Source organism: Corynebacterium sp. HMSC11E11 (genome assembly GCF_001807025.1).
Taxonomy (GTDB): Bacteria; Actinomycetota; Actinomycetes; order Mycobacteriales; family Mycobacteriaceae; genus Corynebacterium; species Corynebacterium freneyi.
Genome location: NZ_KV787165.1, coordinates 16,029 through 73,699, shown reverse-complemented (window position 1 = coordinate 73,699; position 57,671 = coordinate 16,029). Strand labels below are relative to the sequence as shown.

48 protein-coding genes and 1 riboswitch (1 of these 49 only partly in view) are annotated in these 57,671 nt (G+C 68.3%); of the genes, 41 read left to right on the top strand and 7 right to left on the bottom strand.

Translation table 11 applies throughout. The features are described from left to right. The 3 genes from HMPREF3121_RS10680 to HMPREF3121_RS10670 all read left to right on the top strand — a co-directional run. Window positions 1-1,022, top strand: partial view of a cell envelope lipid trafficking protein PgfA gene (locus HMPREF3121_RS10680; RefSeq protein ID WP_083291652.1) — the 3' portion only. The gene continues 31 nt to the left of window position 1, outside the view; only the last 1,022 of its 1,053 coding nucleotides appear in the window; its start codon lies beyond the left edge, outside the window; its stop codon occupies window positions 1,020-1,022. A 377-nt stretch (window positions 1,023-1,399) separates the two neighbouring features. Then, on the top strand, window positions 1,400-4,888 hold the full coding sequence (locus HMPREF3121_RS10675; RefSeq protein ID WP_070523301.1) for a DNA-directed RNA polymerase subunit beta: 3,489 nt from the start codon (window positions 1,400-1,402) through the stop codon (window positions 4,886-4,888). 114 nt (window positions 4,889-5,002) lie between these two features. Then, a complete protein-coding gene (locus HMPREF3121_RS10670) occupies window positions 5,003-8,968 on the top strand; it encodes a DNA-directed RNA polymerase subunit beta' (RefSeq protein WP_070523268.1) in 3,966 nt (1,321 codons plus the stop codon). A 115-nt stretch (window positions 8,969-9,083) separates the two neighbouring features. Here the strand turns inward: HMPREF3121_RS10670 and HMPREF3121_RS10665 are convergent, their stop codons facing one another. The 5 genes from HMPREF3121_RS10665 to thiC all read right to left on the bottom strand — a co-directional run bounded on the left by HMPREF3121_RS10665 (window position 9,084) and on the right by thiC (window position 14,069). Next, the gene (locus tag HMPREF3121_RS10665; protein ID WP_246816135.1) at window positions 9,084-9,911 is read right to left on the bottom strand and encodes a DUF1707 SHOCT-like domain-containing protein; all 828 of its coding nucleotides are present in this window, start codon (window positions 9,909-9,911) and stop codon (window positions 9,084-9,086) included. Between the two features lie 170 nt (window positions 9,912-10,081). Continuing rightward, the gene (locus HMPREF3121_RS10660; protein ID WP_141743080.1) at window positions 10,082-10,282 is read right to left on the bottom strand and encodes a hypothetical protein; all 201 of its coding nucleotides are present in this window, start codon (window positions 10,280-10,282) and stop codon (window positions 10,082-10,084) included. A gap of 234 nt (window positions 10,283-10,516) precedes the next feature. Then, on the bottom strand, window positions 10,517-10,792 hold the full coding sequence (locus HMPREF3121_RS10655; RefSeq protein WP_070523263.1) for a hypothetical protein: 276 nt from the start codon (window positions 10,790-10,792) through the stop codon (window positions 10,517-10,519). Between the two features lie 29 nt (window positions 10,793-10,821). Next, window positions 10,822-12,090: a Na/Pi symporter gene (locus tag HMPREF3121_RS10650; protein ID WP_209654249.1), complete on the bottom strand. Its 1,269-nt coding sequence runs from the start codon at window positions 12,088-12,090 to the stop codon at window positions 10,822-10,824. Window positions 12,091-12,356: 266 nt separating this feature from the next. Then, the gene (thiC, locus tag HMPREF3121_RS10645; protein ID WP_083291643.1) at window positions 12,357-14,069 is read right to left on the bottom strand and encodes a phosphomethylpyrimidine synthase ThiC; all 1,713 of its coding nucleotides are present in this window, start codon (window positions 14,067-14,069) and stop codon (window positions 12,357-12,359) included. Next, window positions 14,062-14,178: riboswitch (TPP riboswitch) on the bottom strand. (Overlaps the previous gene by 8 nt.) A 236-nt stretch (window positions 14,179-14,414) precedes the next feature. Between thiC and HMPREF3121_RS12925 the strand changes: the two genes are divergently transcribed. The 9 genes from HMPREF3121_RS12925 (at window position 14,415) to HMPREF3121_RS10600 (ending at window position 32,993) form a co-directional block, all read left to right on the top strand. After that, entirely contained in the window at window positions 14,415-15,125 is a 711-nt protein-coding gene (locus HMPREF3121_RS12925; protein ID WP_070523261.1) for a hypothetical protein, read from the top strand. After that, on the top strand, window positions 15,125-18,220 hold the full coding sequence (locus tag HMPREF3121_RS10635) for a vWA domain-containing protein (RefSeq protein ID WP_070523258.1): 3,096 nt from the start codon (window positions 15,125-15,127) through the stop codon (window positions 18,218-18,220). The genes HMPREF3121_RS12925 and HMPREF3121_RS10635 overlap by 1 nt, the downstream gene beginning before the upstream one ends. A gap of 49 nt (window positions 18,221-18,269) precedes the next feature. Next, complete coding sequence (locus tag HMPREF3121_RS10630; RefSeq protein ID WP_070523256.1) at window positions 18,270-21,917, top strand: tubulin-like doman-containing protein; 3,648 nt, start codon at window positions 18,270-18,272, stop codon at window positions 21,915-21,917. Further along, on the top strand, window positions 21,917-24,658 hold the full coding sequence (locus HMPREF3121_RS10625; RefSeq protein ID WP_070523254.1) for a hypothetical protein: 2,742 nt from the start codon (window positions 21,917-21,919) through the stop codon (window positions 24,656-24,658). The genes HMPREF3121_RS10630 and HMPREF3121_RS10625 overlap by 1 nt, the downstream gene beginning before the upstream one ends. 64 nt (window positions 24,659-24,722) lie before the next feature. Next, a complete protein-coding gene (locus tag HMPREF3121_RS13010; RefSeq protein WP_070523251.1) occupies window positions 24,723-27,104 on the top strand; it encodes a SaeA-related protein in 2,382 nt (793 codons plus the stop codon). Further along, window positions 27,101-29,653 (top strand): GAP1-N2 domain-containing protein, encoded by a 2,553-nt coding sequence (locus tag HMPREF3121_RS10615; protein WP_070523249.1) that lies wholly within the window; start codon window positions 27,101-27,103, stop codon window positions 29,651-29,653. The genes HMPREF3121_RS13010 and HMPREF3121_RS10615 overlap by 4 nt, the downstream gene beginning before the upstream one ends. 9 nt (window positions 29,654-29,662) lie before the next feature. Further along, window positions 29,663-31,234: a hypothetical protein gene (locus tag HMPREF3121_RS10610; protein WP_141743079.1), complete on the top strand. Its 1,572-nt coding sequence runs from the start codon at window positions 29,663-29,665 to the stop codon at window positions 31,232-31,234. After that, window positions 31,231-32,247, top strand: a complete 1,017-nt coding sequence (locus HMPREF3121_RS10605; protein WP_070523243.1) for a TRAFAC clade GTPase domain-containing protein — start codon at window positions 31,231-31,233, stop codon at window positions 32,245-32,247. The genes HMPREF3121_RS10610 and HMPREF3121_RS10605 overlap by 4 nt, the downstream gene beginning before the upstream one ends. Further along, window positions 32,244-32,993: a hypothetical protein gene (locus HMPREF3121_RS10600; protein ID WP_070523241.1), complete on the top strand. Its 750-nt coding sequence runs from the start codon at window positions 32,244-32,246 to the stop codon at window positions 32,991-32,993. The genes HMPREF3121_RS10605 and HMPREF3121_RS10600 overlap by 4 nt, the downstream gene beginning before the upstream one ends. An 87-nt stretch (window positions 32,994-33,080) precedes the next feature. On the opposite strand, the gene HMPREF3121_RS10595 is transcribed toward HMPREF3121_RS10600, so the two are convergent. Then, window positions 33,081-34,922: a hypothetical protein gene (locus HMPREF3121_RS10595; RefSeq protein WP_070523238.1), complete on the bottom strand. Its 1,842-nt coding sequence runs from the start codon at window positions 34,920-34,922 to the stop codon at window positions 33,081-33,083. A 162-nt stretch (window positions 34,923-35,084) separates the two neighbouring features. On the opposite strand from HMPREF3121_RS10595, the gene HMPREF3121_RS10590 reads away from it, so the two are divergent. The 29 genes from HMPREF3121_RS10590 (at window position 35,085) to HMPREF3121_RS10450 (ending at window position 56,993) form a co-directional block, all read left to right on the top strand. After that, window positions 35,085-36,011: a LuxR C-terminal-related transcriptional regulator gene (locus HMPREF3121_RS10590; protein ID WP_070523236.1), complete on the top strand. Its 927-nt coding sequence runs from the start codon at window positions 35,085-35,087 to the stop codon at window positions 36,009-36,011. Window positions 36,012-36,306: 295 nt separating this feature from the next. Next, on the top strand, window positions 36,307-37,752 hold the full coding sequence (locus tag HMPREF3121_RS10585) for an MFS transporter (protein WP_083291637.1): 1,446 nt from the start codon (window positions 36,307-36,309) through the stop codon (window positions 37,750-37,752). A 320-nt stretch (window positions 37,753-38,072) separates the two neighbouring features. After that, entirely contained in the window at window positions 38,073-38,444 is a 372-nt protein-coding gene (rpsL, locus tag HMPREF3121_RS10580; RefSeq protein ID WP_035121347.1) for a 30S ribosomal protein S12, read from the top strand. Window positions 38,445-38,447: 3 nt separating this feature from the next. Further along, the gene (gene rpsG / locus HMPREF3121_RS10575; protein WP_035121345.1) at window positions 38,448-38,918 is read left to right on the top strand and encodes a 30S ribosomal protein S7; all 471 of its coding nucleotides are present in this window, start codon (window positions 38,448-38,450) and stop codon (window positions 38,916-38,918) included. Window positions 38,919-39,126: 208 nt separating this feature from the next. After that, a complete protein-coding gene (gene fusA / locus HMPREF3121_RS10570) occupies window positions 39,127-41,259 on the top strand; it encodes an elongation factor G (protein WP_083291635.1) in 2,133 nt (710 codons plus the stop codon). 421 nt (window positions 41,260-41,680) lie between these two features. After that, window positions 41,681-42,871 (top strand): elongation factor Tu, encoded by a 1,191-nt coding sequence (gene tuf / locus HMPREF3121_RS10565; RefSeq protein ID WP_070523233.1) that lies wholly within the window; start codon window positions 41,681-41,683, stop codon window positions 42,869-42,871. A gap of 805 nt (window positions 42,872-43,676) precedes the next feature. Continuing rightward, complete coding sequence (gene rpsJ / locus HMPREF3121_RS10560) at window positions 43,677-43,982, top strand: 30S ribosomal protein S10 (RefSeq protein ID WP_035121337.1); 306 nt, start codon at window positions 43,677-43,679, stop codon at window positions 43,980-43,982. 29 nt (window positions 43,983-44,011) lie between these two features. Further along, on the top strand, window positions 44,012-44,668 hold the full coding sequence (rplC, locus tag HMPREF3121_RS10555) for a 50S ribosomal protein L3 (protein ID WP_070523231.1): 657 nt from the start codon (window positions 44,012-44,014) through the stop codon (window positions 44,666-44,668). Next, complete coding sequence (gene rplD, locus HMPREF3121_RS10550; protein WP_070523228.1) at window positions 44,665-45,315, top strand: 50S ribosomal protein L4; 651 nt, start codon at window positions 44,665-44,667, stop codon at window positions 45,313-45,315. Before rplC ends, rplD begins: the two co-directional genes overlap by 4 nt. After that, a complete protein-coding gene (gene rplW / locus HMPREF3121_RS10545) occupies window positions 45,315-45,620 on the top strand; it encodes a 50S ribosomal protein L23 (RefSeq protein ID WP_035121329.1) in 306 nt (101 codons plus the stop codon). The genes rplD and rplW overlap by 1 nt, the downstream gene beginning before the upstream one ends. Window positions 45,621-45,656: 36 nt before the next feature. Next, on the top strand, window positions 45,657-46,499 hold the full coding sequence (rplB, locus tag HMPREF3121_RS10540) for a 50S ribosomal protein L2 (protein ID WP_070523226.1): 843 nt from the start codon (window positions 45,657-45,659) through the stop codon (window positions 46,497-46,499). 14 nt (window positions 46,500-46,513) lie between these two features. After that, window positions 46,514-46,792 carry a 30S ribosomal protein S19 gene (gene rpsS / locus HMPREF3121_RS10535; protein WP_005509882.1) on the top strand — a complete coding sequence of 93 codons (279 nt, stop codon included), beginning with the start codon at window positions 46,514-46,516 and terminating at the stop codon, window positions 46,790-46,792. 3 nt (window positions 46,793-46,795) lie between these two features. Further along, entirely contained in the window at window positions 46,796-47,158 is a 363-nt protein-coding gene (gene rplV / locus HMPREF3121_RS10530; RefSeq protein WP_035121321.1) for a 50S ribosomal protein L22, read from the top strand. After that, window positions 47,158-47,901: a 30S ribosomal protein S3 gene (rpsC, locus tag HMPREF3121_RS10525; protein ID WP_035121318.1), complete on the top strand. Its 744-nt coding sequence runs from the start codon at window positions 47,158-47,160 to the stop codon at window positions 47,899-47,901. The genes rplV and rpsC overlap by 1 nt, the downstream gene beginning before the upstream one ends. Continuing rightward, the gene (gene rplP / locus HMPREF3121_RS10520) at window positions 47,902-48,318 is read left to right on the top strand and encodes a 50S ribosomal protein L16 (protein ID WP_035121316.1); all 417 of its coding nucleotides are present in this window, start codon (window positions 47,902-47,904) and stop codon (window positions 48,316-48,318) included. It begins immediately after the preceding gene. Then, window positions 48,318-48,554, top strand: a complete 237-nt coding sequence (gene rpmC / locus HMPREF3121_RS10515; protein WP_035121313.1) for a 50S ribosomal protein L29 — start codon at window positions 48,318-48,320, stop codon at window positions 48,552-48,554. The genes rplP and rpmC overlap by 1 nt, the downstream gene beginning before the upstream one ends. Further along, window positions 48,551-48,829 (top strand): 30S ribosomal protein S17, encoded by a 279-nt coding sequence (gene rpsQ, locus HMPREF3121_RS10510; protein WP_035121311.1) that lies wholly within the window; start codon window positions 48,551-48,553, stop codon window positions 48,827-48,829. Before rpmC ends, rpsQ begins: the two co-directional genes overlap by 4 nt. A gap of 155 nt (window positions 48,830-48,984) precedes the next feature. After that, window positions 48,985-49,629 (top strand): class I SAM-dependent DNA methyltransferase, encoded by a 645-nt coding sequence (locus HMPREF3121_RS10505; protein WP_317986456.1) that lies wholly within the window; start codon window positions 48,985-48,987, stop codon window positions 49,627-49,629. Between the two features lie 285 nt (window positions 49,630-49,914). Next, window positions 49,915-50,283 (top strand): 50S ribosomal protein L14, encoded by a 369-nt coding sequence (gene rplN / locus HMPREF3121_RS10500; protein ID WP_035121309.1) that lies wholly within the window; start codon window positions 49,915-49,917, stop codon window positions 50,281-50,283. Beyond that, complete coding sequence (gene rplX, locus HMPREF3121_RS10495) at window positions 50,284-50,598, top strand: 50S ribosomal protein L24 (protein ID WP_035121307.1); 315 nt, start codon at window positions 50,284-50,286, stop codon at window positions 50,596-50,598. 2 nt (window positions 50,599-50,600) lie between these two features. Then, window positions 50,601-51,170 (top strand): 50S ribosomal protein L5, encoded by a 570-nt coding sequence (gene rplE, locus HMPREF3121_RS10490; protein WP_035121305.1) that lies wholly within the window; start codon window positions 50,601-50,603, stop codon window positions 51,168-51,170. Window positions 51,171-51,500: 330 nt separating this feature from the next. After that, the gene (locus HMPREF3121_RS10485) at window positions 51,501-52,412 is read left to right on the top strand and encodes a GDSL-type esterase/lipase family protein (protein WP_070523223.1); all 912 of its coding nucleotides are present in this window, start codon (window positions 51,501-51,503) and stop codon (window positions 52,410-52,412) included. A 358-nt stretch (window positions 52,413-52,770) separates the two neighbouring features. Beyond that, the gene (gene rpsH, locus HMPREF3121_RS10480) at window positions 52,771-53,169 is read left to right on the top strand and encodes a 30S ribosomal protein S8 (protein WP_035121300.1); all 399 of its coding nucleotides are present in this window, start codon (window positions 52,771-52,773) and stop codon (window positions 53,167-53,169) included. Window positions 53,170-53,184: 15 nt separating this feature from the next. Next, complete coding sequence (gene rplF, locus HMPREF3121_RS10475; RefSeq protein ID WP_070523220.1) at window positions 53,185-53,721, top strand: 50S ribosomal protein L6; 537 nt, start codon at window positions 53,185-53,187, stop codon at window positions 53,719-53,721. After that, window positions 53,721-54,119 (top strand): 50S ribosomal protein L18, encoded by a 399-nt coding sequence (gene rplR / locus HMPREF3121_RS10470; RefSeq protein WP_035121295.1) that lies wholly within the window; start codon window positions 53,721-53,723, stop codon window positions 54,117-54,119. The genes rplF and rplR overlap by 1 nt, the downstream gene beginning before the upstream one ends. A gap of 37 nt (window positions 54,120-54,156) precedes the next feature. Beyond that, window positions 54,157-54,786, top strand: coding sequence for a 30S ribosomal protein S5 (gene rpsE, locus HMPREF3121_RS10465; protein WP_070523217.1), 630 nt, complete (start codon window positions 54,157-54,159; stop codon window positions 54,784-54,786). A gap of 5 nt (window positions 54,787-54,791) precedes the next feature. After that, window positions 54,792-54,977, top strand: a complete 186-nt coding sequence (gene rpmD, locus HMPREF3121_RS10460; protein ID WP_035121291.1) for a 50S ribosomal protein L30 — start codon at window positions 54,792-54,794, stop codon at window positions 54,975-54,977. Between the two features lie 7 nt (window positions 54,978-54,984). Beyond that, on the top strand, window positions 54,985-55,431 hold the full coding sequence (rplO, locus tag HMPREF3121_RS10455) for a 50S ribosomal protein L15 (protein WP_070523214.1): 447 nt from the start codon (window positions 54,985-54,987) through the stop codon (window positions 55,429-55,431). Window positions 55,432-55,733: 302 nt separating this feature from the next. Then, window positions 55,734-56,993 carry a SidA/IucD/PvdA family monooxygenase gene (locus HMPREF3121_RS10450; protein WP_070523211.1) on the top strand — a complete coding sequence of 420 codons (1,260 nt, stop codon included), beginning with the start codon at window positions 55,734-55,736 and terminating at the stop codon, window positions 56,991-56,993. 22 nt (window positions 56,994-57,015) lie between these two features. Here HMPREF3121_RS10450 and HMPREF3121_RS10445 read toward each other — a convergent pair whose 3' ends face one another. Then, window positions 57,016-57,660 carry a GNAT family N-acetyltransferase gene (locus tag HMPREF3121_RS10445; RefSeq protein ID WP_141743078.1) on the bottom strand — a complete coding sequence of 215 codons (645 nt, stop codon included), beginning with the start codon at window positions 57,658-57,660 and terminating at the stop codon, window positions 57,016-57,018. Window positions 57,661-57,671 lie beyond the last annotated feature (11 nt).

Below are 57,671 nucleotides of genomic sequence, written 5' to 3'. Positions count from 1 at the left end.
TGATCATCGGTCTCGGCGCGGCGATGATCGCCGCCGGCGCTTTCCTGCCCCGCCTGATCTCCGATGATCCGAAGATCCCCCTGGATCTGCCGGACACCACATACACCCTGCGGGCGGAGGATGCGGTCTCCACGAAGCTGTCGCCGGACGGCGGCAGGGAAGACGCCGTCGGCCCGGTTCGGCGTCAGTTCCATGGCGAGCTGATCCAGCCCGCCGACGAGCAGCGGGTGTCGGTGCGCCTGGGCGCCGCGACGACCCGCGAGCTGCCGCCCGAGGTGATGGGCACCGACCCGATCCTCGAACTCGTCGACGCCTCGATCTGGACGTTCACCATCGACCGTCTTGGTGGCGAATTCCTGGGTCCGGCGATGCTCACCGACCAGATGGCCGGCGTGCCCATCGAGGTGCCCGTCGAGGGGTACTGGGTGAAGTTCCCGGCCGGCGCCGGCGAGGAAACCTACCCGGTGTTCGACGATTTCCTGCGCCGCACCGTGCCCGCCGAGTACGCGGGCACCGAGGACATCGGCGGCAACGAGGTCATGCGCTACCGCCAGACCATCGAACCGACGAACCTGGCCGCGCTGTACCGGTCGAACATGTCGCAGATCTTCGCCGACGACAAGACGGGCTTCCTCATGTACCAGGGCACCCGCGACTGGCTGGTCGAACCGGACAGCGGCATGGTCGTGGGCATCCACGAGGACCTGGACTTGCGCTGGGAGACCCGCGAGGGGGAGCGGCTGCGCACGCTGCTGCGCTTCGTCGGCGGCGTCGATGAACAGGCCTCGGCCCGACTGCTGCAGCAGGCGCTCGACGTCGCCGACACGACGCCCGTGCGCCCGTGGTCGATTGCGCTTCTGGTGATCGGTGCTATCTTGGCGTTCGGCGGAACCGTCGGCGCCTTCCGGCCCGACGAACGCACCCGCGAAAACGACCGGAAACGGCGCGGCGGTGCAGCGGGCGAAAAGACCCGCGAACGGAAATGGACCCTCGAGGCCGGCGATCCAGCGCCCCGGCCCTGATCCGATCCGGCCGCTCACCCCGCCTCCGATCCGGCGGCCCCGGGTCCCGTCGAATACACCTCGCCGACATCGAACGCTCACCGTCCGGATGTCGGCCGGACACGCGCACGCAATATCCGGTGGACTTGCGGCCTGTGATGGTATAGGCTGAGTCGTTGCGCTGGAATTAGGTGTGTCGTAGTGTCCCCACTTGACGTGCCGTCTGGAACCACGGTGGCGTCGCAAAGCCCATGAACTGGTGTTTTGCCACCCCCGCCCCGTTCCCGACGAGCATCGTCCGCAAGGCTCTGCCCGCCACCGTGTGATTCCTGCAAACCAAACGCTTAAAACCAAGCGGAAGGGCGCGCCACCGGTTGCCGGCGCCCCACCCGCGTGAGGTGCTGGAAGGACCCATCTTGGCAGTCTCCCGCCAGACCAAGGCAGTGGCCGGTATTCCCGGAGCTTCGAAGAGGTACTCTTTCGCGAAGATCAGCGAGCCGATTCCGGTTCCGGGTCTTCTCGATCTGCAGCGTGAGTCGTTCGCATGGCTCATCGGCACGCCCGAGTGGCGCGCCCGCCGCCAGGAGGAACTCGGTGAAGGGGCTCAGGTCACCAGTGGACTCGAGGACATCCTGGACGAGCTGTCCCCGATCGAGGACTACTCGCAGAAGATGTCCCTCACCCTGTCCGACCCCTGGTTCGACTCCGTGAAGAACACGGTGGACGAATGCAAGGACAAGGACATCAACTACTCGGCGCCGCTGTACGTCACGGCCGAGTTCACCAACCGCGAGACCGGCGAAATCAAGTCGCAGACGGTCTTCATCGGCGACTTCCCGATGATGTCCGACAAGGGCACGTTCATCGTCAACGGCACCGAGCGCGTCGTCGTGTCGCAGCTCGTGCGATCCCCGGGCGTCTACTTCGACGAGACCATCGACAAGTCGACCGAGCGCCCCCTCCACTCCGTGAAGATCATCCCGTCGCGCGGCGCGTGGCTGGAGTTCGACGTCGACAAGCGGGACACCGTCGGCGTCCGCATCGACCGCAAGCGCCGCCAGCCGGTCACCGTGCTGCTCAAGGCCTTCGGCTGGACCACGGAAGAGATCAAGGAGCGCTTCGGCTTCTCCGAGATCATGATGTCGACCCTCGAGAAGGACGGCGTCGCCAACACCGACGAAGCCCTCCTGGAGATCTACCGCAAGCAGCGCCCGGGCGAGCCCCCGACGCGCGAGTCCGCGCTGGCCCTGCTGGAGAACAACTTCTTCAAGCCGAAGCGCTACGACCTGGCCAAGGTCGGCCGCTACAAGGTCAACCGCAAGCTGGGCCTCGGCGGCGACGGCGTCGGCGAGATGGTCCTCACCGAGCAGGACATCGCCACCACCATCGAGTACCTCGTGCGCCTGCACGGCGGCGAGAAGACCATGACCTCCCCGGACGGCCGCGAGGTCCCGGTCGAGGTCGACGACATCGACCACTTCGGCAACCGTCGCCTGCGCACCGTGGGCGAGCTCATCCAGAACCAGGTCCGCGTCGGCCTGTCGCGCATGGAGCGGGTCGTCCGCGAGCGCATGACCACCCAGGACGTCGAGTCGATCCAGCCGACCACCCTGATCAACGTCCGTCCGGTCTCCGCGGCCATCCGCGAGTTCTTCGGCACGTCGCAGCTGTCGCAGTTCATGGACCAGAACAACTCGCTGTCGGGCCTGACCCACAAGCGCCGCCTGTCCGCGCTGGGTCCCGGCGGCCTGTCGCGCGAGCGCGCCGGCCTGGAGGTCCGCGACGTCCACCCGTCGCACTACGGCCGCATGTGCCCGATCGAGACCCCGGAAGGCCCGAACATCGGCCTGATCGGTTCGCTGTCGGTCTACGCCCGCGTGAACCCGTTCGGTTTCATCGAGACCCCGTACCGTCGCGTCGTCGACGGCAAGCTGACCACCGACGTCGACTACCTGACCGCCGACGAGGAGGACCGCTACGTCGTCGCCCAGGCGAACACGCCCGTCGACGCCGACGGCCAGTTCGTCAACGACACGCTGCCGGTCCGCAAGAGGGGCGGCGACGTCGAGGTCGTCCGCGCCACCGAGGTCGACTACATGGACGTGTCACCGCGCCAGATGGTGTCGGTCGCCACCGCCATGATTCCGTTCCTCGAGCACGACGACGCCAACCGTGCCCTCATGGGCGCGAACATGCAGCGTCAGGCCGTGCCGCTGCTGCGCGCCGAGGCCCCGTTCGTGGGCACCGGCATGGAGCAGCGCGCCGCCTACGACGCCGGTGACCTGATCATCGCCCCGTGCGACGGCGTGGTCGAGACCGTGTCCGCCGACTTCATCACCGTCATGGACGATGAGGGCCAGCGTCACACGTTCATCCTGCGCAAGTTCGAGCGCACCAACCAGGGCACCAGCTACAACCAGAAGCCGCTCGTCGACGAGGGCGACCGCGTCGAGGCCGGCCAGGTCATCGCCGACGGCCCGGGCACCGACAACGGCGAGATGGCGCTGGGCAAGAACCTGCTCGTGGCGTTCATGCCGTGGGAAGGCCACAACTACGAGGACGCGATCATCCTCAACCAGCGCATGGTGGAGGAGGACATCCTCACCTCGATCCACATCGAGGAGCACGAGATCGATGCCCGCGACACCAAGCTGGGCCCGGAGGAGATCACCCGCGAGATCCCGAACGTCGGCGAGGACATGCTCAAGGACCTCGACGACCGCGGCATCGTCCGCATCGGCGCCGACGTCCGCGACGGCGACATCCTCGTCGGCAAGGTCACCCCGAAGGGCGAGACCGAGCTGACCCCGGAGGAGCGCCTGCTGCGCGCCATCTTCGGCGAGAAGGCCCGCGAGGTGCGCGACACCTCGATGCGCGTGCCGCACGGCGAGTCCGGCAAGGTCATCGGCGTCCGCGTGTTCTCCCGCGAGGACGACGACGATCTGGCCCCGGGCGTCAACGAGATGATCCGCGTCTACGTCGCCCAGAAGCGCAAGATCCAGGACGGCGACAAGATGGCCGGCCGCCACGGCAACAAGGGCGTCATCGGCAAGATCCTGCCGCAGGAGGACATGCCCTTCCTGCCGGACGGCACGCCGGTCGACATCCTGCTGAACACCCACGGCGTGCCCCGCCGAATGAACATCGGCCAGGTCCTCGAGGTGCACCTCGGCTGGCTGGCGAAGGCCGGCTGGACCATCGAAGGCGACCCGGAATGGGCCAAGCGTCTGCCGAAGGAGCTGTACGACGTTCCGGCGGACTCCCTCGTGGCGACCCCGGTGTTCGACGGCGCGGAGAACGAGGAGCTCGCCGGCCTGCTGGCGTCGTCCCGTCCGGACCGCGACGGCGACGTCCTGGTCAACGCCGACGGCAAGGCGCAGCTGATCGACGGCCGCTCCGGTGAGCCGTTCCCGTTCCCGGTGTCGGTGGGCTACATGTACATGCTCAAGCTGCACCACCTGGTGGACGAGAAGATCCACGCGCGTTCCACGGGCCCGTACTCGATGATCACGCAGCAGCCGCTGGGCGGTAAGGCCCAGTTCGGTGGCCAGCGTTTCGGCGAGATGGAGGTGTGGGCCATGCAGGCGTATGGCGCCGCCTACACCCTGCAGGAGCTGCTGACCATCAAGTCCGACGACGTCGTCGGCCGCGTGAAGGTCTACGAGGCGATCGTGAAGGGCGAGAACATCCCGGATCCGGGTATCCCGGAGTCGTTCAAGGTGCTCCTGAAGGAGCTCCAGTCGCTGTGCCTCAACGTCGAGGTGCTGTCCGCCGACGGCGTCCCGGTGGAGCTGAGCTCCACCGACGACGACGAGCTGGACCACGCCACGGCCTCTCTGGGCATCAACCTGTCGCGCGACGAGCGTTCCGACGTCGATACCGCCTAACCGCGGCATTCGGCGCGGGCGCGCCCCGCTCGCACGAAACAACCCAATTCAAGTACGCACATTCACGCACACTCACGAAACCCCGTGACCACGTCCGGGGGAAAGGGACAACAGGTGCTCGACGTCAACAACTTCGACGAGCTTCGGATCGGGCTCGCCACCGCAGACGACATTCGCCGCTGGTCGCGCGGCGAGGTCAAGAAGCCCGAGACCATCAACTACCGCACCCTCAAGCCGGAGAAGGACGGTCTGTTCTGCGAGCGGATCTTCGGCCCGACCCGTGACTGGGAGTGCGCCTGCGGCAAGTACAAGCGCGTCCGCTTCAAGGGCATCATCTGCGAGCGCTGCGGCGTCGAGGTGACCAAGTCGAAGGTTCGCCGTGAGCGCATGGGCCACATCGAGCTGGCCGCGCCGGTCACGCACATCTGGTACTTCAAGGGCGTTCCGTCGCGCCTGGGCTACCTGCTGGACCTGGCGCCGAAGGATCTCGAGAAGATCATCTACTTCGCGGCGAACATCATCACCTCCGTCGACGAGGAGGCCCGCCACAACGACCAGACCACCCTCGAGGCGGACATGCTGGTCGACAAGAAGATGGTCGAGGACGACCGCGACCAGGAGCTGGCCGAGCGTGCCCAGATGCTGGAGGAGGACCTCGCCGAGCTCGAGGCCGCCGGCGCGAAGGCCGACGCCCGCAAGAAGGTGCAGAACGCCGCCGAGCGCGAGATGAAGCACATCCGCGAGCGCGCCCAGCGCGAGCTGGACCGCCTCGACGAGATCTGGAACACCTTCATCAAGCTCGAGCCGAAGCAGATGGTCATCGACGAGGGCATCTACAACGAGCTCGTCGACCGCTACGAGGATTACTTCACCGGCGGCATGGGCGCCGAAGCGATCCAGACGCTGATCCGCAACTTCGACCTCGCCGCCGAGGCGGAGTCGCTGCGCGAGATCATCCGCGACGGCAAGGGCCAGAAGAAGCTCCGCGCCCTCAAGCGCCTGAAGGTCGTCGCCGCGTTCCTGCAGTCGGGCAACGACCCGGCCGCCATGGTCCTCGACTGCGTCCCGGTGATTCCGCCGGAGCTGCGCCCGATGGTGCAGCTCGACGGTGGCCGTTTCGCCACCTCGGACCTCAACGACCTCTACCGTCGCGTCATCAACCGCAACAACCGCCTCAAGCGCATGATCGACCTCGGCGCGCCCGAGATCATCGTGAACAACGAGAAGCGCATGCTGCAGGAGTCGGTCGACGCGCTGTTCGACAACGGTCGCCGCGGACGCCCGGTCACCGGTCCGGGCAGCCGTCCGCTGAAGTCGCTGTCCGACCTGCTCAAGGGCAAGCAGGGCCGCTTCCGCCAGAACCTGCTGGGCAAGCGAGTCGACTACTCGGGCCGTTCGGTCATCATCGTCGGCCCGCAGCTGAAGCTGCACCAGTGCGGTCTGCCGAAGCTGATGGCACTCGAGCTGTTCAAGCCCTTCGTCATGAAGGAGCTGGTGGCCAAGGAGTACGCGCAGAACATCAAGTCGGCCAAGCGCATGGTCGAGCGTCAGCGCCCGGAGGTCTGGGACGTCCTCGAAGACGTCATCACCGGCCACCCGGTGCTGCTCAACCGTGCCCCCACCCTGCACCGCCTGGGCATCCAGGCCTTCGAGCCCGTGCTCGTCGAGGGCAAGGCCATTCAGCTGCATCCGCTGGCCTGTGAGGCGTTCAACGCCGACTTCGACGGTGACCAGATGGCCGTGCACCTCCCGCTGTCCGCGGAGGCGCAGGCCGAGGCCCGCATCCTCATGCTGTCCTCGAACAACATCCTGTCGCCGGCATCCGGCAAGCCGCTGGCCATGCCGCGACTGGACATGGTCACCGGTCTGTACTTCCTGACGCTGGAGAAGCCCGAGCAGCCGGGCGCCCACGCCGACGCCACCGAGGATCAGCCGGAGCAGGGCATCTACGCTTCCCCGGCCGAGGCCATCATGGCGTACGACCGCGGCGCGATCGGCCTGCAGACACCGATCAAGGTGCGCATCTCGCACCTGCGTCCGCCGGCCGACGTCGAGGCCGAGCACTTCCCCGACGGTTGGGAGAAGGGCCAGATCTGGACCACCAAGACCACCCTGGGCCGGGTCATGTTCAACGAGCTGTTGCCGTGGAACTACCCGTACGTCGAGGGCGTCATGGCCAAGAAGCCGCAGGCGGCGATCATCAACGACCTCGCGTCGAAGTACCCGATGATCACCGTCGCGCAGACCGTCGACAAGCTCAAGGACGCCGGTTTCTACTGGGCGACCCGCTCCGGCGTCACCATTGCCATGTCGGACGTTCTGGTTCTGCCGAACAAGAAGGAGATCCTGGACTCCTACGAGCAGAAGGCCGACACGATCGAGAAGAAGTTCCGCCGCGGCAAGCTCTCCGCGGCCGAGCGCCACGAGTCGCTGGTCAATCTGTGGAAGGCCGCGACCGCGGAGGTCGGCGAGAAGGTCGAGGGCCTGTACCCCGACGACAACCCGATCCCGATGATCGTGAAGTCCGGCGCCGCCGGCAACATGGGCCAGATCCACTCCCTGGCCGGCATGAAGGGCATGGTCACCAACCCGCGAGGCGAGTACATCACCCGCCCGATCAAGACCTCGTTCCGTGAGGGTCTGTCGGTTCTGGAGTACTTCAACAACTCGCACGGTTCCCGCAAGGGCCTCGCCGACACCGCCCTGCGCACCGCCGACTCGGGTTACCTGACCCGTCGTCTGGTGGACGTCGCGCAGGACGTCATCGTCCGCGAGGAGGACTGCGGCACCACCGCCGGCGTCGACGTCACCATCGGCGAGCACGTGCTCGGCGCCGACGGCAAGCCGACCGGCGAGCTGCGCCGCGCCCAGTACGTCGAGACCTCGGCGATCGCCCGCTACCTGGCGGCCCCGGTCGTCGACGCCGACGGCAACGAGATCCTGCCGACCGGCACCGACCTGCGCGACGAGGAGATCACCGATCTGCTGTCCCGCGGCATCGACACCGTCAAGGTCCGCTCGGTCCTGACCTGCAACACGCCGACCGGCGTCTGCGCCACCTGCTACGGCCGTTCCATGGCCACCGGCAAGATGGTCGACATCGGCGAGGCCGTGGGCATCGTGGCCGCGCAGTCCATCGGTGAGCCGGGCACCCAGCTGACCATGCGCACGTTCCACCAGGGCGGCGTCGGCGGCGACATCACCGGCGGTCTGCCCCGAGTCCAGGAGCTGTTCGAGGCCCGCGTGCCGAAGAACCGCGCCCCGCTGGCCACGGCCACCGGTCGCGTGCGCCTGGAGGAGGACGACCACTTCTTCACGCTGACCATCGTCCCGGACGACGGGTCCGACGAGGTCGTCTTCGACAAGCTGTCGAAGCGCCAGGGTCTCGCCGAGATCACCGTCGACGGCCGCCGCCGCGCCATCCGCGACGGCGACACGATCGAGATGGGCATGCAGCTGATGAAGGGTGCCGCGGACCCGCACGAGGTTCTGCGCATCCGCGGTCGCCGCGGCGTGCAGCACCACCTGATCGAGGAAGTCCAGTCGGTCTACCGCGACCAGGGCGTGGCCATCCACGACAAGCACATCGAGGTCATCGTCCGTCAGATGCTGCGCCGCGTCACCGTCATCGACTCCGGTTCGACCGAGTTCCTGCCGGGTTCGCTGGTGGAGCACTCGGAGGCCGTGGCCGCGTCGCGTCAGGCGGTCGCCGAGGGCGGCAAGGCCATCCAGATGCGCCTGGAGATCATGGGCATCACGAAGGCCTCGCTGGCCACGGATTCGTGGCTGTCGGCCGCCTCCTTCCAGGAGACGACTAAGGTGCTGACCGATGCCGCGATCAACAAGCGCTCCGACAAGCTGATCGGCTTGAAGGAGAACGTGATCATCGGCAAGCTGATCCCGGCCGGCACGGGCATTTCCCGTTACCGCAACATCGCGGTGGAGCCGACCAAGGAGGCCGCCCGTCAGGCCGCCGCCCTGTTCGGTTCGCTGGGCGAGGGCTTCTACGGTGCGGAGGACACCTACGCCGAGCCGACCGGTCGCGCCGTCCCGCTGGACGACATTCCGTACGACCAGTAAGCGGCTGCGTCACGACGACTAACCCCCGCCTCCCGGCGAAAATGCCGGGGATCGGGGGTTTCGTCGTCGCATGGGCCGGGAGACGCGGGGCCGGCGTAAGCGCAGCGCCCGTCGCTTACTCGAGTTCGAGTCCGCCCCGGCGGGGGACGCGGCGCACCTCGACGCCGCCCATGATGGCGACGCCGGTGATCCGGACGCTCGGCGCGTCGGGTGGCAGATCGTGGCCGGCGATGACGACGTCGCGGGAGCGGGAGCTGTCGAAACCGCCCATGATGCCGGTTCCCTCGACGCTGACCCGCATGTCTTCGGGGACGATGACGTCGATGCCGCCCATGATGGCGACGGCCACGATTTCCGTGTGCCGGGATTCGAAGCGGGCGCGGCGCAGGTCGATGTCGATGCCGCCCATCACGGCCATGGAGACGTGGGTGGGAGGGCAGAGCCAGTCTCCGTTGCGGTCCGCGCCGAACATGACCGCGGCACTGAAGGCGGAGCCGCCCTTTTCGCCGGTGACGTGCTGCTTGGACACTGCGGCGAGGTCGCGTGACGACGGCCCGGCGACGTCGTGGAATGGCCCGGGGGCGGGAGCGGCCGCGGGGCGGTACGGGGAGACGGCGCCAGCCGATGCGGAATCGGTGGTGCCGTCGATGATGGCGCGGGGATCGGCGACGAGGTCGGTCAGTGGGCCGGTGAGTTCGTCGCGGGTGCGGGCCGCCCAGACGCGGCTGGTGCGTTCGTCGAATTCCGTGACGTCGATCTGGCCGCGGCCGAGCGCTTCGGAAAGTTCATCGGCGACTCGACGTCGTTCGTCGTCGGTGGCCCGCAGCGGGGGTACGGCGCCGTCGTGGGCGGCGTGCGGAGTCGCGGTGTGCTCCATGCCGGTGGCGTCGTCGTCACGCGGGTCGTCGTCTGCGCGGGTGTCGTCGGTGCCGTTCGCATCCATGTCGCCAGTGTAGGTTCGACTCGGCGGATTTGCGGGGCGAGCGGGGAGGGAAGAATCCGGAGTAGGGCTCGGGCGGGGCGGGAATGTCCCGGAGTTGGGCTCCGGAGTGCGGAGAGCGGGGCGGGCCGGATCGCGCGGCGCTGGGCCGGGGAGTTCCCGGCCCAGCGGCGTCAGGCGGCGCGCAGCTCGGCGCGTTCGGAGAACTCGGCGCGCAGCGTACGGCCGAATTCCCACCAGGAGCACTTTGCCCGCGACCAATCGTCGGGGAGCACCTGGAGCTGGGCGACGAACAGGGCGTGGCGCTGCTCGTCGGTGAGATCGGTCGGCGAGGCGCCGGACGGCTCGGAATTGTTGTAGTAGACGTCGAACATGGCGGTCACCTCTTGGTTTCAGATAGCGCATGCGATTGCGGCATGCGATGGCGGTCACACCCGGTTATCCGGGTTAGCCGTCAAAGTTACACCGACCAAAAGGTAAACGCAAGGTTAACTCGCAGTAAACGCCCATCCGCGTGTCGCGGATGGGCGTTGCATTGCTCGGGTTTCGGTCCCCCGGCGGGGATGTGCCCGCCCGCCGAATGGTGCGGCGGGCGGAGGATCGCCGCGCTACCGGTCGGCCTTGAGGGCCTTCTGCGTCTCGCGCTCTTCGCGGATGACGTCGCGAAGAATCTTGATGATGCTGCGCCAGCTGCCCTCGAACGTCGAGATGTCGTCCGGCAGCGCCTGAATCAGCTCGTGGCGCTGCTCGGCGCGGCGCTCGGCGAGCTCGGCGCGGATGGCGTGGATGCTGCTTTCGGCGTCCGCGAGCATCTTCTCCAGCTCGTCGATCGACGCGGTGTCGATGTCGGGGTGTTCCTCGTTCCGGATGGGGGCGTTCGTCATGGTGTGCTCCTGATGCGTGGTCGGCGGAATTAGGTGAACAGGACCTTGATGAGGATGGTCAGGGCCGGGATGATGATGAAGACCGTCAGCACCCAGGCGACCGCCAGGATCTTGCGCTCGGCCGCGACCCGGGCCAGCGTCTCGGCGCCGATCAGGGGGAGGCTGCGCAGGAACGGCAGCCCGTAGATGATGAGGATGCCGAAGATGTTGAACAGAGTGTGGACCAGGGCGATGGTCAGGGCCAGCTTCGCGCCGTCGCCGGTGACGGCCATCGCGGCGATGAGCGCGGTGACGGTGGTGCCGACGTTCGCGCCCAGCGTCAGCGGGTAGATCTGGCGCGTGGTCAGGGCGCCGGAGCCGGCGAAGGGAACCATCACCGACGTGGTGACCGACGACGACTGGACGGCGACGGTGACCGCCAGGCCCGCGCCCATGGCGGTGAGGGGGTGGCCGCCGACGGACTTCTCCAGGATGGTCTTGGCCTTGCCGACCATGATCAGCTGCAGGATCTTGCCCAGCCAGGAGACGGCGAAGAAGATCATGGCCACGCCGAGCAGGATGGTCACGGTGCCGGCGATGACGTCGGATCCCGGCAGCATGCCGGTCAGGCCGTCGAGCCCGATGACGTCGACGACCGGGTCCGTCAACGTGCCGACGAGATCCGCCTGGCCAGGGTCCGGCAGAACGGTGCCGAAGAGCTGGTCGGAAACCCAGGAGGCGCTCTTCTGGATCGGGTGGAAGAAGATCTCCAGCGGCAGCAGGACGATCACCGCGAAGAGGTTGAAGAAGTCGTGGACCGTCGAAGCGGCGAAGGCGCGTCGGAACTCGTCCTTGTGGCCGGCGTGGCCGAAGGAGGCGAGCGTGTTCGTCACCGAGGTGCCGATGTTGGCGCCCATGATCATGGGCACCGCGACCTCGAGGGGCAACGCACCCGCGCCGACGGCGGTGACCACCAGCGTCGTCGTGGTCGACGACGACTGGATGATCGCGGTGGCCAGCACGCCGACGAACAGCGCGATGAACGGATTGGTGGCGAAGTCGAACAGTCCCTCGGCGGCGTCCTTGCCCAGGCCCTTGAATCCGTCGCCGATGACGCCGATGGCGACGATCAGCATGTACAAGGTGCCGATGGCAAGTAGCGTAAGAACCCACTTCGGCAAGCGCTGCAGCCCCTCGGGGACCTCGCTGGCGGCGACGTCCTCGCCGTGATCGGCGGTCATCGTCGCGGTGGCGCCTGCGGAAAGGGTGTCGTCGGCCGGAACCTGGGCGTCGTCGCCCGGGTGTCGGGAAGTCGTCATCGTTTCTCTATTCCTGGTCTCGCGGGTGTCCCCGGTGGTTTCGGGGGAAAGCGTGCGGGTCCGTGCGTCGCCCTGGTCGTGCCCGGGCACACGTGGCCGAGAGTATCGCGCGACAAGGTATACCAATGACGGCAAATAGTTGAACGGCAGGTTAACAAACACGGTTCTCCGGGGTGATGTGCGTCCCATCGGCACGAAGAAGCGGCGGAAGCCGTGATGGCTTCCGCCGCTGAGGATTTCGGCGTCGCCGGCGCCCCGCCGTTCGCCTACTCCGACGTCAGGGGCAGGTAGACGCGACCGCCGGCCGCCTCGAACTCCTCGGCCTTCGCGGCCATGCCGGCCTCGATCGCCTCGACCGTCTCCAGTCCGTGCTCCTTGGCGTAGTCGCGGACGTCCTGCGAAATTCGCATCGAGCAGAACTTCGGCCCGCACATCGAGCAGAAGTGCGCCGTCTTCGCGGGCTCCGCAGGCAGCGTCTCGTCGTGGTACTCCAACGCGGTGTCCGGATCGAGGGCCAACGCGAACTGGTCATGCCAACGGAACTCGAAACGCGCCTTCGACAGGGCGTCGTCGCGCTCCTGGGCGCGCGGCAATCCCTTGGCCAGGTCCGCGGAGTGCGCGGCGATCTTGTAGGTGATGACACCGACCTTGACGTCGTCGCGGTTGGGCAGGCCCAGGTGCTCCTTCGGGGTGACGTAGCAGAGCATGGCCGTGCCGGCCTGGGCGATCATCGCCGCGCCGATGGCGGAGGTGATGTGGTCGTACCCCGGCGCGATGTCCGTGGCCAGGGGGCCCAGCGTGTAGAACGGGGCCTCTTCGCACAGCTCCTCCTCGAGCCGGACGTTCTCGGCGATCTTGTGCATGGGCACGTGGCCCGGTCCCTCGATCATCACCTGCACGCCCCGAGCCTTGGCGATCTTCGTCAGCTCGCCGAGGGTCCGCAGCTCCGCGAACTGGGCCTCGTCATTGGCATCGGCGATGGAACCGGGGCGCAGGCCGTCGCCAAGCGAGAACGTGATGTCGTACTTCGCGAAAATGTCGCACAACTCGGCGAAGTTCTCGTACAGGAACGACTCGCGGTGATGCGCCAGGCACCACGCCGCCATGATCGACCCGCCGCGCGACACGATGCCCGTGACGCGGTTGGCGGCCAGCGGAACGTACCGCAGCAGCACGCCGGCGTGGACGGTCATGTAGTCGACGCCCTGCTCCGCCTGCTCGATCACCGTGTCGCGGTAGATCTCCCAGGTCAGCTTCGCCGGATCGCCCTTGACCTTCTCCAACGCCTGGTAAATCGGCACCGTGCCCACCGGCACGGGGGAGTTGCGCAGGATCCACTCGCGGGTCTCGTGGATGTCGGCGCCCGTCGACAGGTCCATGATCGTGTCGGCGCCCCAGCGGGTCGCCCACACCATCTTCTCGACCTCCTCCGCGATCGACGACGTGACCACCGAGTTGCCGATGTTCGCGTTGACCTTCACCGCGAACTTCTTGCCGATGATCATCGGCTCCAGCTCCGGGTGATTCTTGTTGGCGCAGATCACCGCGCGGCCCGCCGCGACCTCGGAGCGCACCAGCTCGGGGTCGACGTCCTCGCGGGCGGCGATGAACGCCATCTCCGGGGTGACGATCCCCGCGCGGGCCCACGCCAGCTGCGTCGACGCCTTCAGTTCGGGGCTTTCCGACGACGCCGGCGCGGGAGGCGGAGTCGGCCACGAGTCCCGGGTCTTCGGCAGACCGCCGTGCAGATCCGGATCGGCGTCGGTCTCGGTGTACGGGCCCGACGTGTCGTAGGCGTCGAAATGCGTGCCGTCGGTGAGGTTGATCCGGCGGGCCGGAATGCGGAGGACGACATCTTCGGAACCGAACGGCGAACCGTCGAACACGACGTCGTCGTAAATCTTCTCGGAGCGATAGATCGGGCCGGTGGTGACCTGGTCCCGCGCCTCGTCCATGGGGCTGGTGGCGTTTTTCGCCATCGCGATCCTTTCCTACGCCGGCATTACCCGGACAGGTTCGAACGGTCGGCATCCGCATTCCCGATGCCCTCTCAGCGCCGGTTCGGTGGGCGCTCCCGTGGGGATTATTCGGTTGTGACGGTCGAGCGTACCCGATGAAATTCGAGGGGCGGCGCGACGATCGGCTCGCCGCGGGGCCCCGTGGGGAGGGGGTGAAACGGGGGTGGCGGCCGGGAATCGGCCGGAACAAACCGGGGGCTTGCCGCATCGGAAAAGTCGGGGGAAAGAGTTGCGGCCGAAGATATTGAGGCCTTACATAGTCCAGAGAACAACTGACATTCGTGCGTCAATAGGAGCAGTGGAACAGTGGGCACACCCTTCGGGAATTCGGAAACGCCCCGGTCAGGTGGGTTCGGCGGAGCGTCGAATCCCGGATTCGGTGGCCCACCCTCCGGCTCGGGAGGAGGATTCGGCACCCCCGGCGGGGGTGGCTCCGGTTTCGGTGCGACCCCCGGCGGGGGTGGCTCCGGTTTCGGCGCGGCGCCTTCCGGCGGTGGCGGCGGGGGCTTCGGCACCGCACCTTCGGGTGGCGGCGGCGGGGGCTTCGGCTCGGAATCCGGTTCGAGCTTCGGCGGCGGCGATGGATTCGGTTCCGGCGGGGGCGGTTTCGGCACCGGCGGCGCGTCCGGGGGAGCGGGCTTCGACCCCTCCGGCGCAGGTCCCGCCGACGGGGCCGCGACCACCTACCGGTCCGGCCCGTGGCCGTGGGTCATCGCGGCGACCGTGACCGCGGTGATCGGCCTGGTCCTCGGCATCGTCGCGTTCTTCACCGCCGAGCCGACCGACGGCGCTTATTCCGCGCTCGCGTTCGGCGGTTGGGCGTTGGCCGGGATCGTCACGTTCATCTTGCTGGGCGTGCACCTCACGGAGGACACGAAACGGCAGGCGTCCGGACCGTACATCGGCAACGCCGGACAAATCGCCCTGTACCGCGCGGCGGCGGGCATCGGCCTGGTGGCCGTGATCGTCACCGCGATCGAAATCGCCCTCTGGGCGTCGAAGCTGGGAGTGGCCTGATGCTCGACAACGCAACCACGATGGCGGGCCGCATCGCCCGCCGATTCACCGGCCGCCGCGTCATCGGCGCCGTCGGCGTCGCGGCGCTGGCCATGGTCGCCGGTTCCGCCGGCGCGCTCGCGCAGGGGCTCGGTTCCGGACAAGGCGGCGGCGATCGCGCCCTCAGCGAGTTCGCCGGCTGCATCGCCGGCTCGAAGTCCGGTGACATCCTCCTGGTCATGGACGAATCCGGCTCGCTTGCCGGCACCGACGCCATCACCGCCACGGACCCCGACGCCAAGCGCGTCGACGCCGCCCAGGCCTTCGTGAAGAAGATGGCCGACTACGCCGATGCCACCGGCAGCGACATCAACGTCCGTCTCGCCGGTTTCGGCGGAGACTACAACGCGGCCACGGACTGGACGGCCCTCGAGTCCGACGATGACGGCACCAACGTCGACGACGACATCGAGGCCTTCGCCGACCGCGCCAACGAGAACTGGACCGATTACTCCGCCGGCCTGACCGGCGCGGCCGCGGCATTCCGGGACAGCGAAAGCCCGTGCCGCACGGTTTTGTTCTTCAGCGACGGCAAGCCGACCGCCGAGGGCGCCGCGGACGACTCGGCCATCATGGACCAGGTGTGCCACGCCGACGGTCCCGTCGGACGGCTGCGCGCGAGCGGAATCCAGGTCTTCACCATCGGACTGTCCAACGGCGACGACGACCCCGCTGAGCACCTGCGCCGGATCTCCGAGGGCACCGACTGCTCCGCCCTCGCCCCCAACGGCGCGTACATCCCCGCCGCCGACGCGTCCGCGCTGACCGCCGCATTCGAGAAGATGGCCCCCTCGCTGGGCCTGGGCTACGACGAATCCCGCGGCATCGACGAGTCGGTCGAGTTCACGCTCGACGATTCCGTGACCCCGGTGCAGCTCAGCGTCACGCCCACCGGCCCCGGCCTCGACGACATCGGTGCCCTCATTCCGGTGCTGACCCCGCCGGGCGGAGCACCCATCGACCTGACCGGGGACGTGTCCGACATCGCCGGCAACCCGATCACCGTCACCGAGGGCAACGAAGACGCGAAGGGCTCCGTGAAGGTGAACATGGAGCGCGGCGGCGACGAATGGGCCGGCAACTGGACCTTCGGCTACCGGGTCGAGGGCGGGCAGTCCGACGACGCCGGCTACGAGTTCAAGTTGGACATCATCCCGGGGCTGAGCATCGTGGTCGCCGATTCCCAGCCCAACGTGCCCCTGGCCAAGTCCGACGACGACGTCATCGGGGTCTCCATCGTGGGGCCCGACGGCGACCAGCGCCGGTTCGACGGCGACGCTCGGTTCACCGCCCGCATCGAGCCGTCCAACGGCGACGCCCCCATCACCCTCGTCGACAACGAGGACATCCGGTCCGGATCCTTGGACGTTCCGCTGGACAAGGTCAACGGCGCGGTCGCCGGCAACCTGCGGATGGAGCTGGCGGTCACCACCGCCGGCGACGAGGGTCGGCCGGGAACGCAGCTCAAGCCCCTGCACTTCTCCAAGGACATTTCCGTCGCACCCGCGACCATGCCCAAGCTGCCCGGTTCGGTGAACCTGGACGTGCACGGCACCGACGGCACCGCGACCATGCAGGTCGCCGGTCCGGGCACCGTGTGGGTCGACCCGGGTTCCTTCACCGTCGGCGACGCCACCGTCGAGTACACGGCCGATCACGACGAGTCGAACCCGCTGGAGCTCGAGCGCGGCGAAACCGGGGAAATCGTCCTGACCGCCACCACGGGCACCGCCATCGACCGGGCCATCGCCGACGCGTGGATTCCGGTTACGGCGGTCGACGCGGAATCGGGACAGCAGGACACCGTCGACGTCCGCGTGGAGGGCGCTCTCACCGCCCCCATCGACAAGGCGACCTTCGGCGTCGCCCTGGTCCTCGCGCTCCTGCTGGCGCTGCTCATTCCGCTGGGCGTCCTGTACCTGATGAAGTACCTCACCGGACGGATCCCGTCGAGCCCCGGCATTCATGCGGTCCGCGTCCCCGTCACCCTCGACGGCACGACCGTGGTGCGCACGGACAAGGGCGGTGAATTCGACCTGACCTACGAGGAGGTCATCGCCGCACCCCGCGTCACGTCGAGCGGCCGCTCCGTGACGCTGGCGGGGGAGCAGGGCGTCGTGAAGACCGGCCTGAACCCCTTCGAACCTCCGAAGGCCGTGGCCGAAAGCCCCAACTCGATTTCCGATGCGGGCGAGCGTTCGGGTGGCTCCGCGCAGCTGCCGCTGGCGGTCCACGACCGCTGGTTCGCGATCGCGCAGATTCCGGCACCGTCGACGGGAATGCAGGACCCGATGGGGCAGCTGGGACAGATGCCGGGTGCCCCGGGCGAGGACGCGCCGATTCGGGCGTCGCTCATCGTGGCCGCCGACGAGGGCATCACCCGCGAGCGGCTCGCCGCCATCGTCGACGACATTCGTCGCAATGGCGCCGACCGGCTCGGCCGGCTGCGGGAAACAATGAGCACGGAGGGGTCCGCCGACGGCGGTCCGGCAGAGTCGCCGAAGACCGACAAGGAATCGAAGCGGGCCAAGGGCAAGCGCGGACGTCGCGAGGCGGGCGCCGGTGACGGGCGGAATCAGTCGCCGCAGGCACAGCCGTCCCCGCAGAACGGTTTCCCCTCCGACTTCGGTTCGAACGATTCCTTCGGCGGCGGGTCCGCGGGGTCCGGATTCGGTTCGAATTCCGGATTCGGCACCGGCCCGGGATCGACCCCGGACGCGAACCGGGATTCCGGCTTCGGCCAGGGCTCCGGTTTCGGTTCGGGCGGGGGCTCGGGCTTCGGCGGCAACCCCGGCTCCGGCTTCGGCACCGGCGGAGGCTCCGGCTTCGGTGGCAACCCCGGCTCCGGCGGTGACTCGGGCTTCGGCTCGAACCCCGGCTCCGGCTCCGGATTCGGCGGGAGCTCCGGCTTTGGCTCGAATTCCGGCTCCGGATTCGGACGGCCGAGCCAGGGAGGCTTTGGCCAGGGCCCCGACTCCGGCTCAGGAAGCGGCCGCGCCGAATGGGGGGTGCCGGACGACGGTGCCGGGAACCCCCCGGGCGATCTCGACCGATAATCGAAGAACTGACGACTAACCCCGATACACCCCGGAAAGAGATTCGATCGTGGAGAAATTTCTCGTTGTCGGATGCGGAGGCTCCGGCGCCGTAACGCAGGCCTACATCATCGACCAGCTGAAGGCCTACCTGCGCCAGGTCGATCCCGAGCGCACGGAGCTGCCCGCCGCGTGGCAGTTCGTCAGCGTCGATGCGCCGTTGACGGCCGAGCCCGGCCCGGCCGGGTTGGCCAACGTCCCGCAGGCGGGCGGTCAGTACGTCAGCGTGGGCAACAGCCTCCACTACAACCAGTTCGAGCAGGGGCTTTCCCAGCAGCTCGCCCGCACCGGTTCGCTCGGCGAGATCGCCACGTGGGCGACGCGGGAACCCGAGAACCTCAACCTGCCGATCGACCGAGGCGCCGGCCAGCGCCGCGCGCTCGGCCGCATGCTCACCATCCAGAACCTGGAGAAGATCCACGACGGGCTGCGTTCGGCGATGGACCGCCTGAACCGGATGGAGACCAACGCCGAGCTCAACGAGCTCAATTACAAGATCACCGGTCGGCGTTCCGACGTCACCGACAGCGAGCCGATCGCCCTGGTCATCGGTTCCATGGCGGGCGGTTCCGGCGCGTCGATGGTGTTCGACGTCGCCCGCCTGATCTCGACGCTGCCCGGCAACATGCCGTCGCGCACCGCGATTTTCATGATGAGCCCCGAGGTCTTCGAATCGCTGTCCGAAGACGACCGTCGCGGCATGTGGCCGAACTCGCTGGCCATGTTCGGCGAGGCCGTCGCCGCGCAGACCGGTGCCGCGGTCTCCCACGATCGGGCGATCTTCAAGGCGATGGGTCTGTCGGTCACCCCGAAGAACGCCTCCTTCGCCCGTCTGTTCCCGATCGGCGCACGCATGGGCGGCAACCGCTCGAAGTTCGGCGACGGTTCGCCCGCCGCCATCTACCGCGGTCTCGGCCGCGCCCTGGCCGCGCTGATGACCTCGCGCAAGGCGCTCGGCTCGTTCACCCAGTACACCCTGGGCAACTCCGGCGCGATCGAGGGCAGCCGTTCGATCCTCGGATGGGGATCGCCCACCAAGGTCAGCTGGAACGACATCCCGTGGGGCTCGATGGGATACGCGCAGCTGTCCATGGGCCGCGACCGGTACGCCGAGTACGCGGCGCAGCGGCTCGCCCGGTCGTCGTTCGAGCGCCTGCTGGAGGGCCATCTGAGCCCCGACGACCCGTCGACCGGCAAGGAACAGCTGGACAAGCGCCTGCGCGAACGGTTGCCGGACTTCCTCGCCGCATGCCACCTGCCGGGCTCCATGGCCGGCCAACTGCGTGCCGCAGACGTGTATCCGTGGCTGGGATCCGTGTTCGGGGGAAGCTTCTCGGCGCCCGCGGCCAACGAGGCGGTCCGAAACATTCGGCAGACGCTGCCCGCCGGCGACGGAATGAAGTCGCGGGAATGGGCCGACCTCGTCCGCGGGCGCCTCGAGCAGTGCCGCAGCGGTGTCGACGAGATGTTGTCCGCCAACGCCTACGCTGCGGTCCACGAATTCGCGGACTTCTTCGCCGATCGCGTCATCGCCGAGATCGAAGGGGATCTGTCCCGGTACGGCGTGCCCTTCGTGGAGGAGATCGTCGACCGGCTCATGGAAATGTTCCAGGAGCCGCTGATCCCGATGATCAAGAGCTTCGCGCAGTCGGCCGCAGGAATGGACCCGATGGCGCCGTCGCCGCAGTTGGAGACCCTGCTGCAGCCGCTCAACGGCCGCGGCACGGTGAACAACTCGGCGCAGATCGCCGACAACATCGCCGCCAGCTACACCACGCAGCTGACGCAATACCACATCGTGCAGGTGGCCAGTCTGCTCGCCGAGGTTCTGGACGATTTCCGCAGCTCGGTTCTGCTGCGCCTGAAGCGCGAACTGGTCAGCGTCCACAAGGATCTCGACCACGACAACGAGCGCAAGGACGTCAGCCTCAATCTCGCCGACGTCGCCACCTCCGACCCGGTTGCGTGGCCGCGCGATGGCGAGGAAAAGATCGACGATCGTTTCCGCAGCTCCGCCAACGAAATCCTGATCACGGAGACCGACAAGTTCCCGGCGGACTACGAGGGCCACATGTTGGGCACGATGCGGGCGACGGTCCCGGATCTGCGCACCTTCCCCGAGGCCGTGTCCGCGGCCACCCGCGAGATCATCATGGGCGACTGGGATACGCAGGGCGGCATCAAGGCACCGAACGACACCTTGTGCCCGGCCACCGGCCCGGAGTCGGGTCCCGGCAACCGCGCGGGGTGGGTGTCCAAGCACCTGACGCGCCCGCCGTATGGCCGCGGCGAGAAGCGCGATTCGCGTGCGGCGTCGTTCAATCCGCGCCTGCGTCCGGCGGATCTCATCGAGCGCACGCGCCTGTGGATCGCCCGTCCGGCGAAGCCGTTCAGCGATTTCATCGGCGTCGACCTGCGTTCGTACCTGACCCGCGGCGCCGCCGCGAACGACGCCGAGTACGACGGCCGCCTCAATCGCCTGCACGACGCCTTCTACAAGGCTCTGCATCAGGCCCGGCCGCTGGCCGCGGTGTCGTCGGAGATGCTCAACCGCGTCTACGGCGTCGGTCGCGAGCAGTACCACTTCAACTTCTCGGAGATTCCGCTCGACGGCCTGGAGGCCGGCTCCCGCCTGTCGGAGATCATCCAGAACGACACGACCCGCGACGACGCGACGGTCACGACCTTCGAGTCGGCGTTCACCACGGACAACCGGGTGTTCAGCATCGACGTCTTCGGGTCGTACCCGAACTACTCGCCGGTGGTGTTCTCGTCGCTGTTCCCGCACATCGCGGAGGATTGGAACGGCCGCGGCGGCAATTCGGAGAGCTTCTGGGAGCTGCGCCGCGCCCGCCCGCTGCCGGCGGCGCTGCCGCTGACCGACGATGAGCGTCGTGCGATGGTCGCGGGGTGGCACATCGGCGTGCTCACCGGCCGGATCTACATTTCGGGTCTGGGCACCGCGTCGGCGGCGGCGCACATCTTCGATGATGCGCAGGAAGAGTGGGTGCCGTTCCCGCAGAAGCTGCTGACGCCGCCGACGAAGTTCCGCGGCAACGAGGATTGGATGCCCGCGGTCATCGAGTCGGTTCTCCTGGCCTACGCGGACGTGCAGACCGCGCCGCCGGGTGGTCGCATCGGCGATTCGCTTCGTCCGTACCGCCTGCTCCGGGAGCTTTACGACGACGGCGCGGAAGGCCCCACGACCGGAGCGGTGGATCACTCCGTGGTCAAGGTTCTGGCGGAGTGGCTCGCCACGGGCAAGGACCCGCAGAGCGACACGGGCACCTCGCCCCACGGTTCGACTTTGGCCGAGCGCAAGGCCAAGGCGGAGGAGGTGCTGCGGACCGCCCGCGCGAAGGCCGCGAACTTCCTGTCGGCCACCGGCCGCGCGGCGCTGCCCGGCGCCCGTCCCACCGACCGTCCCTGGTCGTACGTGGTGGATCGGCGCATCGCGGCCGAGATGCCGCTGTACCGTGACCTGGCCGACGACGTCGACTACATGGCCGCGGACCTGCTCAAGCGACTCGAGGAGGCCGCGGTGGTCGCCGAGAATTGGGGCCGTGAGCCGGTCGCGCCGCCTCAGCCGCTGATCACCGGTGCCGACGACCCGACTCTGACGTCGCGGCCGGAGGGCTTCGGCGGGGGTCTGATCTGATGCGGGACCTCATCATCTTCCTCGGCCACGGCGCCGGCCCGAACGCGATCCGCTCGAATCTCGTGGACCTGGCGAGCCTGGGGCTGGTGACCCGCTTCCATTGGATCGACACCGCGTCGTCGGGCAACGAGATCGAGGTCATCGAACACGACGAAGCAGACGGCGTGAGCATCGGCATGCAGCGGATCAGCGATGCGCTGCGCGTCGACGGTGGCCGCCGTGTTCTCCTCGTCGCGCTCGACGAACCCGACGACGGGGGATCGACCATCGACGTCGACGCCGTGATGCGGTGGACGAACGCCGTCGACGGGATCTTGTCGTCGTCAAGCGAACGCGTCCACCTGGTGCTGCCCCGCCTGCCCCTGCCGCGAACCGCACCGGCGCGCCTGGTCGGCTGGACCACCCTGGTGCTGGCCCCCGAAGACTCCGATTCGCCCTCCGACGCGAAGGACCCGCAGCACCGCGCCGACGGTCCCGACGCGCTGGCCCGCTACGCGGCGCCGGCCGTGGCGGGGCTGACCGGGCTGTGGGCCGGATCGATCGAGACCCCCGTCCTCGACGGCCCCCGTGGTGCGATGGCCTCCGGCGAGGGCGGCGTCGTGCGACTGACGCGCGTCTATCACCGCCGCATCGACACCACCGAGATGGAGGCCGGCATCCGCCGCCGCACCCTCGACGTCACCGAGCGCGTGCCCCAGCCCGTGCGCGAAGGCAACCGGCGCGTCATCATCGCCGACGACGACGCCGAAATCACCGGCAAGATGACCGCCGGCTTCTCCCGCGCCTCCGAGCCGTTCCTGCTCAACAAGATGCAGCCGTACCAGAACGCCACCGCGTCGCAGGTCGGGGCCTGGGAGACGCTGAAGCGGTTCTTCTCGTTCTTCTTCAAGGCGGTCATCGGCACTCCCGGCGACTGGTTGGCCGCGGGCTCCGCGACCGTCCAGCGCGGTTTCGCCCGCATGGTGCAAAACACCCTGTACGGGCAGGATTCCGCCATCGAGGTCGTCTGCGGCCGGCACTCCGGCGCGCGCCGCGGCGGATCCATCGACGAGGTGAGCGCGGCGAGCAGCCACCTCCGCGAGCGGCTCGACCGGGCCGACGCCCAGATCCGCATCGGTGAACCGCCGACGCTGACCCAGATGTGGCGCGCCTACGCCAACACCTGCCTGACCCTCGTCGACGGCGGCGAGCGCGAGCAGGATCTGCTTGCCGCGCCCCGCGATCACTACGGCAACGGCGTCGTCGTCGAGCGGCCCGGACTGGCCGTGCCCGATGCCGCCGACCGATTCGACGGCGAACACCCCACGCTGCGGTCCATGCTCGGCGATTCCCTCGGCGCCACGACCATCGCCCCGTTCGACCCGCACGGGGCGGCGGCCTACGCCAACGCCCTGGACTACGTCGCGAACAAGACCACCGACCGGTCGGTGCTCAACCTGCAGGCCCGCTTCGACGAGTGGCGTCGCCGCCATTCGACCAGCTTCGCGTGGCGCATCGGCGACATGCTGTCCGGATTCCTGGAAGAGGCCCGCTCGCGTGCCGCCGGCTGCGGCGAGCAACTGCGGGGATTCCAGGAGGAGCTCGAGGCGCTCGGCGCCGACGATGGCGAGGCGAGCCGCCGGCTGGCGCGCCGCCTGCGGATCCTCATGGCCGTGTGGGCGGTGCTGTCCCTGTGCGTCGGCTACCTGGTCGTCGCGCACTACGAGCCCCGGGTCCAGATCCCGGTCCTGGAGCCGTCCCTCGCGTGGAACTGGGGCCTGCTCGTGTTTCTGCTGGTGACGGTGGTCATCCTGGGCATACAGATGCTCGTGTTCGCGAAGGCCCAGCGGGGCATCTTCGATCGGATCACCAGGCGCGCCCTTCTCGCGGAAAACGAGCGCATCGCCGCGGAGAACCTGGCCATGGCGATCGGCGACGTCGAGAAGTGCGCCCGTTCCTACTCTCAGCACCAGTCGTGGAGCGCGATCCTCGGTCGGGCGCTGTCGAGCCCGTTCGGGTCCGCGATCGGGGCGGACGCTCCGCTGCGGATCCCGCACGCCGGGCTGCCCCGGTCCACGGTCATCGCCGAGGCGGTCATCGACGATCGCCGGGCCCAGGAGGCCGTCCAGCGTCTGCGCGACCGGGTGTTCCCGCCCTCGTGGGCGCAGGATTCGCTGAACAACCTCATCGCCGCCGCACGCGTCGAGGTCCAGGCCAGCGGGGTCATGATCCCCGACGACTACGAGCTGTACGGGGCCATGGGCCGCGGATCGAAATCGCCGCTCGACCGCATCGCGCAGGTGGCGGTCGACGCGGAGCTGGATCGCAGCCATGAGGCCGATGAAGCGTGGGCGGAGGCCCTGGAGCGGCTGTCGTCGTCCGGCGGCGCCGACGATCTCGTGCGCACGCTGCGCATGTGGGAGGACGGCAGGGAACGGGAGATTCCCGGCGACCGGCTTTTCGACGGCCTCGACGCGAGCTCCAGCATCGGATTCTCCGGTTCGGCCATGACCGCCATGGGCCACAACCAGGGCGGCACCGAGATCGATGCCGAGGTCAGTTCGGTGCATCGCGAACCGTCGGCGGCCAACGACGGCGTGAAGACGCTGTCCAAGTCCGTCACGGTCGTGCAGTACGGCAGGACCGCGCAGGGCGACTGGATCACGTCCGGGGAGGCCCCGGCGACGTCGAAGGCGCCGGAGGGGGATCGAGGCCCGGGCGAGCATCGGCTGCCGTCGATCTTCGGCAACGACATCGTGTGATGAACGAGTTCGATGAGCGCGAGCGGGGCAGTCGCCCGGTGAACGCCGACAGTGGAGGAAGCAAGTGAGCGAAAAGTCCGGGAACGACGACAAGTCCCGTGCTATTTCGGAAGTGCCCGAGTACATCCTCCGGGCGATCGTCCGCATGGGCGAGCCCTCCGTCCAGGCGATCGAGCGGATCCTGCCGGCGCAGCACAAGAAGCTGGCGCCGGAGATCCACGAGCGGTTGGTGGGAGACAAGCGTCGTGAAGCCGGGGACGCCCCCGCGGCGGCCGCCGCACCGACCCAGCCGGACGACTCCGGTCAGGCGACGCCGTCTTCGGGGTGGATGCAGGACAAGTCTCCCGCCTGGTCCACCCCGTCCGAGTCGCGCCCGTCCGGGGCCAACCCCGCCTGGGAATCCGCCCCACCGCAGGTTCCTCCGACGGGCGGCGCCCCCGCGTCGGCTGCGCCGTCGGGGCCGGGCCCCGTGCACCCCGGGCCCGAATCGACTCCGGCCGCACCCGCCGCGCCCGGGGCTCCCGGGGCTTCCGCTGCGTCCCGGGCTCCTGCGGCACCCGCGGCAGACGCCCGTCCCGCTCCGACGGCCGAGGAACGGCAGGAGCCCGCGGAACCGGAGGTGACGGTCAACCCGCTCGTCGCGGGATTCAAGCGGTACCTCGAAGGTGGCGCCGGAGTGGAATCCGTCATGAATCCGGGTGACCGCCTGGATCTGGACAACACCGTCTTCGACCAGTACGAATTCGGAGAATCCTCGAAGGTCGGCGCCGAAGGCATCAAGGTGCGGCACCGGGGCAGGGGAGACGCCGCGAAGATCGAGGTGACGTGGAAGCGTCCCTCCTGGGTGAACGACGGCGACATCGTCGTCTACCGCGTGATCGCCTCGGACCGGATCGTGGCGCCCTCACCGGAAGCCGGGGATCTCGTGTTGTGCACGGTGGGCCACGGCTACGAGGAGCCGGTGCCCTCTCGCATCGCATTCCGCCACTACCAGGTGTGGGTCAACGTCGGCGAGGATCACGGCAGCGCCCTGCGGTCCCAGCCCCGGCTCGTCGGCGAGGACATCTGCGTTCTCCCGGTCCCCGGCGTCGACATCACGGTGTCGGCGGGCGTCGTCGAGGGCAAGTGGGATTTCCTCGACGGCTATTCGGAGATTCGCGTGTTCGCGAGCCCGGCGGACTCCCCGGAACCCGTGGACTCGCCCGCCAATCAGCTGTTCGAGGGCGTGACCAAGAAGGGGTTCGAACACAAGTCGCCCATCCGCGGTGACCGCATGCGCTTCGCCATCACCCCCGCCGTCGAGTTCCGGGGAACCAAGGAAGTGTGCACCCGCCCCGACGTCCACGAGATCTTCATCACCGCGGAATTGGAGAAGGTCAGCCTGGAAATGGCCCGGGGCGTCAACGTCGGCGGCGACGAGCGCATCCACATCACGTTCTTCTCTCCGGCCGCGGGACAGGTGAAGATCTACCTGAGCCCCAGCGCCCCTTCTCCGGGCCTGTCGTTCCAGGCCGTGCCCGTCGAGGCATTGGGGCGCGATCAGGCGTTGGCCGAGGGCCGCGTCGTCGCCGACGAGCAGAACCCGGAAGGCGAACAGATCGACGTCCAGCCGATGTGGCCTGCCGAATGGGACGAAGTCCACATCACGCCGGTGACCATCGTCGACGACATGGCCGTCGTCGGCGACACTGAAGTGCTGCAGCGGGTCCGGCCGATCGAGCACGCGAAGCTGGTAGAGCGCACCGACAGCCAGCTGGTCACCTTCGAATGGCCGGCCGGAGCGTCCATGGTGAAGATCGAAACGGCTCCGACCGGTTCGACGGCGCCCGAGGACCGGACGGCGCACACGGAGTACGACGAAAAGCGGTACCGCCGCGATGGCGGAGTCCGCCTCCACCTCAACTCCTACGGCGAAAACGTCCTGCTGACCCCGCGCAGCATGTACGCGGGCAGGGAAACCAGCGCCACCCCCACCGTGCTGGCGTACCGGGGGCTGCGCCAGTACCGGTACAGCCTGTCCAACGAGCATGGCGGCATCGTCCTTCGGCTGTGGTGCGAGGGCGGCGACGACCGCAACCCGCCGACCTTCACGCTCGTGCATCACCCGGTCCGATTCCCGCTGTCGCTGGAGGACGCCATGGAGCAGGGCGCCGGGGAGTGCCGCGTGGCGCAGATCCTGCCGGGGCAGACGACGACGTTCGGCGAACCCTCCCGGCTCATCCGGCCCGATCGTCTGCCCGACCAGAACGACCGGACGGAGAGCGCGACCTGGTTCCTGCCTCCCGAGGAGATCATGCGCATGCGGCCGGGCCAGTGGTTCCGCCTGTTCATCGTGGACTCCGGGATGCCCGGCGGCGGCCACGACCCCGATGGTCCGCGGCGCATCGTCACCGATGTCGGCAACCCCATGCCCTTCGTCCATCCGAGCATGTGGGGCGCACGATGAGCGCGGTCGAGCTGCTGACGTACGCGTCGTTCGCGGTGCCCGGCGGACGGGGCGGTTGGGGCGTCGGGCAACGTGGTCGGGGCCTGACGGATGAAGAGGTGCGCAAGCTCACCGAGCAGGTGCCGACCCGCATAGACGGGACGACGCCGGTGCCCCAGTACCCTTCGGCCGACGACATCAGCGGGTTGCAGCGGCGCATGGCGTGGACCCGCGCCCCGTGGCCGGGCGATGATCGGGTGTTCTGGTTTTCGTCCCCGGCCGGCGAGGACGCCACGGGACGGGCGGGCAACGTGTTCACGCAGGTTCACGTGTTCCGTGGCGGCGTCGGGGAATTCCCGGTGCTGTGGCCCAGCGACCTGATGTTTTCCCCGGCCCTCCGGTTCCCGTTCGGTGCCAGGGAGGTCAATTCGACCACCGTGCCGGAGGGCGTTCCGCCGCTCGGCCCGCTCGCGGTTCCCGGCAAGCTGTGGCCGTGGATCTTCGCGGATTGCGAGGTCGATCGTCGTGCCGTGCTCGGCGCGATTCTCGACGGGTGCGCGGACGGTCGCCTCGTGGCGGTGGCGTGTCCTCCCGAGGATGCGGCGATGTGGGTTGCGGCGGTGTGTCAGGCGCAGTCGCCCGCGACCGCCCGCGATTTCTCGTGGTCGACGTTCGAGCGGGCCCGTTCCCTGGGCACCGCCCGGGCTCGCGGGGTGTCGCTTGCGTGCATCCCGTTGGAGGACGCGGCCGAGGCCGCCGAGGTGCCCGACGTCATCGTCGTCTCCACCGAGGAGACTCCGGAGATGGGGGTGTACGGCGGCGCTTCGACGATGGTCGGCGGGACGCCGCTGGCGGTGTCGGAGTGGTCGACGCTGTTGTCGTTCATGTTCCTGATGCCGGACGAGGCCATGCATTTCTCCCACTTGCTGCGTTCGGGGGAGGTGCCGGTCGCCGTCGGCGGTGATCCCGCCTGGCAGTTGGCCGCCGTGGCGGTGACGAACGAGGAGTTGAGGTCGGCTGCGCGGGACCCGTTGCTCGGTCTGCTGTCCCGGCCCGGGGATGCCCCGGAGAACATGGACGAGGTGTTTCCCGTCGGCGTCGCCGATGCCCTCGCCGATGAGTTGCTCGCCGACGACGGGGCGGGGCCCGAGTCGCTGTCGGTGCTCGCGACGCTGGCTTCGGCCGGGCTTTTCGACGATCCCGACCGCCGGGAGGAAGCGTTCGCGTTCCTGGAGCGGCGTGGGCTCGGAGCCGCGGTCGTCCGCGGCGATGAGAGCGTGCTGGCCACGTCGATCGGGACGGACAATCCGTTGGTGAGCGTGCTGCGGGAGATCACGGCGACGGATGGGGCGTTGCATGAGGCGATCGCCGGAGGCATCGGCTTGCCCGTGGCGGCGGCAGAGTGGTTGGGCGTGCCGCAGGTGGCGGAGCGTTTCCTGGCCACGATGCGCGGCACCGCCCCAGACGAGTTCAAGGCTCCCGTGTGGGAGGGAGACCTCATCGGTGCGTGGGTGCTGGGCGCGATGTCGGATGTGGGCGGGCCCGCGGGCGACGTGTTCGGCGATGCCCCGGGTGCCGGCGATTGGCAGGCGGGGGATTGGTCCGCGCCGTCGTCCATGCCGTCGCCGGAGATGACGGTGTTCGGGCTCAACTCCCTGGTGGAATCCCTGGGAGACCGGGCCACCGGTTTGACGCCGGTGGTGGAGCGGGAGCTGTCCCGCATGTCGGAGCCGGAGCGGCGGCTGTTGGCCGAGGGCCCCTGGCGCCCGGAGCTGGAGAAGGCAGTTACCGAGCGGGGAAACCGCACCACCACCGGTGAGTCCGAGGCATGGGGTCGCAACCCCGGGTGGGAAGCGGACGATGCGCAGACTGCGACCATCCGGCCGGATCAGGCCCCGGTGCATCGACAGGACGAGGGGCAACGAGGCGAGGAACACGCCTCGGCCCGGACACCGCGTCAGCCGCGGAGGCATGAACTGGTCCCCGCCTTCGTCCGGTACTTCGACCCCCGCCAGATCGCGGAAATCGAGAATTACGCGGGACCGGAGCTCGGCGAGAAGATTGGGCACGTGTTCGGCCTGAGGTCGAAACCGCCGGCCTGGTCCACTCTCGGTGAGGTCCTGCTCACCGCTCAGCGGGATGAACTTCCGGACATGGATCGGATCCGGCGCGTCGTGCTGGCGTCGGCGTTGTCGGAATCCCTGTTGCGCAAGTGGTATTCCGACACCCGGAATCTGCCGTGGTGGCTGCTCGACGACATGCGTGACGACGAACTGCGCGACGTGCTCGACATGGCGGTCGACATGGTGCGGCGCAGCGAAAGGTTCCGCGCGGGTGCCGTCGGCGAACTCAACGGCGACGACCCGCCGCCGGAGGCCCGCAAGCTGGTGGCGGAAGCCAAGGCCGTGCTCGACGGGGACCTTGCGGTACGGCACTCGACGCGGGGAAGAACCCCGCGCGACATCCCGGCGGGCGACGGGTTCGACGGTGGCCGCAGGCACCGGGACGGCGTGCCCGGAAACGGCCAACTTTTCGGCAAACTCCGTCGACGTTCCGATGACCACAGGTAGGAGAAGAACATGTCAGTGAATTCCCTCGGAGAGGGCCAGGAGTTTCGCATGTCGGCCCGCGGCATGTTCCAGGTCCAGGCCCATTCGCTTGGTTCCCGGGAGCCCGTGCGGCTGGAGCTGCGCGGCGACGCCGACGCCAACCGCGTGGACGACTCGACCCTGAAGGTCATAGGGGCCGGTTCGTCGTCGCAGGTCGTGCTCAGGCCGGTCGCGGGCGGCGATTTCGGCCCGGGGCGGTCGGCGCAGGTCATCGTCACCCGCGGTCGCCCCGGAACGGATTCGGCGCAGAGCATCGAGTTTCCCCGCGTCACCCTCGACGGTCGTTCCGAGGTCGTCGTCGGCCTGATTCGGGCGGAGGGCGATGATCTGCTGCTGCGTGCGGAGGGCCTCGTCGCCGAAGGCCGGTTGGACGGCCCGGCGGCCACGGTGCGCGCCGCCGTGCGTTCCGCACTCGACGCGGCGTCGGTGCACCCGGCCGAAGGGATGGCCATCCGCGTTCACGTCGACAGGTCGGCGTCGATGTCCGCGCCGTCGGTGCTGGCCCGCCTCGCTCCCGCCGTCGACGTCATCGTCGGCGCGGCCAGCGTCATTCCCGGCACGCCGCGCGTGACGGTCGTCGCGGACGGCGAAACCCGTGTCCTCGACTCCGTCGCCGACCTCGCGGGAGAGGTCCGGCAGCTCGTGCAGTCCGGGGCCGCCCGCATCGGCGGCGGCGAAACGGTGTCGGACGGCATGGATGACCTGACGTTCGTCATCTCCGACGCGGTGCCCGCCGCCGTGGCCGACGGAGACTCGAATGCCGTGTCGCTGTTGCTGCGGGGTGCGTCCCGCCACGGTTCCTCCACCGTCGTCGCCGTCGACGATCGTTTGATCGATGCCCTGGAATCGGGCCGGTCGGATGCCATCCGCAGCTCCGTGGAATCCGTGGTCATGGCCATGCGCCGGATCAACGACGGATCCCGAGGCGCCGCCGCGCCGGCTGCACCCGCTGCCTCCGAGCCCCCGCAGGCCCCGGCCCGGGACGCCGATCCCTTCGGCGGAACGCCCACGTTCGCGGACTCGTCTCCGTTCGGGCAGGCTCCGGCTTTCGGGGAATCGCAGTCCTTCGGCGAGGCCCCGCGGTTCGGCTCGCCCGAGGGCTTCGGCTCCGACTCCTCGTGGGGGAACCCTCCGACCTTCGGGGATGCGCCGGCTTCCGCACCCGCCTCCGACGGCACCGCGGAATCCGCCCCGGCGACAGACGACATCGTGGATGCCGACGCGCTCACCACCCACTTCGCCGCACCGACCGGAACCACGCCGACCGGAACCACGCCGACCGGCAACCGTCCGAGCGGAACCGGGTGGACCGGGACGTGGGCCGCGCAATCCCCGTCGACGGAAACGGAATCGGCCGACACCGGTCGGGACACCCCCGGCCGCCACGCGCGGGACGCCGAAGCGGAAGACGATGGACGTCGTCAAGCACCCGTGTGGCCGACCAGCCCCACCACCCCGACGCAGCGTCCCGGAAACGACATCCGACCCCCCATGTTCGGCGCACCCGCCGACGACCGCTCCGACGAGGATGACCGCCGATGACCGTCCCCCAACTCCCGGCCACCCCCACCCGGTGCCCGTACACGTTCCGTCCCCTGCGCGACCCGCAGGCGACCCGCAGCGAGTACGTCGACCGTGAACTGCCCGCCGGATGGGCGGACTCCGGCACGCTGTGCATCGCGCTGGCCGGCGCCCGCGCCTCCGGCAAGAGCCTGTACATCGCCGTCCTGGTGAAGATGCTCGACCAGCTGGCCCAAAGCCACCGCAAGGTCATCCGCGGCGCCGACGAATCGACCCGCGAGCGATACCGGGACAACTACGAAAAGCCCCTCTTCGAGGAAATGGGCCTCATGCCGCCCACGCCGCGCATGGCCGCGGAAGACGCCTACCAGCGCGACCCCCTGATCTTCGACCTGGGCACCTGGGACGTCGGGCAGGGGCCGCGGAAGTTCTTCCTGGTCATCCGCGACGTCGCCGGCGAGGACCTCGAAGTGCTGCCCGACGACCCGGACTCGCTCGGCTTCTTCCGCGAGGCCGACGAGATCATCTTCCTCTTCGACCCGCTGAAGGTCCCGCAGATCCGCAATTACCTGTCGGGCCTGGTCCCGGATCAGACGCTCGGCGGCGACCCCGTAGACGTCCTGCAGAACCTCCTCGACCTGCTCGGCCAGGCCCGCCCGCGACTGGCGGTGACCCTGTCCAAGTTCGACACCCTGCAGGAACTCGAACGCGTCCCCGACAGCGAGTGGGGCCGGATCATGGGCAACTATGGGGCGGCGTACCGCAGGGACACGGGGCTGCGCTTCGACAACAACGATTCCCTCTACCTCGACGCGGAAATCCGCAGCATGTTGCTCAAGCTCGATGCCGGCCGACTCGTGCTCACCCTCGAGGACAGGTACCGGCCCGCCAACGGGTACGGTTTCCGATACTTTGCGACGTCCGCCCTGGGCGCGGCGCCCCAGGGGCAGCATCTCCACCGCAGCGGCATCGCGCCGTTCCGTTGCCTGGATCCGGTGCTGTGGCTGCTCACGGACAGGGGGCTGTTCCGATGAACGGGAACGGAAACTTCGGAGGGCCCGGCTTCGGCCAGAGCGGGTTCGGCCAGGGCGGTTTCGGCGGAGGATCCGACCAGTCCGGGTTCGGCCACGGCGGCGGTTTCGGCGGATCCGGCCAAGCGGGCGGCTTCGGAAGCGGATTCGGCGGGACGGGCGGATTCGGTGCAGGCGGAGGACAGCCGGCGACCCCGGACCGCTCCGGCTTCGGCGGGGGCTTCGCGCCCGGCGGCGACGACTACCGATTCGGCGGGCCCGCGCCGGGCGGCCACACCGGGCCCACGGGGCACAAGGCCCCGTTCGGGCAGCGGATGGCGTCGATGAAGTTCTTCAACGCTCCCGTCACGATCCTCATCGCCTTCGCGATGCAGCTGGTCACCGCGGGCGTGGTCATCTGGCGTCTGGTCGAGCGGTGGCAACTGCCCGAGCGACCCACCACCGGCGTCGGCCTGTTGGAAGGGTACGAGGATCGGATCGCCTCGGCGATCGGGGCGAACGACTCGTTCCGGCCCGAGAACATCCTGGAGACCACCATCTTCTGGGGGATCATCCTGGTGGTGCTGCTGCTGATGGCGTTCTTCACCGTGAAGGGGGAGAACTGGGCGCGCATCGTGCTCACGCTGCTGTGCATCGCCGGAGTGTTCCTCTTGGCCGTGTCCGGCTTCGCCATCGCCGGCCTGGCCTGCGTGATCACGCTGCCCCTGTTGTGGGTGCCGGTCAACAAATCATGGTTCGGTCAGGTGTGACCGGACGGAGTTGACCGACGCGGCCGACCCCGGTCGGCGGGCATCGACCCCGCCGACCGGGGTCAGCTGCTCGGCACGGGCGGCCGGTCAGCGCGGCAGCTGGTCGATCGTCTCGTTGGCTTCGCGAACGAGCAACTGAGCGCCGAGGCCGGCGAAAATGTCCCGGGCCTTGGTCACGCCGGCCCGCGCCTCGGTCAGTTCCGACTCCGACGCACCCGGGACGCGCGCGAGCGTCCGCCCCTTTTCCAGCAGAAGACGGGCGTACCCCACTCGGGCGCGGTCGTCGTCGAGTTCGCCCGGGGTGACCTTGTCCAGGAGCGTGTCGTAGCACTTGACCGCGACCTCCGGTCGGCCGGCGAAGTTCCAGGAACGTCCCAGGTGCAGGAGCGACTCCGACAACAGGGCGGTGTCCTCCAGCTCCTCCGCCCGCTGGCTCAACCGCTGAAAATCTTCGTGGGCGCCCCTGAAGTCCCGCAGCTTCGCCTTGCACAGGGCGGCCTCGAGCAGGCACCGCACCGCGGCGTGCTCGTCGCCGACCTGGCTCCAATTGTCCGCTACACGCTCGAGCAGCCTCATCCGCAGCGTGGTCGCGTCGCCGACGTCGCGGAGCAGGTGGGCGAATCGTTCGCCGTAGCGGGCGCGGTCTCCGGTGTCGGGGAGCCTGCACACCGCGTTGGCGCCGGCGAGGGCGGACGCCCGGATGTCCTTCTGATCCCCGGAAATGACCGCCGCGCGGGTACGGCCCACCAACGCCGCGCCCTGCTGCGCGGACGTCGCGTGAACGGTCTTCGAGCGGGAATCCAGCACGAATTGGAAAGCGTCCCGGGCCGTCGCCGCATCGCCGGCCCGCAGGGCCTCGTCGCCGGTGGTCAGCGCGGACGTCCACACGGCGCGGGAACGCTCGGCCAGCTCGTCGCGCGTCGTCCCCTGGACTTTCAGATCGCCGATGGCGCACACCGCGTTGGCGGCCACCGTGATGTCGGAGGCGAAGGCGCTCGCATCGAAGCGGTCGGCGCCACCCATGCCGACGAGCAGGGGCGCGGCACGGCGGATCTGGTCGTCGTTCGGCCCATCGGCCTGGCCGGCGGAGTTGAGCAGCAGCCGGAGCAGAGCGTCCGCGCCGTCCTTCTTGGCATCGGACACCCCCGCGGATTCGACGCGGACGAGCGCCTTGCCCCAATCCACGCGAGAGCCGGTGCCGCCCTCGTCGGTGCCGGCGACCTCGCCGTCCACGACGTCGCCTCGACCCGAGGGGGCGTCGGCCCCGCCGTTCGTGCCCAGGGTTGCCAGGGCGCGGTTCATCAGACGGTCGGCCAGTCCGCGCCGCCTCCTCGGGGCGTCGTTCGGGACGGTGCCGACGTTGGCGTTTGCACCGCTGCTCGAGCCGCCCCCGCCGCTCGCCTCCGCGCCTTCGCCGGCACCCGCGCCGACCCCGGTGGCCGAGGTGCGGCCGCTGCGCCGTTCCCGCAGCTCCCGGGCAGTCGCCCCGTCCCCGGCCGCGTCGAAGGCCAGTGCCGCAGTGGTCAGATCCTTGCGGGCCTCGGCGTAGTTGCCCGCGGAGATGCGCAGGTCGGCCACTTTGGCGAAGGCCCTGCCACGCATGAGGGGGTCGTCGACAAGCAAGGACATCACGGCCACCGCATACAGCGACTCGATGGCCTTCACCGGCTGGTCCGTCGCCGCGTACTGGTCGGCGAGCCCCTCATGGGCCCGGGCGAGCGCCAGAGCGTCGGCGGGATCGCCCGGCAAGCGGGGGCCGGGGCGGAGCTTCGCGATGATCTCGCGGTACTTCGTCGTCGACGCCCGAGATCCATCGGGCCCGTCGATGGCGTCCCGGGCGGCGGCGAGCATTTCCTCGGCCGTCGGAGAGACCTGAACCTCCGGGGACTGCTGCTGCGGGGCCCCCTTCGAAGCGTTTCGGTAGATCACACCCCGAGCTTAACGGGCGTTCGATGCCCGGGTTTCCCGGGGAGCGGCGCAGGTGGGGACGCCGCAGTGTCTATGATGTTTCGGAAAGAAACTGATGTGGAGGCCGACGGGCGTGCGACGGGCGCGGTCGGGCCGCGACTGGACCGAGGGAGGGCGACGCCGATGCCGCACAACCGGCCGCGCGACCGCGACCTGGCCAAGCAGCTCGTTCGCGAACTGCGCAGGGAGGCGGATCTGCCCGTCGTTTTCCTCGGCATCGGCGGTCAGGCCGGCGTGACCATCGACGAAGGCGTCGGTCTGCGTCGCGACGGCGTCCGCGGAGTCAACGTCGTGCCGGGTGAAGGGCTCGGCGGCCGCGTCCTGCGGGATCGGCGCCCCGCAGTCGTCGCCGACTACGGGGTCTCGCGCACCATCACCGACAGTTACCTGGACCAGGTGCGCAGCGAGGGGCTCGGCCCCGTCATGGCGGTGCCCGTCCTCTCCGGCATCGGCGAAACCCGGATGCTTCTCTATGGGGCGCATCGCGAGCGGTTCGAATTCGGGGACCGCATCCGCTCCGTGGCCATGCGCTTGGCGACGAAGGCCGGCACCGAGCTGCGCATCCGGGATGAAGTCGACCGGCGCATCGCCATGGCGCAGCGCGGCACCGCCGGGATCCGCGAGGCGGGGGAGGGGCCGGGGTCGTCGGATCTGGAGCGACTGCGCGAGTTGCACGCCGACCTGCGGGCGATCGCCGCGACCACGGCCGACGCCGATGCGCGCGACCGGCTTCTGGCCGCCTCCGGCGGGCTCGCCGCGATGTTGTTTCCGGATGCCGGGGGCGACGGGACGCGCTCGGGCGATGCCGGGGGCGCGGAAACGGGGGTGGCGAGAGGTGGGCCGCATCCCGATGCACCGAAGCTGACGGCGCGCGAGCTCGACGTGCTGTCGCAGGTCGCGCTGGGCTGCACGAACGCCGAGGCGGCGGCGCGGTTGTCGCTGAGCATGGAGACCGTCAAGGCGTATCTGCGCAACACGAGCGCGAAGCTCGGCGTGAAGGGGCGCCATGCGGCGGTGAGCCGTGCCCGCGTCCTCGGCTTGATTCCCTGAGCGGGGCGTCATGGCGGCCCGTTGTGGAGGCCCGTTCGGCAAAGATTTTCGCGAAGTTTCGAACGGGGTCGGATGGCCGTCGAATGGTGTCCGTCACTGCATCGTGGCTGGTCGGGGCTCTTCTTGCCGGTGGAAAGTATCTGAATTGTGAATTAAATCGCTAGCCGCGATTAATCGTTGATTCCATAACACCCTCTTTCGGGTATGTGAGACGTGGGTCACGCCCGCATATGTTCTGCGTCACATTGTTGAACGGGTGGTCCCCGGCGGGCCGCCCCCGAGACAGGAGACGCCCATGACCAACTCCATCGCGACGGATCGCGCATCCGTCGGCGTGACCGCACCGGCGCCCCACGTGCCGGCCGACGACGCAGCCAAAGGACCCTCCCTGCGCAGGGTCGCCACCGCGAGCCTCGTCGGCACGACCATCGAGTTCTACGACTTCTTCATCTACGGCACCGCCGCGGCGCTGGTGTTCCCCACCGTGTTCTTCCCGAGCATGACCCCGATGCTGTCGACCGTGGCCTCCTTCGCCACCTTCGGCGTCGCGTTCCTCGCCCGCCCGCTGGGCTCCGTCGTCTTCGGGCACTTCGGCGACATCCTCGGCCGCAAGCGCACCCTGGTGTGGACGCTGCTGATGATGGGCATCGCGACCCTGTGCATCGGCCTGCTGCCGGGCTACGAAACCGGCGTCTTCGGTCTCTTCGAATCCGGCATCGGCGTGTGGGGTCCGATCCTCCTGGTGCTCATGCGCTTCCTGCAGGGCATGGCCGTCGGCGGCGAATGGGCCGGCGCGACGTTGCTCACGGCGGAATACGCGCCGCCGGGCAAGCGCGGCGCGTACGCGATGTTCCCGCAGCTCGGCGCCGCGGTCGCCTTCTTCCTGTCGTCCGGCACCTTCGTGCTCGTCTTCCTCGCCATCGGCGAAACGTCCGACGCCTTCATCGAATGGGCATGGCGCATTCCGTTCCTGCTGTCCATCGTGATGGTCTTCGTCGGCCTGTACGTTCGCCTGGCCATCCAGGAGACCCCGTCGTTCAAGAAGGAGCAGGAACGCCGTGCCCGGGAGCGGGCCGCCGGCGTGCGCCGCACCCTGCCGTTCATGGACACCCTGCGGTACCAGTGGCGTGAGGCCGTGACCGGCGGCGTCGCGCTGGCTTCCCTGTTCTCGCTGTTCTACATGGGCACCTCGTACCTGACCTCCTACGGCACCGCCCAGCTGGGCCTGGCCCGCCGTGACATTCTGCTGGTCGGCATGGTCGCCGCCGTCGTCTTCGGCGGTGCCATCGCGGCCTCGGCGGCGATCTCCGACCGCATCGGCCGCACCAAGGTGATCCTGACTTCGACGGTGCTCGCGGTCCTGTGGACGCCGGTGCTGTTCTGGGTCCTGGACTTCGGCACCATCTGGCACTTCGGCATCGGCCTGACCGTGACCATGGTCGTCTTCGGCATCTCCTACGGTCCGGCCGGCGCGATGCTCCCCGAGATGTTCCGCGTCGACCTGCGCTACACCGGCGCCGGCCTGGCCTACAACATCGCCGCGATCCTCGGCGGCGCCATCCCGCCGCTCATCGCCGCCCCGCTCGCCGAGGCCTACGGCGGCTTCGCGGTCGGCATCTTCCTCGCGGCCATCTCCCTGACCTCCTGCATCGCGGTGACCCGGATCCGCTCCAACCACGAGGACGACATCGACGAGCACAACCAGCTCGTCCGCGAATCCGACGCCCTCGCCAAGCCGTAGTCCCGCGACCCGGCATCGCCCCCGCCTCGGGTGCAATCGGCTCGACCCGTGAACCGGCCCCGGGCCCGGGGAGGGGCCGTCGTAAAGCGAAAGCGGCTTTGCGACGGCCCCTCTTCCGTTTCATTACCTGGGTTTTTTGGCGATCGTCGCAGGTTGCACTACTGTCGGTGGACAGTCCCAAGATGTAATTGGGAGTTGACGACATCACCCGGTAGGCCAGCGAGAGCGGCTGACTGGGTTTCGCACGTTTAAAAACCGATCCTCCACCAGCGGCCGGACGGACGCCGCAGTGCGATCGGAACGAAAAAGAAAGAGGCTTCATGCCCACTATCCAGCAGCTGGTCCGCAAGGGCCGCCACGACAAGAAGTCGGCCACGTCGACGGCCGCCCTGAAGGGCTCGCCGCAGCGCCGTGGCGTGTGCACCCGCGTGTACACCACCACCCCGAAGAAGCCGAACTCGGCGCTCCGCAAGGTCGCCCGTGTTCGCCTGACCTCCGGCATCGAGGTCTCCGCCTACATCCCGGGCGAGGGCCACAACCTGCAGGAGCACTCCATGGTGCTCGTCCGCGGTGGCCGAGTGAAGGACCTCCCGGGCGTCCGCTACAAGATCGTCCGCGGCTCCCTCGACACCCAGGGCGTCAAGGACCGCAAGCAGGCCCGTTCCCGCTACGGCGCGAAGAAGGAGAAGTAAGACATGCCTCGTAAGGGTCCCGCCCCCAAGCGTCCCGTCGTCAACGACCCGGTGTACGGCTCGCCGCTGGTCACCCAGCTCATCAACAAGGTGCTGCAGGACGGCAAGAAGTCGACCGCCGAGCGCATCGTCTACGGTGCCCTCGAGGTCTGCCGCGAGAAGACCGGCACCGATCCCGTGCTGACCCTCAAGCGCGCCATCGAGAACGTCAAGCCCGCCCTCGAGGTCCGCTCCCGCCGCGTCGGCGGCGCCACCTACCAGGTTCCGGTCGAGGTCCGTCCCGGCCGCGGCAACACCCTGGCCCTGCGTTGGCTGCTCATGTTCTCGCGCCAGCGCCGCGAGAACACCATGATGGAGCGTCTCGCCAACGAGATCCTCGACGCCTCCAACGGCCTCGGCGCGTCCGTCAAGCGCCGCGAGGACACCCACAAGATGGCCGAGGCCAACCGCGCCTTCGCCCACTACCGCTGGTAGTGACCGCGAGCGTCGGACCAGGCCCCCAGGGGCCGGCTCCGGCGCCGGCGACCCGGGGGCCTTTGGGGTCCCGGGGGGAATCACGGCGAGCCACCGGGCCGAATCGGTGGCAAGATAGATCGAGCAACCCGACCGCTGGCGGTCGAGGCGAAGACGTCGACAACGTCCTGAGCCCCCGCCACACGATTTGAAACGAGTGGGGAATCAAGTGGCAGAAGGCGCACTTCCCGTCAAGAAGGACCTGAAGAAGGTCCGCAACATCGGCATCATGGCTCACATCGACGCCGGTAAGACCACCACGACCGAGCGCATCCTGTACTACACGGGCATCAACCGCAAGGTCGGCGAGACGCACGACGGTGGCGCTACCACCGACTGGATGGAGCAGGAGAAGGAGCGCGGCATCACCATCACGTCCGCCGCGGTCACCTGCTTCTGGAACGACAACCAGATCAACATCATCGACACCCCGGGCCACGTCGACTTCACCGTCGAGGTCGAGCGCTCCCTGCGCGTGCTCGATGGCGCCGTCGCCGTCTTCGACGGCAAGGAGGGCGTCGAGCCCCAGTCGGAGCAGGTCTGGCGTCAGGCCCAGAAGTACGACGTCCCCCGCATCTGCTTCGTCAACAAGATGGACAAGCTGGGCGCGGACTTCGAGTACACCGTCGGCACCATCGTCGACCGCCTCGGCGCCAAGCCGCTGGTCATGCAGCTGCCGATCGGCGCGGAGGATGACTTCGACGGCGTCGTCGACCTGCTGCAGATGAAGGCCCTGACCTGGCGCGGCAAGACCGAGATCGGCACCGAGGCCACCGTCGAGGAGATCCCGGCCGACCTGGTCGACAAGGCCAACGAGTACCGCGAGAAGCTGCTCGAGGCCGTCGCCGAGTCCGACGAAGAGCTCATGGACAAGTACTTCGGCGGCGAAGAGCTGACCATGGACGAGATCAAGGGCGCTATCCGCAAGATGGTCATCAACTCCGAGATCTACCCGGTCTACTGCGGCACCGCCTACAAGAACAAGGGCATCCAGCCGCTGCTCGACGCTGTCGTCGACTTCCTGCCGACCCCGCTCGACGTGGGCGAGGTCCACGGCCACAAGGTCGGCGACGAGACCGTCGACATGGTCCGCAAGCCCTCCGCCGACGAGCCGTTCTCCGCGCTGGCGTTCAAGATCGCCGCGCACCCGTTCTTCGGCAAGCTGACCTTCGTCCGCGTCTACTCGGGCCGCGTGGAGCCGGGCGCCCAGGTGCTCAACTCCACCAAGGAGAAGAAGGAGCGCGTCGGCAAGCTCTTCCAGATGCACGCCAACAAGGAGAACCCGGTCGACGAGGCCGTCGCCGGCAACATCTACGCGTTCATCGGCCTGAAGGACACCACCACCGGTGACACCCTCTGCGCCCAGGACGCCCCGATCGTGCTCGAGTCCATGAGCTTCCCGGACCCGGTCATCTCCGTGGCCATCGAGCCGAAGTCGAAGGCCGACCAGGAGAAGCTGGGCACCGCGATCCAGCGCCTGGCCGAAGAGGACCCGACCTTCACCGTCCGCCTGGACGAGGAGACCGGCCAGACCGTCATCGGCGGCATGGGCGAGCTCCACCTCGACGTCCTGGTCGACCGCATGAAGCGCGAGTTCAAGGTCGAGGCCAACATCGGCAATCCGCAGGTCGCGTACCGCGAGACCATCCGCAAGCCGGTCGAGAAGTACGAGTACACCCACAAGAAGCAGACCGGTGGTTCCGGTCAGTTCGCGAAGGTCATCGTGTCGCTGGAGCCCTACGCCCCGGCGCCCGAGGAGCTGGAGGAGGGCGAGTCGGCGACCTACAAGTTCGACAACGCCGTCACCGGCGGCCGCGTGCCGAAGGAGTACATCCCCTCCGTCGACGCCGGCATCCAGGACGCGATGCAGTACGGCACCCTGGCCGGCTTCCCGCTGGTCAACATCAAGGCCACCCTGCTCGACGGTCAGTACCACGAGGTCGACTCCTCCGAGATGGCCTTCAAGATCGCCGGCTCCATGGCCCTGAAGGAGGCCGTGCAGAAGGCGAAGCCGGTCCTGCTCGAGCCGATGATGGCCGTCGAGGTCATCACCCCCGAGGAGTACATGGGCGAGGTCATCGGCGACATCAACGCCCGCCGCGGCCAGGTCAACTCCATGGAGGACCGCACCGGCGTCAAGGCCGTCAAGGCCCTGGTCCCGCTGTCGGAGATGTTCGGCTACGTCGGCGACCTGCGCTCCAAGACGCAGGGTCGCGCCAACTACTCGATGATCTTCGACTCCTACGCCGAGGTTCCGTCCTCCGTCGCGCAGGAGATCATCGCCGAGCGCACCGGCAACTAAGCCGGAGCCGGGTCCCGTCCGGACGACGTCCGCGGCGGGGTCCGGGCCCGTCGGCCGTTATCCGCACCGATTGCGGAAGCGTCCGGCGGAGCCGAAACTCCCTCCGATCCACCGTGTCGGGGATCGGGGGAGGGTAACGGCCCGCACTTTTCACCGCTGACCCGGCCTTCGTCGCGAGCGCCGGAGGTGGTGCGCGGTGCCGGCCGTTACCCCGTAATCGATCCGGGGGAGCCGAGTTTGATATGGGCCCGGCATTCCCATTAGGATCGTGTAACTGGCACAGTGAAAATGCACTGTCCGCCCCCTTCTTTACTCCCGCACAAGGTCGTCTTTCGTCGGCTTGTGCAGTGGCGTGGGGGTGGGCGACCACAATCTGTGGCTACGAAAGTCGTGGCCACCATGACGTCCAGGAGGACTAACAGTGGCGAAGGCGAAGTTCGAGCGTACGAAGCCGCACGTCAACATCGGCACCATCGGTCACGTCGACCATGGCAAGACCACCACCACGGCTGCCATCACCAAGGTGCTGGCCGACAAGTACCCGGACCTGAACGAGTCCTTCGCCTACGACGCCATCGACAAGGCGCCGGAGGAGAAGGAGCGCGGCATCACCATCAACGTGTCCCACGTTGAGTACCAGACGGAGAAGCGCCACTACGCGCACGTCGATGCCCCGGGTCACGCGGACTACATCAAGAACATGATCACCGGCGCCGCCCAGATGGACGGTGCGATCCTCGTCGTGGCCGCCACCGACGGCCCGATGCCGCAGACCCGTGAGCACGTCCTCCTGGCCCGCCAGGTCGGCGTCCCCTACATCCTCGTCGCCCTGAACAAGTGCGACATGGTCGACGATGAGGAGATCATCGAGCTCGTGGAGATGGAGGTGCGTGAGCTTCTCGCCGAGCAGGACTACGACGAGGAGGCTCCGATCGTCCACATCTCCGCTCTCGGCGCCCTGAACGGCGAGGAGAAGTGGGTCGACTCCATCCTCGAGCTGATGGAGGCCGTCGACGAGAAGGTGCCGGACCCGGTCCGCGAGACCGACAAGCCGTTCCTGATGCCGGTCGAGGACATCTTCACCATCACCGGCCGCGGCACCGTCGCCACCGGTCGCGTCGAGCGCGGCACCCTGAACGTGAACGACGAGGTCGAGATCCTGGGCATCAAGGAGAAGTCCCAGAAGACCACCGTCACGGGCATCGAGATGTTCCGCAAGCTGCTGGACTACACCGAGGCCGGCGACAACTGCGGTCTGCTGCTCCGCGGCATCAAGCGCGAGGACATTGAGCGCGGCCAGATCATCGCCAAGCCGGGCGCGTACACCCCGCACACCGAGTTCGAGGGCTCCGTCTACATCCTGTCCAAGGATGAGGGCGGCCGTCACACCCCGTTCTTCGACAACTACCGTCCGCAGTTCTACTTCCGCACCACCGACGTCACCGGCGTTGTGAAGCTGCCGGAGGGCACCGAGATGGTCATGCCGGGCGACAACGTCGACATGTCCGTCACCCTGATCCAGCCGGTCGCGATGGACGAGGGCCTGCGCTTCGCCATCCGCGAGGGTGGCCGCACCGTCGGCGCCGGCCGCGTCACCAAGATCAACAAGTAAGTCTTGTTGCTCGTGCGGAACGATGCCGTCGATCTGATCGTCTGATCCGACCGACGCATCGCCCGCGGCCTTGAGAAGGGCCCCGCTCCCACGTTCGGGAGCGGGGCCCTTTTCGCATGTCCGAGTCGGCCGGGCTCGTCGCGGGCGAATCCTGGGTGGGGGTTGCCCGGTCCGGCGTGCGGTCGTCGTCAAGCATTTGCTTTACGACGGCCAGCCGTTGACGCCGGCCCGACACGCAGGTAAACGGCGGCGTGACGTAGTGATGTTGCGCACATATCCGGACGGGATTTGGGGGACGCGCCCGGAACGTGCTTTAATACACGGGTTGCTTTAACACGGCGTCATCGCCGCACACCCGCCAGGCCCGAGGGAACCGGCGCAGTTGCGGAGAGGCGTCGCTGGTGAAGTGAGCATGGCCACGAGAGCCGACGTCGGGACACCGGCGAAGGCGACGTGCCCCGCAGTCGTCAAGAGGGCGACACGCCCGACCGCGGGGACCGGTGCTGGCATGGCAAATACACAGCGGCAGTAGGCGAAAGGCACCCACGCTTTCACGGGGGAGCCTCTCCTTCAACTGGGACATCGGTCGACGACCGTGCGCGAACGCGCGGGAAATCACCGTCCTCTCGGAATGCATCGGCGCTGTGCTGCGCCATGCCCGACGACGGTGACCATAAGACGACACAAGCGATACCCGGAATCGACACTCTGGCGCTGGCCATGACCAGCTGGGCACACCGGCGCAGAGAAGACAATGACAGGGTCGACGCCCCTCGAGGGCGCGCCGACCGAGGAGAGGACAAGCGTGGCGGGACAAAAGATCCGCATCAGGCTGAAGGCCTACGACCACGAGGCGATCGACGCGTCTGCGCGCCGCATCGTCGAGACGGTGACCCGTACGGGCGCCCGAGTGGTCGGCCCCGTGCCGTTGCCCACCGAAAAGAACGTGTACTGCGTCATCCGCTCGCCGCACAAGTACAAGGACTCGCGCGAGCACTTCGAGATGCGCACCCACAAGCGCCTGATCGACATTCTCGACCCGACCCCGAAGACCGTCGACGCTCTCATGCGCATCGACCTTCCGGCGTCCGTCGACGTCAACATTCAGTGAGCCTGGACTACGGCAGCGGAGACTAGATAATGAGTGAAAACGAGATCAAGGGCATCCTGGGCACCAAGCTCGGCATGACCCAGGTCTTCGACGAGGACAACCGGGTCGTCCCGGTGACCGTCGTCGAGGCCGGGCCGTGCGTCGTGACCCAGGTGCGCACGAAGGACGTGGACGGCTACGACGCCGTCCAGATCGCCTACGGCGAGATCGACCCCCGTAAGGCCAACAAGCCGCAGGTCGGCCACTTCAAGAAGGCCGGCGTGACCCCGCGTCGCCACACCGTGGAGATCCGCACCCCGGACGCCTCCTCGTACGAGGTCGGCCAGGAGGTCGGCGTGGACGTGTTCGGCGACATCGAGTACGTCGACGTCACCGGCACCTCCAAGGGCAAGGGCTTCGCCGGCGCCATGAAGCGCCACGGCTTCGCCGGCCAGGGCGCGGGCCACGGCAACCAGGCCTCGCACCGCCGAGTCGGCGGCATCGGCGCCTGCTCTACGCCCGCGCGCGTGTTCAAGGGCAAGCGCATGGCCGGCCGCATGGGCAACGACCGGGTCACGACCCAGAACCTGAAGATCCAGAAGATCGACGCCGACGCCAACCTGCTCCTCATCAAGGGTGCGGTTCCGGGCGTCCGCGGCGGCCTCCTGGTTGTCAAGACCGCTGTGAAGGGTGGTGCTCACGCATGACGAACCTCAAGCTTGACGTCCACACCGCCGACGGTGGCGTGAACGGCTCCGTGGAACTCCCGGCCGAGATCTTCGACGCCGAGGTGTCGACCGCCCTGATGCACCAGGTCGTCGTCGCCCAGCGCGCCGCGGCTCGCCAGGGCACCCACAAGACCAAGACCCGCGCCGAGGTGCGTGGCGGCGGCCGCAAGCCGTGGCGCCAGAAGGGCACCGGCCGCGCCCGCCAGGGCTCGATCCGTGCTCCGCACTGGACCGGCGGCGGCGTCGTCCACGGCCCGGTGCCGCGCGAGTACTCGCAGCGCACCCCCAAGAAGATGAAGGCGGCCGCCCTCCGCGGCGCCCTGACCGACCGAGTCCGCCACGACCGCATCCACGTGGTCGAGGAGCTCGTCGCCGGCCAGACCCCGTCGACCAAGTCGGCGCGCACCTTCATCGAGCGTCTGACCGACCGCAAGTCCGTGCTGGTCGTCCTCCCGCGCGAGGACGTCACCGCGTGGAAGTCCGTCAACAACCTGCCGAACGTCCACACCCTGACGCAGGACCAGCTCAACACCTACGACGTGCTGAAGGCCGATGACGTCGTGTTCGCCGTCCAGGCGCTCAACGAGTTCATCTCCCGCAACACCGGTGCGGAGGAGGAGAAGTAATGGCCACCATCGCGGATCCCCGTGACATCATCATCGCCCCGGTCGTGTCGGAGAAGTCCTACGGACTGATGGAGCAGAACGTCTACACGTTCCTGGTCCGTCCCGACGCCAACAAGACCCAGATCAAGATCGCGGTCCAGGAGATCTTCGGCGTGAAGGTCGCCAGCGTGAACACCGCCAACCGTGAGGGCAAGCGTAAGCGCTCCCGCACCGGTTACGGTCAGCGCAAGGCCACCAAGCGCGCTTACGTGACTCTCGCGGCCGGCAGCGATCCCATCGACATCTTCGGCGGTTCGGCCGCCTAAGGCTGGTCGACGAGGAAGTTAAGGAAGAGCAAAAGTATGGCTATTCGCAAGTACAAGCCGACTACGCCGGGTCGCCGCCAGAGCTCCGTCTCCGAGTTCAGCGAGATCACTCGCTCGACTCCCGAGAAGTCTCTGCTGCGCCCGCTGTCGAAGACCGGTGGCCGCAACGTGCACGGCCACATCACCACCCGTCACAAGGGCGGTGGCCACAAGCGTCAGTACCGCGTCATCGATTTCCGCCGCAACGACAAGGACGGCGTGCCGGCCAAGGTCGCTCACATCGAGTACGACCCGAACCGCACCGCCAACATCGCGTTGCTGCACTACGTCGACGGCGAGAAGCGCTACATCATCGCGCCGAAGAACCTGAAGCAGGGTGCGGTCGTCGAGTCCGGCGCCAACGCCGACATCAAGGTCGGCAACAACCTGCCGCTGCGCAACATCCCGACGGGTACGACCATCCACTGCGTCGAGCTCAAGCCGGGCGCCGGCGCCCAGCTGGCCCGCTCGGCCGGCGCCTCCATCCAGCTGCTGGGCAAGGAAGGCAAGTACGCCGTCCTGCGCATGCCGTCTTCGGAGATCCGCCGCGTCGACGCGCGCTGCCGCGCCACCGTGGGTGAGGTCGGCAACGCCGACCAGATCAACATCCGCTGGGGCAAGGCCGGCCGCATGCGCTGGAAGGGCTGGCGCCCGACCGTGCGCGGTGTCGTGATGAACCCGGTCGACCACCCGCACGGTGGTGGCGAGGGCAAGACCTCGGGTGGCCGCCACCCGGTGTCGCCGTGGGGCCAGAAGGAAGGCCGCACCCGCAAGCCCAACCGCCCGAGCGATCACCTGATCGTCCGTCGCCGTCGCAGCAACAAGAACAAGAAGCGCTAAGGAGGTAACAGAGAATGCCACGCAGCCTCAAGAAGGGCCCGTTCGTCGATGAGCACCTCCTTGCGAAGGTGGACGCTCAGAACGAGAAGGGCACCAAGCAGGTCATCAAGACCTGGTCCCGCCGCTCCACGATTCTCCCCGACTTCATCGGCCACACCTTCGCCGTCCACGACGGTCGCAAGCATGTGCCGGTGTTCGTGGACGACTCGATGGTCGGCCACAAGCTGGGCGAGTTCGCCCCCACCAAGACCTTCAAGGGTCACGTCAAGGACGACAAGAAGGGACGTCGATAAGCCATGAGCAACGACATCACCTCCGCCCGCGCCACCGCGCGCTTCGTCCGCGTCACCCCGATGAAGGCCCGTCGCGTGCTGGAGACGGTTCGCGGCAAGTCGGTCTCCGAGGCCCTCTCCATCCTGGAGTACGCCCCGCAGTCCGCGTCGCAGCCGATCGCGAAGCTGGTCGCCTCCGCGGCGGCCAACGCCGAGAACAACTTCGGCCTGGACCCCCGCACCCTCGTCATCGCCCAGGCCTGGGCCGATGAGGGACCGACCATGAAGCGCTTCCGCCCCCGTGCGCAGGGCCGTGCTTTCCACGTCCGCAAGCGCACGAGCCACATCACCGTGGTCGTCGAGAGCCAGAAGGGAAGTGCTCAGTAGTGGGACAGAAGATCCACCCCCACGGCCTCCGGCTGGGAATCTCCAGCGACTGGAAGTCCCGCTGGTACGCCGACAAGCAGTACGCCGACTACCTCGCCGAGGACATCAAGATCCGTGATCTGCTGTCCACCGGCCTGGAGCGTGCCGGCATCTCCGACGTCGTCATCGAGCGCACCCGTGACCGCGTTCGCGTCGACATCCACACCGCCCGACCGGGCATCGTCATCGGTCGTCGCGGCTCGGAGGCCGACCGCATCCGCGGTGAGCTGGAGAAGCTCACCGGCAAGCAGGTCCAGCTGAACATCCTCGAGGTGAAGAACATCGATGCGGATGCCAAGCTGGTCGCCCAGTCCATCGCCGAGCAGCTGACCAACCGCGTGGCGTTCCGCCGCGCGATGCGCAAGGCCATCCAGTCCTCCATGCGCCAGCCGCAGGTCAAGGGCATCAAGGTCGTGTGCTCCGGTCGTCTGGGCGGTGCCGAGATGGGCCGCACCGAGCGCTACCACGAGGGTCGCGTTCCGCTGCACACCCTGCGCGCGGAGATCGACTACGGCACCCACGAGGCCCACACCACCTTCGGACGCATCGGCGTCAAGGTGTGGATCTACAAGGGTGACGTCATCGGTGGCCGTCGCGAGTCCGAGATGAACGCCGGTCGTGACGGTCAGCGTCGCGACCGCCGTGAGCGCCCGCGTCGTGGTGGCCAGCGCCGCCAGCGGGCCTCCGAGAAGAAGGAGGGCTAAATGCTCATCCCGAAGCGCGTCAAGTACCGCCGCCAGCACCGTCCGACCCGTTCCGGCGTCGCCAAGGGCGGCACCCAGGTGACGTTCGGCGACTACGGCCTGCAGGCCCTGGAGCCGGCGTACATCACGAACCGCCAGATCGAGGCGGCCCGTATCGCCATCAACCGCCACGTCAAGCGTGGTGGCAAGGTGTGGATCCAGATTTTCCCGGACCGTCCGCTGACCCAGAAGCCGCTCGGCGTGCGCATGGGTTCCGGTAAGGGCCCCGTGGAGAAGTGGGTCGCCAACGTCAAGCCGGGCCGCATCATGTTCGAGATGTCCTACCCGGACGAGAAGACCGCGGTCGAGGCGCTCAAGCGCGCCGGCGCGAAGCTTCCCTGCAAGACCCGAGTCGTCCGGAAGGAGGATCAGTACTGATGTCTAACGGCATTCCCGCCCACGAGCTCCGCTCGCTGGATAACGATGGCCTGGTCGCCAAGCTCAAGGAGTCCAAGGAGGAGCTGTTCAACCTCCGATTCCAGATGGCGACCGGTCAGCTGACCAACAACCGTCGACTGAGCGCCGTCCGCAAGGACATCGCCCGCATCTACACCGTGATGCGCGAGCGCGAGCTCGGCCTTTCCGCCGCCCCCACCGATGGTGATGCGGCATGAGCGAGGAGAACATGAACCAGACCGAGTCCGGCGCCCGCAAGGTCCGCTCCGGTTACGTCGTGTCCGACAAGATGCAGAAGACCATCGTCGTCGAGCTCGAGGACCGCAAGCAGCACGCCCTGTACGGCAAGATCATGCGCACCAACTCCAAGGTGAAGGCCCACGATGAGAACGAGGAAGCCGGCGTCGGCGACCGCGTTCGCATCGAGGAGTGCCGTCCGCTGTCGAAGGACAAGCACTTCCGCCTGATCGAGATCATCGAGAAGGCCCGCTAAGCGGCTTTTCGCGAAGTCTCTTTCGCTTTACGACGCCCCCGTCATCCCGGTTCGCCGGGGAGGCGGGGGCGTCGTCGTTTCCGGATCGCCGGAGTGGCCCGCCGGGTGAACGGGGTTGTCGCCGATCCGGGGTGAAGTGCGCAATACTTGATGTCATGAACATGCACCGCACCTGGTCCGAGATCGTCGCCGCCGACCCCGACCATTCGCGGCGTTATGCGCAGAGGTGGGAGAGTTTCGTGGCGCAGGGCCGCGACATCGAGGGGGAGGCCCGGTTGGTCGATGCGATGGCGCCGCGCGCCGCCCGGATCCTCGACGCCGGGTGCGGGCAGGGGCGGCTGGGCGGTTACCTGGCGACGCGTGGTCACAGGGTGTTGGGCGTGGACATCGACCCGTATCTGATTTCCGTCGCCCGCGACATCCAGCCCGGAGGCACGTGGAAGGTCGGGGACTTGGCCCGGCTGGGCGAGGTGCTCGCCGACTTTGACGCCGACCCGGCCGCGGACGAGGCGGGGGAGCACCCGACGGGGGACTTCGACGTCATCGCCGCCGCCGGCAACGTGCTGACCTTCATCGACCCCGCCGACCGGGGGGCGGTGCTGGAGGGTTTCCGCGACGCGCTCGCAGGCGGCGGTCGCGCGGTGATGGGCTTCGGTGCGGGACGCGGCTGGACGTTCGACGAATTCGAGGCCGACGCCTTCGAGGCGGGACTGCACGTCACCCACAGGTTCTCCACGTGGAATCTGCATCCCTTCGACGAGCGGGCGAATTTTCTCGTCGCGATCGCCGAACGGGCCTGACTTCGTTCGCGGCTCTGCGGCAGGGGCGCGCCGGACGCCAGTCGATCGTGGCCCTCGGCACGTGGTCCGGGTGCCGGGGGAGCCGAGGGCGATTTGGGGGCTCACCGGTGGGTATGCCATAATTCACGGGTTGCGAGTGGTGGAGTGCGTCCACGTGGCGACGGTTTCCGGTTCATCCGGGCCCGTGCTGCGGCAGTGACCCCGCCGGCTCGCAGCCGAATCAGACCGCGTGCGCCCGGGACGGAAATCCGGCGCACACAGCAATCCAGGTCAAGGAGAACCGTAGTGATTCAGCAGGAATCGCGTCTGCGGGTCGCCGACAACACCGGTGCCAGGGAGATCCTGTGCATCCGCGTGCTCGGCGGCTCCACCCGACGCTTCGCCGGCATCGGCGATGTCATCGTGGCCACCGTGAAGGAGGCCGCCCCGGGCGGCAACGTCAAGTCCGGTGACATCGTTCGCGCCGTCGTCGTTCGCGCCAAGAAGGAGACCCGTCGTCCGGACGGCTCCTACATCTCGTTCGACGAGAACGCCGCCGTCCTGATCAAGGCCGACAACGAGCCCCGCGGCACCCGCATCTTCGGCCCGGTCGCGCGTGAGCTTCGCGACAAGAAGTTCATGAAGATCGTGTCGCTCGCACCGGAGGTGATTTAAGTGAAGATCCGCAAGGGCGATACCGTCCTGGTCATCTCGGGTCCGGACAAGGGCGCGCAGGGTGAGGTCATCGAGGCCTACCCGGCTCGCGACAAGGTCCTGGTCTCGGGCGTCAACAAGATCAAGAAGCACGTCGCGAACTCCGCCCCGGAGCGCGGCGCCTCGTCCGGTGGCATCGTCACCCAGGAGGCCCCGATCCACGTGTCGAACGTCATGCTCGTCGACGAAGACGGCACCCCGACTCGCGTCGGCTACCGCTTCGATGAGAACGGCAAGAAGGTTCGCATCTCCCGTCGCACCGGGAAGGACATCTAAGCATGAGCGAGAACTACACCCCCCGCCTCAAGGCGCGCTACCGCGCCGAGATCCGCGAGAACCTGCAGAAGGAATTCTCCTTCGACAACGTCATGCAGATTCCGGGCATCACCAAGGTCGTCGTCAACATGGGCGTCGGCGAGGCCGCCCGCGACTCCAAGCAGATCAACGGTGCGCTCAACGACCTGACCCTCATCACGGGCCAGAAGCCGGAGCTGCGCCGCGCCAAGAAGTCGATCGCCAACTTCAAGCTGCGTGAGGGCATGCCCATCGGCGCCCGCGTCACGCTGCGCGGCGACCGCATGTGGGAGTTCCTGGACCGTCTGCTGACCGTGGCCCTGCCGCGAATCCGCGACTTCCGCGGTCTGTCCGACAAGCAGTTCGACGGCCACGGCAACTACACCTTCGGTCTCTCGGAGCAGTCCATGTTCTACGAGATCGACATCGACAAGATGGACCGCCCCCGCGGCATGGACATCACCGTCGTGACCACCGCCACGAACAACGACGAGGGTCGCGCCCTGCTGCGCGAGCTCGGCTTCCCGTTCAAGACCGGCCAGCAGAAGGACTAGTATCCGGCTGCACTGCCGCCGGCTCGGTGGCTTCGCGACCCCCGCTTCCCGATGAGGGAGGCGGGGGCTTCGCGTTTCGGGTGAAGCCGCATAATGTGATGTGCGACACGTTGGCCGCCGTCGAAAAGCGATTGCGGACGGTTCAACGTCTCCCTCGGCGCCGGATTCGTCGCCTTTTTTCATCCCATCAACCTGCGACTTGTAACAAAAAGGTCACGAACGTCGGCCGAAGAGGTAACATCCGTGACCCTGGGCATCGGATGAACATGCGGTAAGAACCGCAGGCCCACGACTTGACACCGCTCTCAAGAAACGGCACGGTTTCCACTCATGAAGAAGTCTCTCTCCACCAAGGTCCGCTCCGCGGCCATCGCCGCCGTCACGGTTCTGGGCCTCGGCCTGGGCGCCGCCGGCGCCACCGCCCAGCCCGCCCTGCCCGCCATCCCGGAGATCCCGGCCATTCCGGGCGTCCCGAACCTGAACCCGGCGCCGTCCACCGGCCCGAAGCAGGTCGTCACCTTCGGCGACTCCTTCACCGCCAACGCCGGCAAGTCCGGCCCGCGCGGCCTCGAGCCGGGTCAGACGCCGGTCGTGGCCAACTGCGCCACCGACATGGAGAACTGGCCGAAGATCGCCGCCAAGCAGACCGGCAAGTCCCTCGGCGACTGGTCCTGCAACGGCATGGGCGGCGCCCCCGTCGTCCAGCTGGTCGGTTACGTCGAGGCCGCCATCATGCACGGCGACATTGGCCCGGGCACCGAGGACGTCGTCTTCATGTACGGCGGCATGGACGCCCTGCAGTGGGTCGACGTCGCCGGCAAGATGCAGAACATCGGCGAGCTGAACAACACCCTGTACCAGCAGGAGCTGACCCACGTCGCCAACCGCATCCGCGAGGTTGCCCCGGGCGCCACGATCCACCTGGCCTCCTACCCGGAGTACGCCACCAACGACCAGCTGTGCCTGGCCAACCTGCCGGGTCAGACCATCCCGATCCCGGCCCCGGGCGGCACGCAGGTCCAGGAGGCGTTCCGCGACTCCATCGCCAACGCCGCGCGCAACATCGGCGCCAACTTCATCGACGTCTACCAGCAGTCGATCGGCCACGGCACCTGCAACCCGGTCGACCGTGATCGCTGGGTCGCCGGCTTCATGGACCCGAACATGGGCCCGATGACCAACCACCCGACCATCGACGGCCAGTACGCGATGGCCGACATCATCGCCCCGCACCTCCGCTAGACTCGGACTTCTTCGCGAGCGCCCCGCCCGGCGCCGACCACCAGGTCGGTTCGGGCGGGGCCTTCGCGTTCCCCGGAGGCGATTTGGGCCGCGGGCCCGCGTACTGGTAGGTTCGAACGGTCCGCTCCATGGACGCGCACCCCGCCATGCCCTCGGCACGGCGGTGCGGCCGGAGCAGGATTGCCAAGCAAATACTTTGCTGAAGGCCCCCCGCCCCGAATTACAGCGTCCCGCGCGTATCGGGTGGCGAGCCAACCGGGCTACTGAACCCGGCTGGCGCCAGTTGCCCCGAAAATCGCGTGGATCACGTGATGGGGTGGGAAGGAACCGCAGCGAGAAAGGAACGCGGTCACTCAACATGACCATGACTGATCCCATCGCCGACATGCTGTCGCGCGTGCGCAACGCCAACAACGCGTACCACGACACCGTCACGATGCCGTCGTCCAAGCTCAAGGCGAACATCGCCGGAATCCTCAAGCAGGAGGGCTACATCGAGGACTACAGCGTCGAGGACGCCAAGGTCGGCAAGACCCTGACCCTGAACCTCAAGTACGGCCCGTCCCGTGAGCGTTCGATCGCCGGCGTCCGCCGCGTGTCGAAGCCGGGTCTGCGCGTGTACGCGAAGTCCACCAACCTGCCGAAGGTCCTCGGCGGCCTGGGCGTGGCCATCATCTCCACGTCCCAGGGCCTGCTGACCGACCGTCAGGCCACCGAGAAGAAGGTGGGCGGGGAAGTCCTCGCCTACGTCTGGTAAGGGGGATATCGAACAATGTCGCGTATCGGCAACAGCCCCGTCGTCGTCCCGAGCGGCGTCACCGCCACCATCGACGGCCAGAACGTCACCGTCAAGGGCCCGAAGGGCGAGCTGACCACCACCATCCCGGAGCCCATCACGGCGTCCCAGGAAGATGGCCAGATCGTCGTCGCCCGTCCGGACGACCACCGCAAGAACCGCTCTCTCCACGGTCTGTCCCGCTCGCTGATCGACAACATGGTCATCGGCGTCACGCAGGGCTACACCATCAAGATGGAGATCTTCGGCGTGGGCTACCGCGTCCAGAAGAAGGGCAAGGACCTCGAGTTCGCCCTGGGCTTCTCCCACCCGGTCCTCATCGAGGCCCCCGAAGGCGTGACCTTCGACGTGGACGGCAACACCAAGCTGTCCATCACGGGCATCGACAAGCAGCAGATCGGACAGATCGCCGCCAACATCCGTCGTCTGCGGAAGGACGACCCCTACAAGGGCAAGGGCATCCGCTACGAGGGCGAGCAGATCCGTCGCAAGGTCGGAAAGACGGGTAAGTAATGAGCAACAAGAACGAAAAGCGCCTCCCGGTCGGCAAGGACATCTCGACGCGTCGCCGCGTCGCCCGCGCCCGCCGCCACGCGCGCCTGCGCAAGAACATCCGCGGCACCGCCGAGACCCCGCGTCTCGTGGTCCACCGCTCCTCGCGCCACATGACCGCCCAGATCATCGACGACACCGTCGGCCGCACCCTGGCCTCCGCGTCGACCCTGGACGCGGACATCCGGGCGATCGAAGGCGACAAGAAGGCCCGCAGCGCCAAGGTCGGCGAGGTCCTCGCCGCCCGCGCCAAGGACGCCGGCATCGACTCGGTCGTCTTCGACCGCGGCGGTTACCAGTACCACGGCCGCGTGGCCGCGCTGGCCGACGCCGCCCGCGAAGGTGGCCTGAAGTTCTAATGATGCAGACCAACAAGTTCTACGGAAGGAACGCGTGATGCCGGGACGTGAACGGCGTGACGGCGGACGTGGCTCCGCCGACAACCAGAACAACAACAACCGCCGCGACGGCGGTCGCGGTGGCCGCGACAACCGTCGCCAGCAGGACGAGCGCAACCAGTACATGGAGCGCGTCGTCACCATCAACCGCGTGTCCAAGGTCGTGAAGGGCGGTCGTCGCTTCAGCTTCACCGCCCTCGTGATCGTGGGCGACGGCGAGGGCAACGTCGGCGTCGGTTACGGCAAGGCCAAGGAGGTGCCGGCCGCGATCCAGAAGGGCGCCGAGGAGGCTCGCAAGAACTTCTTCCGCGTGCCGATGATCGCCGGCACCATCACCCACCCGGTGCAGGGCGAGGCCGCCGCCGGCGTCGTCATGCTCCGTCCGGCCGCCCCGGGTACCGGCGTCATCGCCGGTGGCGCGGTCCGCCCGGTGCTCGAGTGCGCCGGCATCCAGGACGTGCTGTCGAAGTCCCTGGGCTCCGACAACGCCATCAACGTCGTCCACGCCACCGTGGACGCCCTCAAGCAGCTGGTGCGCCCCGAAGAGGTCGCCGCTCGTCGCGGCAAGACCCTCGAAGAGGTCGCCCCGGCCGGTATGCTGCGCGCCCGCGCGGGACAGGGAGCGTGATTGACATGGCTCTGAAGATCACCCAGCTCCGCGGCACCGCGGGAACCAAGCAGAACCAGAAGGACTCGCTGCGCACCCTCGGCCTGAAGCGCCGGCACCAGTCCGTCGTCCGTCCGGATACCCCGGAGGTCCGCGGCCTGATCAACGCCGTGCGTCACATGGTCGAGGTCGAAGAAGTGGCGGGGGAGTAGGTAAATCATGACTGATCCCATCAAGCTCCACGACCTGGCTCCGGCCCCGGGCGCCAAGAAGGACAAGAACCGCGTCGGCCGCGGTGAGGCGTCCAAGGGCAAGACCGCCGGTCGCGGCACCAAGGGCACCAAGGCCCGCAAGCAGGTCCCGGCGGCGTTCGAGGGCGGCCAGATGCCGCTGCACATGCGCCTGCCGAAGCTGAAGGGCTTCAAGAACCCGGCGAAGGTGACCTTCCAGGTCGTCAACGTCTCGGATCTGGCCCGCCTCTTCCCGGAGGGCGGCGACGTCACCGTCGCCGACCTGGTCGCCAAGGGCGCCGTGCGCGCCAAGCAGCCGGTGAAGATCCTGGGCAACGGTGACATCGACGTCAAGGTCAACGTCACCGCCGACAAGTTCTCGGGCTCCGCGAAGTCCAAGATCGAGGCCGCCGGCGGTTCCGTCACCGAGGCGTAACGGCCTTGGTTCCGGGTCACCCCGCGTGACCCTGGGCGACGGCGGGTGGTTCGGCTCCGGTCGACCACCCGCTTTTTCGCGCCCCTCCCGGTTCGTCCGGGAGGGGCGCTTCGGCGTTATCGGGCGCGGCGGTCGTGCGCAACGGTGCTTGCCGGTTCGTGCAGCCGGGGTAGCGCGCGTGCGGGGCGGCGGCGGTGGTGCGCGGGTGGATCGGGATGCGTTGGATCCGGTAGAGGAATCAGGTAAGGGCAGGCTATCGTAAGCGAGTCTGGGTTGGTTTCACTATTGCGGAAGGTTACTCAATGTACGATTTGCTCATCGTCGGTGCGGGCCCCAAGGCAGCCGCCATCGGGGCACGGTGCGCGGCACTGACGTCGCTCGGCCGGCCGGCGCCGACGGTGGTCGCCGCCGATCCCCTCGGAGTCGGCGGATACTGGATGCCGGACGGGGGATGGACCGACGGTCTGCAGCGGTTGGGGACCGCCCCCGAAAAGGATCTCGGGTTCCCCTACACGTCCGCCGACGCCGAGCTCGACGAAGCGCTCTTCTCCTTCTCCTGGTGCGCCCACCTGCGCCACCGCGGGACGTACGACAGCTGGATTGATCGCGGGCGACCCGCCCCCACCCACAGGGAGTGGGCGGAGTACCTCCGCTGGGGCGTCGCCCGCAGCGGAATGCCGGTCATCCGCGAACGGGTTACGGAGCTGGAGGCGGATGGGGCGGGCTGGCTCGCGTCGCTCACCGACGGTTCCCGCACCCGCGTCATCCGGTCCCGGTCGGTCATGATCACGGGTCCCGGGCCCGCCACCCGCCGCATCACCCAACATCCCGCCGTGTGGTCCCTGGCCCGTTTCTGGTCCGGCGGCGCGGCGGAACTCCGGGGCCGCAGAATAGTCATCCTCGGGGCCGGCGAATCCGCCGCCGCCGCCGTGGCCGAGAGCGTCCGGGCGGACGCCGCCGAAATCACCATCGTGGCCCCGGGTCCCACGGTGTTCAGCCGCGGCGAAAGCTACCTCGAAAACCGCGTGTACACGCATCCCGACGAATGGGGCGGCCTCGCCGAGGCGGACCGCCACGCCGTCATCGCGCGCACCGACCGCGGCGTGTTCTCCAAGGAGAACCAAGGCGTCGCGGCGTTGTTCGGGGGCCTCCGGTTCGCCCGCGGTGCGGCGGTGTCCGTGCTGGAGCGCGACGGCGGGGTCATCCCCGTCGACGCCCGCGGCGCGACGCTGTCCGGTGCCGCGGACATCGTCGTCGACGCCCGGGGCGGCGACGCCACCTGGTTCCTCGGGCTCCTCGGCGCCGACGCCGCCGCCGCGCTCCCCTCTCGCCGGGAAAGGGACCTCGAGCGGCGCATCGATTGGAACTGCCGGGTCGAGGACATGTCCCCGCCGCTGTTCCTGCCCACGCTCGCCGCATTCCGGCAGGGCCCGGGCCTGGCGAACCTGAGTTGCCTCGGAACGCTGGCGGGCCGGGTTGTCGACGGGGTCGATGTCCTGGCGGGCGATCGCGGAGGGGCGGGGGATCGTCCCGCGGCGACCGTCGGCACGCACGGAGGCTGAGCCGCGGCGGCGCGGGCCGGGGTCAGCGCCCGGGGCTCCAGTCGGCTCGATGGACGGCCGACAGGCGAATCGTCCGGTCCGGGCGGACCTCGATTATCGTCCCCCCGGTCACGCCCGCTTTCGCGAGCGCCCGGTGGATGCGCGCGTTCCGGTGGTCCGGATCCGCCACGATGGTGTCGCAGAAGGGATCCGCATCGAACAGGGCCTCGATGAGATCCCGGAAGAACGAGGGGAAGACGCCCTTGCCCGTGAGCGACTCCTCCCCGATGGCGATGTGCACGCCGAGGTCATGGGGCGTGGACGGGTACACGGCCCCGACTTCGTCGCGGTGCGCCCGGTAGATCTCGACGTACCCGATGTCCCGTCCCCCGTACGACAAGATGCACGGTACGGAATACGTCCCGCCCAGACGCGCGATCGCGTCGGCCCGCCACCGCCCCGGGGGCCAGGGCTGTTCCCAGGTGTCGGCGAGATGCGGCTTGCGCATCCACGCCGAAATCCGTTCGGGATCGTTGCTGTCGGGGTCGACGGGGCGCAGGTCCATGTCTCCGACGCGCGGGGGCACCGGAGGCCCGTCGGGCAGCACGGACTCGGGGCCGAGGTCGGTTCGCAGCCGGGGCAGCCCAGCTGCTTCCTGCGTCGCCGACGTGGCGGGGGTCTGGTTCACGGGGGGGGGGG

Coding starts and splice junctions, on each gene's coding strand:
- HMPREF3121_RS10610 (WP_141743079.1), top strand. CDS start 29,663: ATGTCAGTGAATTCCCTCGGAGAGGGCCAGGAGTTTCGCATGTCGGCC.
- HMPREF3121_RS10615 (WP_070523249.1), top strand. CDS start 27,101: ATGAGCGCGGTCGAGCTGCTGACGTACGCGTCGTTCGCGGTGCCCGGC.
- HMPREF3121_RS10660 (WP_141743080.1), bottom strand. CDS start 10,282: ATGTTCGACGTCTACTACAACAATTCCGAGCCGTCCGGCGCCTCGCCG.
- rplO (WP_070523214.1), top strand. CDS start 54,985: ATGACTGATCCCATCAAGCTCCACGACCTGGCTCCGGCCCCGGGCGCC.
- rplF (WP_070523220.1), top strand. CDS start 53,185: ATGTCGCGTATCGGCAACAGCCCCGTCGTCGTCCCGAGCGGCGTCACC.
- HMPREF3121_RS10485 (WP_070523223.1), top strand. CDS start 51,501: ATGAAGAAGTCTCTCTCCACCAAGGTCCGCTCCGCGGCCATCGCCGCC.
- rplD (WP_070523228.1), top strand. CDS start 44,665: ATGACGAACCTCAAGCTTGACGTCCACACCGCCGACGGTGGCGTGAAC.
- rpsG (WP_035121345.1), top strand. CDS start 38,448: ATGCCTCGTAAGGGTCCCGCCCCCAAGCGTCCCGTCGTCAACGACCCG.
- rplW (WP_035121329.1), top strand. CDS start 45,315: ATGGCCACCATCGCGGATCCCCGTGACATCATCATCGCCCCGGTCGTG.
- HMPREF3121_RS10605 (WP_070523243.1), top strand. CDS start 31,231: ATGACCGTCCCCCAACTCCCGGCCACCCCCACCCGGTGCCCGTACACG.
- rplV (WP_035121321.1), top strand. CDS start 46,796: ATGAGCAACGACATCACCTCCGCCCGCGCCACCGCGCGCTTCGTCCGC.
- rpmD (WP_035121291.1), top strand. CDS start 54,792: ATGGCTCTGAAGATCACCCAGCTCCGCGGCACCGCGGGAACCAAGCAG.
- HMPREF3121_RS10635 (WP_070523258.1), top strand. CDS start 15,125: ATGCTCGACAACGCAACCACGATGGCGGGCCGCATCGCCCGCCGATTC.
- HMPREF3121_RS10625 (WP_070523254.1), top strand. CDS start 21,917: ATGCGGGACCTCATCATCTTCCTCGGCCACGGCGCCGGCCCGAACGCG.
- HMPREF3121_RS10585 (WP_083291637.1), top strand. CDS start 36,307: ATGACCAACTCCATCGCGACGGATCGCGCATCCGTCGGCGTGACCGCA.
- rpsQ (WP_035121311.1), top strand. CDS start 48,551: ATGAGCGAGGAGAACATGAACCAGACCGAGTCCGGCGCCCGCAAGGTC.
- HMPREF3121_RS10505 (WP_317986456.1), top strand. CDS start 48,985: ATGAACATGCACCGCACCTGGTCCGAGATCGTCGCCGCCGACCCCGAC.
- HMPREF3121_RS10590 (WP_070523236.1), top strand. CDS start 35,085: ATGCCGCACAACCGGCCGCGCGACCGCGACCTGGCCAAGCAGCTCGTT.
- rplE (WP_035121305.1), top strand. CDS start 50,601: ATGAGCGAGAACTACACCCCCCGCCTCAAGGCGCGCTACCGCGCCGAG.
- HMPREF3121_RS10450 (WP_070523211.1), top strand. CDS start 55,734: ATGTACGATTTGCTCATCGTCGGTGCGGGCCCCAAGGCAGCCGCCATC.
- rplC (WP_070523231.1), top strand. CDS start 44,012: ATGAGTGAAAACGAGATCAAGGGCATCCTGGGCACCAAGCTCGGCATG.
- rpmC (WP_035121313.1), top strand. CDS start 48,318: ATGTCTAACGGCATTCCCGCCCACGAGCTCCGCTCGCTGGATAACGAT.
- rplB (WP_070523226.1), top strand. CDS start 45,657: ATGGCTATTCGCAAGTACAAGCCGACTACGCCGGGTCGCCGCCAGAGC.
- thiC (WP_083291643.1), bottom strand. CDS start 14,069: ATGGCGAAAAACGCCACCAGCCCCATGGACGAGGCGCGGGACCAGGTC.
- HMPREF3121_RS10650 (WP_209654249.1), bottom strand. CDS start 12,090: ATGACGACTTCCCGACACCCGGGCGACGACGCCCAGGTTCCGGCCGAC.
- rplP (WP_035121316.1), top strand. CDS start 47,902: ATGCTCATCCCGAAGCGCGTCAAGTACCGCCGCCAGCACCGTCCGACC.
- rplR (WP_035121295.1), top strand. CDS start 53,721: ATGAGCAACAAGAACGAAAAGCGCCTCCCGGTCGGCAAGGACATCTCG.
- HMPREF3121_RS10665 (WP_246816135.1), bottom strand. CDS start 9,911: ATGGATGCGAACGGCACCGACGACACCCGCGCAGACGACGACCCGCGT.
- HMPREF3121_RS10655 (WP_070523263.1), bottom strand. CDS start 10,792: ATGACGAACGCCCCCATCCGGAACGAGGAACACCCCGACATCGACACC.
- rpsH (WP_035121300.1), top strand. CDS start 52,771: ATGACCATGACTGATCCCATCGCCGACATGCTGTCGCGCGTGCGCAAC.
- HMPREF3121_RS10600 (WP_070523241.1), top strand. CDS start 32,244: ATGAACGGGAACGGAAACTTCGGAGGGCCCGGCTTCGGCCAGAGCGGG.
- rpsE (WP_070523217.1), top strand. CDS start 54,157: ATGCCGGGACGTGAACGGCGTGACGGCGGACGTGGCTCCGCCGACAAC.
- rpsL (WP_035121347.1), top strand. CDS start 38,073: ATGCCCACTATCCAGCAGCTGGTCCGCAAGGGCCGCCACGACAAGAAG.
- rpsS (WP_005509882.1), top strand. CDS start 46,514: ATGCCACGCAGCCTCAAGAAGGGCCCGTTCGTCGATGAGCACCTCCTT.